This is a genomic window from Myxococcus sp. CA023, from assembly GCF_010998615.1.
In the GTDB taxonomy this organism is placed as follows: domain Bacteria; phylum Myxococcota; class Myxococcia; order Myxococcales; family Myxococcaceae; genus Myxococcus.
The window spans coordinates 57,263-113,589 of sequence record NZ_JAAEAH010000015.1; the positions used below are offsets into that span (position 1 = coordinate 57,263).

At 69.8% G+C, this 56,327-nt stretch carries 48 protein-coding genes, 1 tRNA gene and 1 pseudogene (1 of these 50 cut by a window edge); 25 read left to right on the top strand and 25 right to left on the bottom strand.

Annotated features, from left to right (window positions below):
* Positions 1–1,300, top strand: partial view of a WD40 repeat domain-containing protein gene (locus F8M74_RS08930; RefSeq protein ID WP_141341506.1) — the 3' portion only. 344 nt of this gene lie to the left of the window's left edge; the window shows 1,300 of its 1,644 coding nt (coding positions 345–1,644); its start codon lies beyond the left edge, outside the window; its stop codon occupies positions 1,298–1,300.
* Positions 1,301–1,315: 15 nt separating this feature from the next.
* Here F8M74_RS08930 and F8M74_RS08935 read toward each other — a convergent pair whose 3' ends face one another.
* Positions 1,316–2,008, bottom strand: coding sequence for an NAD-binding oxidoreductase (locus F8M74_RS08935; RefSeq protein WP_141259057.1), 693 nt, complete (start codon positions 2,006–2,008; stop codon positions 1,316–1,318).
* 84 nt (positions 2,009–2,092) lie between these two features.
* Between F8M74_RS08935 and F8M74_RS08940 the strand changes: the two genes are divergently transcribed.
* Entirely contained in the window at positions 2,093–2,833 is a 741-nt protein-coding gene (locus F8M74_RS08940; RefSeq protein ID WP_216620062.1) for a transglycosylase domain-containing protein, read from the top strand.
* A gap of 12 nt (positions 2,834–2,845) precedes the next feature.
* On the opposite strand, the gene F8M74_RS08945 is transcribed toward F8M74_RS08940, so the two are convergent.
* The 4 genes from F8M74_RS08945 to F8M74_RS08960 all read right to left on the bottom strand — a co-directional run bounded on the left by F8M74_RS08945 (position 2,846) and on the right by F8M74_RS08960 (position 9,240).
* The gene (locus F8M74_RS08945) at positions 2,846–4,573 is read right to left on the bottom strand and encodes a serine/threonine-protein kinase (RefSeq protein WP_163884356.1); all 1,728 of its coding nucleotides are present in this window, start codon (positions 4,571–4,573) and stop codon (positions 2,846–2,848) included.
* Positions 4,574–4,705: 132 nt separating this feature from the next.
* On the bottom strand, positions 4,706–6,367 hold the full coding sequence (locus tag F8M74_RS38450) for a hypothetical protein (RefSeq protein ID WP_205604098.1): 1,662 nt from the start codon (positions 6,365–6,367) through the stop codon (positions 4,706–4,708).
* A gap of 14 nt (positions 6,368–6,381) precedes the next feature.
* Positions 6,382–7,401: a hypothetical protein gene (locus F8M74_RS08955; protein WP_141280071.1), complete on the bottom strand. Its 1,020-nt coding sequence runs from the start codon at positions 7,399–7,401 to the stop codon at positions 6,382–6,384.
* A gap of 42 nt (positions 7,402–7,443) precedes the next feature.
* Complete coding sequence (locus F8M74_RS08960) at positions 7,444–9,240, bottom strand: CpaF family protein (RefSeq protein WP_163884358.1); 1,797 nt, start codon at positions 9,238–9,240, stop codon at positions 7,444–7,446.
* A 177-nt stretch (positions 9,241–9,417) separates the two neighbouring features.
* On the opposite strand from F8M74_RS08960, the gene ung reads away from it, so the two are divergent.
* A complete protein-coding gene (gene ung / locus F8M74_RS08965) occupies positions 9,418–10,095 on the top strand; it encodes a uracil-DNA glycosylase (protein WP_141259055.1) in 678 nt (225 codons plus the stop codon).
* 68 nt (positions 10,096–10,163) lie between these two features.
* Positions 10,164–10,976 (top strand): acyl-CoA thioesterase II, encoded by an 813-nt coding sequence (locus tag F8M74_RS08970; RefSeq protein WP_141259052.1) that lies wholly within the window; start codon positions 10,164–10,166, stop codon positions 10,974–10,976.
* Between the two features lie 3 nt (positions 10,977–10,979).
* Here the strand turns inward: F8M74_RS08970 and F8M74_RS08975 are convergent, their stop codons facing one another.
* Together F8M74_RS08975 and F8M74_RS08980 are read right to left on the bottom strand one after the other, a co-directional pair.
* Positions 10,980–11,345: a response regulator gene (locus tag F8M74_RS08975; protein ID WP_141259053.1), complete on the bottom strand. Its 366-nt coding sequence runs from the start codon at positions 11,343–11,345 to the stop codon at positions 10,980–10,982.
* A 73-nt stretch (positions 11,346–11,418) separates the two neighbouring features.
* The gene (locus F8M74_RS08980) at positions 11,419–12,759 is read right to left on the bottom strand and encodes a Xaa-Pro peptidase family protein (protein WP_171410573.1); all 1,341 of its coding nucleotides are present in this window, start codon (positions 12,757–12,759) and stop codon (positions 11,419–11,421) included.
* Between the two features lie 167 nt (positions 12,760–12,926).
* Here F8M74_RS08980 and F8M74_RS08985 point away from each other — a divergent pair, with 167 nt between their 5' ends.
* Together F8M74_RS08985 and gyrA are read left to right on the top strand one after the other, a co-directional pair.
* Entirely contained in the window at positions 12,927–13,706 is a 780-nt protein-coding gene (locus tag F8M74_RS08985; RefSeq protein ID WP_141279642.1) for a M48 family metallopeptidase, read from the top strand.
* Positions 13,707–13,873: 167 nt separating this feature from the next.
* Entirely contained in the window at positions 13,874–16,702 is a 2,829-nt protein-coding gene (gyrA, locus tag F8M74_RS08990; protein WP_141255711.1) for a DNA gyrase subunit A, read from the top strand.
* A 73-nt stretch (positions 16,703–16,775) separates the two neighbouring features.
* Here gyrA and F8M74_RS08995 read toward each other — a convergent pair whose 3' ends face one another.
* The 4 genes from F8M74_RS08995 to F8M74_RS09010 are packed head-to-tail and all read right to left on the bottom strand — an operon-like array spanning position 16,776 to position 19,369.
* The gene (locus tag F8M74_RS08995) at positions 16,776–17,198 is read right to left on the bottom strand and encodes a hypothetical protein (RefSeq protein WP_163884359.1); all 423 of its coding nucleotides are present in this window, start codon (positions 17,196–17,198) and stop codon (positions 16,776–16,778) included.
* A gap of 29 nt (positions 17,199–17,227) precedes the next feature.
* Positions 17,228–17,860 carry a hypothetical protein gene (locus F8M74_RS09000; protein ID WP_141255712.1) on the bottom strand — a complete coding sequence of 211 codons (633 nt, stop codon included), beginning with the start codon at positions 17,858–17,860 and terminating at the stop codon, positions 17,228–17,230.
* Positions 17,861–17,907: 47 nt separating this feature from the next.
* A complete protein-coding gene (locus F8M74_RS09005) occupies positions 17,908–18,744 on the bottom strand; it encodes a PfkB family carbohydrate kinase (protein ID WP_141255713.1) in 837 nt (278 codons plus the stop codon).
* 10 nt (positions 18,745–18,754) lie between these two features.
* Positions 18,755–19,369, bottom strand: coding sequence for a nuclear transport factor 2 family protein (locus tag F8M74_RS09010; RefSeq protein WP_141255714.1), 615 nt, complete (start codon positions 19,367–19,369; stop codon positions 18,755–18,757).
* 145 nt (positions 19,370–19,514) lie between these two features.
* On the opposite strand from F8M74_RS09010, the gene F8M74_RS09015 reads away from it, so the two are divergent.
* From F8M74_RS09015 to F8M74_RS09035, 5 genes are all read left to right on the top strand, one after another.
* Positions 19,515–20,498 carry an iron ABC transporter substrate-binding protein gene (locus tag F8M74_RS09015; protein ID WP_141255715.1) on the top strand — a complete coding sequence of 328 codons (984 nt, stop codon included), beginning with the start codon at positions 19,515–19,517 and terminating at the stop codon, positions 20,496–20,498.
* Positions 20,498–22,063 carry an iron ABC transporter permease gene (locus F8M74_RS09020; protein ID WP_141255716.1) on the top strand — a complete coding sequence of 522 codons (1,566 nt, stop codon included), beginning with the start codon at positions 20,498–20,500 and terminating at the stop codon, positions 22,061–22,063. Before F8M74_RS09015 ends, F8M74_RS09020 begins: the two co-directional genes overlap by 1 nt.
* Before the next feature lie 48 nt (positions 22,064–22,111).
* The gene (locus F8M74_RS09025) at positions 22,112–23,170 is read left to right on the top strand and encodes an ABC transporter ATP-binding protein (protein ID WP_141255717.1); all 1,059 of its coding nucleotides are present in this window, start codon (positions 22,112–22,114) and stop codon (positions 23,168–23,170) included.
* Between the two features lie 113 nt (positions 23,171–23,283).
* Complete coding sequence (locus F8M74_RS09030; RefSeq protein ID WP_171410333.1) at positions 23,284–23,550, top strand: YkvA family protein; 267 nt, start codon at positions 23,284–23,286, stop codon at positions 23,548–23,550.
* A gap of 95 nt (positions 23,551–23,645) precedes the next feature.
* The gene (locus tag F8M74_RS09035; protein ID WP_141255719.1) at positions 23,646–24,473 is read left to right on the top strand and encodes an SDR family oxidoreductase; all 828 of its coding nucleotides are present in this window, start codon (positions 23,646–23,648) and stop codon (positions 24,471–24,473) included.
* Positions 24,474–24,479: 6 nt separating this feature from the next.
* Here the strand turns inward: F8M74_RS09035 and F8M74_RS09040 are convergent, their stop codons facing one another.
* Genes F8M74_RS09040 through F8M74_RS09050 form a run of 3 tightly spaced genes read right to left on the bottom strand, consistent with a single transcriptional unit; the run spans position 24,480 to position 28,739 of the window.
* Complete coding sequence (locus F8M74_RS09040; RefSeq protein ID WP_141255720.1) at positions 24,480–25,640, bottom strand: hypothetical protein; 1,161 nt, start codon at positions 25,638–25,640, stop codon at positions 24,480–24,482.
* A 22-nt stretch (positions 25,641–25,662) separates the two neighbouring features.
* On the bottom strand, positions 25,663–28,245 hold the full coding sequence (locus F8M74_RS09045; RefSeq protein ID WP_141255721.1) for a VIT domain-containing protein: 2,583 nt from the start codon (positions 28,243–28,245) through the stop codon (positions 25,663–25,665).
* Positions 28,242–28,739 (bottom strand): MerR family transcriptional regulator, encoded by a 498-nt coding sequence (locus F8M74_RS09050; RefSeq protein ID WP_141255722.1) that lies wholly within the window; start codon positions 28,737–28,739, stop codon positions 28,242–28,244. Before F8M74_RS09050 ends, F8M74_RS09045 begins: the two co-directional genes overlap by 4 nt.
* A gap of 148 nt (positions 28,740–28,887) precedes the next feature.
* Between F8M74_RS09050 and F8M74_RS09055 the strand changes: the two genes are divergently transcribed.
* Positions 28,888–29,160: a DUF2721 domain-containing protein gene (locus tag F8M74_RS09055; protein WP_228560460.1), complete on the top strand. Its 273-nt coding sequence runs from the start codon at positions 28,888–28,890 to the stop codon at positions 29,158–29,160.
* Between the two features lie 6 nt (positions 29,161–29,166).
* Here F8M74_RS09055 and F8M74_RS09060 read toward each other — a convergent pair whose 3' ends face one another.
* The 3 genes from F8M74_RS09060 to F8M74_RS09070 are packed head-to-tail and all read right to left on the bottom strand — an operon-like array spanning position 29,167 to position 32,673.
* Positions 29,167–30,006 carry a slipin family protein gene (locus tag F8M74_RS09060; RefSeq protein WP_141255723.1) on the bottom strand — a complete coding sequence of 280 codons (840 nt, stop codon included), beginning with the start codon at positions 30,004–30,006 and terminating at the stop codon, positions 29,167–29,169.
* The gene (locus F8M74_RS09065; protein WP_141255724.1) at positions 30,006–31,361 is read right to left on the bottom strand and encodes a nodulation protein NfeD; all 1,356 of its coding nucleotides are present in this window, start codon (positions 31,359–31,361) and stop codon (positions 30,006–30,008) included. The genes F8M74_RS09060 and F8M74_RS09065 overlap by 1 nt, the downstream gene beginning before the upstream one ends.
* Position 31,362: 1 nt before the next feature.
* Positions 31,363–32,673 carry a glycosyltransferase gene (locus tag F8M74_RS09070; RefSeq protein WP_141255725.1) on the bottom strand — a complete coding sequence of 437 codons (1,311 nt, stop codon included), beginning with the start codon at positions 32,671–32,673 and terminating at the stop codon, positions 31,363–31,365.
* 215 nt (positions 32,674–32,888) lie between these two features.
* Here F8M74_RS09070 and F8M74_RS09075 point away from each other — a divergent pair, with 215 nt between their 5' ends.
* The 3 genes and pseudogenes from F8M74_RS09075 (at position 32,889) to F8M74_RS37780 (ending at position 33,585) form a co-directional block, all read left to right on the top strand.
* Positions 32,889–33,107, top strand: a complete 219-nt coding sequence (locus tag F8M74_RS09075) for a hypothetical protein (protein ID WP_140860536.1) — start codon at positions 32,889–32,891, stop codon at positions 33,105–33,107.
* Positions 33,108–33,208: 101 nt separating this feature from the next.
* Positions 33,209–33,406: pseudogene (locus F8M74_RS37775) on the top strand (amidohydrolase); the annotation flags it as partial.
* 50 nt (positions 33,407–33,456) lie between these two features.
* Positions 33,457–33,585: a hypothetical protein gene (locus tag F8M74_RS37780; protein ID WP_239004962.1), complete on the top strand. Its 129-nt coding sequence runs from the start codon at positions 33,457–33,459 to the stop codon at positions 33,583–33,585.
* A 17-nt stretch (positions 33,586–33,602) separates the two neighbouring features.
* Here the strand turns inward: F8M74_RS37780 and nhaR are convergent, their stop codons facing one another.
* On the bottom strand, positions 33,603–34,502 hold the full coding sequence (nhaR, locus tag F8M74_RS09085) for a transcriptional activator NhaR (protein WP_141255743.1): 900 nt from the start codon (positions 34,500–34,502) through the stop codon (positions 33,603–33,605).
* 117 nt (positions 34,503–34,619) lie between these two features.
* Here nhaR and F8M74_RS09090 point away from each other — a divergent pair, with 117 nt between their 5' ends.
* From F8M74_RS09090 to F8M74_RS38640, 3 genes are all read left to right on the top strand, one after another.
* Positions 34,620–35,414, top strand: a complete 795-nt coding sequence (locus tag F8M74_RS09090) for a sigma-70 family RNA polymerase sigma factor (RefSeq protein ID WP_171410331.1) — start codon at positions 34,620–34,622, stop codon at positions 35,412–35,414.
* 88 nt (positions 35,415–35,502) lie between these two features.
* Positions 35,503–35,575: transfer RNA gene (locus tag F8M74_RS09095), tRNA-Phe, on the top strand.
* Complete coding sequence (locus F8M74_RS38640; RefSeq protein WP_368667193.1) at positions 35,552–35,803, top strand: SNF2-related protein; 252 nt, start codon at positions 35,552–35,554, stop codon at positions 35,801–35,803. Before F8M74_RS09095 ends, F8M74_RS38640 begins: the two co-directional genes overlap by 24 nt.
* A gap of 110 nt (positions 35,804–35,913) precedes the next feature.
* On the opposite strand, the gene F8M74_RS09100 is transcribed toward F8M74_RS38640, so the two are convergent.
* Positions 35,914–39,750 (bottom strand): DEAD/DEAH box helicase family protein, encoded by a 3,837-nt coding sequence (locus F8M74_RS09100; protein WP_216620312.1) that lies wholly within the window; start codon positions 39,748–39,750, stop codon positions 35,914–35,916.
* A 21-nt stretch (positions 39,751–39,771) separates the two neighbouring features.
* On the bottom strand, positions 39,772–40,515 hold the full coding sequence (locus tag F8M74_RS09105; protein ID WP_141255729.1) for a phospholipase D family protein: 744 nt from the start codon (positions 40,513–40,515) through the stop codon (positions 39,772–39,774).
* 202 nt (positions 40,516–40,717) lie between these two features.
* Here F8M74_RS09105 and F8M74_RS09110 point away from each other — a divergent pair, with 202 nt between their 5' ends.
* The 4 genes from F8M74_RS09110 to F8M74_RS09125 all read left to right on the top strand — a co-directional run bounded on the left by F8M74_RS09110 (position 40,718) and on the right by F8M74_RS09125 (position 46,003).
* Complete coding sequence (locus tag F8M74_RS09110) at positions 40,718–41,263, top strand: hypothetical protein (protein ID WP_171410332.1); 546 nt, start codon at positions 40,718–40,720, stop codon at positions 41,261–41,263.
* 100 nt (positions 41,264–41,363) lie between these two features.
* The gene (locus tag F8M74_RS09115) at positions 41,364–42,773 is read left to right on the top strand and encodes a pitrilysin family protein (protein ID WP_044272965.1); all 1,410 of its coding nucleotides are present in this window, start codon (positions 41,364–41,366) and stop codon (positions 42,771–42,773) included.
* Complete coding sequence (locus tag F8M74_RS09120; RefSeq protein ID WP_141255731.1) at positions 42,770–44,230, top strand: pitrilysin family protein; 1,461 nt, start codon at positions 42,770–42,772, stop codon at positions 44,228–44,230. The genes F8M74_RS09115 and F8M74_RS09120 overlap by 4 nt, the downstream gene beginning before the upstream one ends.
* 156 nt (positions 44,231–44,386) lie before the next feature.
* Complete coding sequence (locus tag F8M74_RS09125) at positions 44,387–46,003, top strand: hypothetical protein (protein ID WP_141255732.1); 1,617 nt, start codon at positions 44,387–44,389, stop codon at positions 46,001–46,003.
* Positions 46,004–46,029: 26 nt separating this feature from the next.
* Here F8M74_RS09125 and F8M74_RS09130 read toward each other — a convergent pair whose 3' ends face one another.
* The 5 genes from F8M74_RS09130 to F8M74_RS09150 form a co-directional block, all read right to left on the bottom strand.
* Positions 46,030–47,388, bottom strand: coding sequence for a DUF1615 family protein (locus F8M74_RS09130; RefSeq protein WP_141255733.1), 1,359 nt, complete (start codon positions 47,386–47,388; stop codon positions 46,030–46,032).
* Positions 47,389–47,558: 170 nt separating this feature from the next.
* Complete coding sequence (locus F8M74_RS09135) at positions 47,559–48,260, bottom strand: hypothetical protein (RefSeq protein WP_228560458.1); 702 nt, start codon at positions 48,258–48,260, stop codon at positions 47,559–47,561.
* Between the two features lie 137 nt (positions 48,261–48,397).
* Complete coding sequence (locus F8M74_RS09140; protein ID WP_141255735.1) at positions 48,398–49,207, bottom strand: hypothetical protein; 810 nt, start codon at positions 49,205–49,207, stop codon at positions 48,398–48,400.
* A gap of 57 nt (positions 49,208–49,264) precedes the next feature.
* Positions 49,265–51,073 (bottom strand): acyl-CoA dehydrogenase, encoded by a 1,809-nt coding sequence (locus F8M74_RS09145; protein ID WP_141255736.1) that lies wholly within the window; start codon positions 51,071–51,073, stop codon positions 49,265–49,267.
* A gap of 21 nt (positions 51,074–51,094) precedes the next feature.
* Positions 51,095–51,403: a hypothetical protein gene (locus tag F8M74_RS09150; protein ID WP_141255744.1), complete on the bottom strand. Its 309-nt coding sequence runs from the start codon at positions 51,401–51,403 to the stop codon at positions 51,095–51,097.
* A gap of 670 nt (positions 51,404–52,073) precedes the next feature.
* Between F8M74_RS09150 and F8M74_RS09155 the strand changes: the two genes are divergently transcribed.
* The 3 genes from F8M74_RS09155 to F8M74_RS09165 are packed head-to-tail and all read left to right on the top strand — an operon-like array spanning position 52,074 to position 56,257.
* Positions 52,074–54,656, top strand: coding sequence for a PAS domain-containing protein (locus F8M74_RS09155; RefSeq protein ID WP_141255737.1), 2,583 nt, complete (start codon positions 52,074–52,076; stop codon positions 54,654–54,656).
* Positions 54,657–54,659: 3 nt separating this feature from the next.
* Positions 54,660–55,118, top strand: a complete 459-nt coding sequence (locus F8M74_RS09160) for a response regulator (protein WP_141255738.1) — start codon at positions 54,660–54,662, stop codon at positions 55,116–55,118.
* A gap of 11 nt (positions 55,119–55,129) precedes the next feature.
* Positions 55,130–56,257: a HAMP domain-containing sensor histidine kinase gene (locus tag F8M74_RS09165; RefSeq protein ID WP_141255745.1), complete on the top strand. Its 1,128-nt coding sequence runs from the start codon at positions 55,130–55,132 to the stop codon at positions 56,255–56,257.
* Positions 56,258–56,327: the final 70 nt, after the last annotated feature.

A 56,327-nucleotide genomic window follows, 5' to 3' on the forward strand; every position in this document is an offset into this window, starting at 1 on the left:
GGGCGTGGCCTTCTCCCCGGATGGCACGCGTGTGGCCACCGCGGGCAAGGACAGCGTGGTGCGCCTCTTCGACGCGGCCACCGGCGCGCTCGTGGCGGAGCGCCGCACCGAGGAGCCGCTGTCCGTGGTGGCCTTCCACCCGGAAGGGCAGTGGCTGGTGGTGGGCAGCTACAAGGGCCTGATGACGGTGCTGTCGGCGCCCGCGCTGGAGTACGGCTCCGAGGAGCGCGGACACATGGGGCCGGTGACGGCGCTGGCCTTCGCGCCGGACGGGACGCTGTATTCGGGCGGCTGGGACAAGCACGTGCGGGCCTGGCGCACCTCCGTGGAGGGGCTGCGGCCGGGGCAGGCGCGCATGCGCTTCGAGCGGCGCGCGGGCTCCGTGGTGCTGGGCGGCACGGTGAATGACAAGGCGCCGCTGTCCTTCGCGCTGGATGCGCGCGCGCCCACGCTGGTGCTCACCAGCGAGGCGGCCGCCGCGGCGGGCATCGACGTGCCCTTCCTGAAGGAGACGGTCAACGTGCCGGGGCCGATGGGCACCATCGCCGCGCGGCTGGCGCCGGCCCAGTCCCTGCGCTTCAAGTCCATGCGGGTGGAGGGCGTGGACGTCGCCATCTGCGACGCGTGCGTGCCGCAGGGCACCCAGGGCGTGCTGGGCGCGCCCTTCTCCGAACGGGTGGAAGTGGCCTTCGACGAAGTCACGCAGGAGGCCGTGCTGTCGCTGAAGGGCGGCCCACCCGAGGGCGCGGTGACGGTGGACGCGCTGGTGCTCGCGCGGCGCTCGGAGTTTCCCTTCCCGGCCTACGTGAGCGACGTCACCGTGGACGCGCGCGGCCAGCGGCTGGGGGTGGGCCTGTCGGAGCAGAAGCCGGAGCGCGACCGCGGCGTGTATGAGCGCGAGCGCAAGGGCGTGGAGGAGCCGCAGGGCCCCTTCAACGCGGGCGCGCTGGTGGACGCGCAGTCCGGTCAGGTGCTGGCGAAGTGGCCGGTGCACCGGGGCGTGGTGGCCACCGCGGCCATCTCCCCGGACGGGCGCTCGCTGGCCAGCGGCGGCTGGGACAAGCGCGTGTACCTGTTCACCGAAGGAGACGTGGGCGCGCGCGGCGAGCACCGCTTCGACTGGTCCGTGCGGCGCGTGCGCTTCAGCCCGGATGGGCGCTGGCTGGGCGTGGCCGCGTGGACGCCCCAGGTGGCCAGTCGCGACGGGGACAGCGACCCGGCGGCGGTGCTGCTGGACGTGGGCTATGAATCGCCCACCGTGCAGGGGCCGGGCACGGCCGGCGCGTCCGTCGCTCCGTAGTTCTCACTCCACCGCTCAGAAGTTGAGGTGGATGTCACCCGCGGGCATGCCGCGGGCCTGGAGCGTCGTCATCACGCCCCGCACCATCTCCTTCTGCCCGCAGAGGAAGGCCACCGCGGCCTGCACGGGCCCTTCACCCAGGTGGGCCTGCACATAGCCAGTGAGGCCCTGCCAGCCGCTGGCGCCGGGCTGGCTGACGGTGCGCACCACTCGCACCCCGCCGGCTTCCCACTCGTGGAGTTCGTCCGTGTAGGCAAAGGCGCCCGGTGTGCGCGCGCCGAAGTAGAGCGTCACCTCGCGGTAGGCGCCGCGCTCCAGTTGGATGCTGGTGATGACGGAGCGGATGGCGGAGATGCCAGAGCCGGTGGCGAACAGGAGCACGTCCTGGCCACGGGCGCGCTCCAGCGGGAAGCCCCGTCCTTCTGGCCGTGACACGTCGACGTGGGCGCCCCGGGGCAGGTGGATGAGGGCGTCGGGCAGCGGGCTGCCCACCTTGAGGAGGAACTCCCACTTCGTCCCCGGGCTGCCGGGCGGGGAGGCGATGGCGAAGAGCCCCTGTCCCACACCAGGCAGGCGCAGGTGGACGTATTGGCCGGGCCGCTCATGGGTTCCGGCCAGGGGCGTGCCCTGGACGTCCAGCACGAGGTCGGTGAGGCCATCTGCGGCGGGTGCACTGTCAGTGACGGTGGCCGGGTGCCAGTCGGGCATGTCGGGGTTTTAACCTACGCGCCCGGCGCGTGCCGCCCCTGGTAGCCTGAGGGGGTGAAGAGTCTGCTCTGGACAATCTTGTTCATGCTGGGCCTGGCCGGCGTGGTGATTCCGCTGACGTACCTCTACACGGCGAGCAAGCTGCCGCCGCTGGAGAGCGAATTCGACGTGGAGAAGCAGCTCAAGCACAGCATCGAAGGCGAGCGGATGAGCCTTCGGGCGGGGCAGTCCCAGCGCAACCCGCGCCCCATCACCTTCGTGCGGCCGGACTTCTCCAAGCTGCCCAAGGACCTGGTGGCCCTCTACATCCGCCACCTGGAGTGCCCCCGGTACTTCCAGACGCCACGAGAGGATGGGTCCGCGTGGGCCTGGCGTCTGTTCCTGGGCGCCACCGTGGGCACGTCGCCGCCGGGAGACGGGGCGTGTGAGCGCGTCCTGGCCATGCGCATCGCCGCCGCGCTGGGCATCGAGGGCACGCGTGAGCGGTCGGTGGCCGCGCACCGCATCCACACCTTCATGCAGAAGGACCAGCTCATCGCGTACGACCTGTCCATCATCTACTTCGAGCGCGGCATCGTCGGCGTGGAGGACGCGGCCCTGGCGCTCTTCGGCCGTGAGCTGAGCGAGTTGAAGCTGGAGGAACTCGCCGAGCTGCAGCTGGCCCTGCCGCCGTACTCCGACTACTACGGCATCAAGATTTGCAAGAACCCCACGGTGCTCCGGCAGGACCGCAACCGGCTGTTGGAGGACCTGGCGGCGTGGCGGCTGGTGAGCGAGGACCGCGCGCGCAACGCCATGGCCCAGCCGCTGGCCTGCGCGCGCTGAGTCAGGCGCGGGTCAGCGAATCATCCCCGCCACGCCCGTCACCTTCTTGAGCAGGTCGATGCGGGCGTGGGCGCTGGTGTCGGCCCGCGCGTCGTCGCGGTACTTCGCCAGCAGGTTGCGCGCGGCGTTGGCCTTGGGGGCGTCAATCTTCCCGCTCGTCTCCAGCCGGTCCACCCGGCGCTCCAGCCGGTTGATGCTCTGGAGGATGTCCTCCAGCGTGGGGGCGGAGGCCTTCAGGGGGCGGGGCGGCGCGACGCGGGTGTCCTCGGCGCGCGGGGCCGGCGGCGGACGCTCCACGCCGTCCGGCGGAGCCGGCGCGACGGCGGCGACGACCAGGGGCTGAAGCGGCACTTCCTCCACGGGCGCCTGCTCTGGCTCGGCGGGAGGCGGGGTGACCGCAGCGGCCTGCTCCGGCGCTGCGGCTTGCTGCGGCGTGATGGACGGTGGCACGAGCGCGGGGGCCTTCGCGCCGCGGATGACGACCGCGGCGGCGCCCGCGAGCAGCAGCACGGCGAAGCTCACGGCACCCACCAGCGGCAGGTGCTTGCGCAGCGGACCGCGGACGCCCGCGGCGCGCAGCTCCTGCGAGGTCAGCGCGGTGTTCAGCTCCGGGGGCACCGGCACCGGCGTGGTGGGACGGCGCGAGTCCGCTTCCGCCACCGCGGCGGCTTTCTCGAAGCCGGGCGCGAGCGCGCTGGGGTTGGAGCGCGTGGAGGCCCGCAGGGTGCGGCGCAGCTTGTGGAGCTGCTGCCGCAGCGCGTCCGCGGAGTTGGGGCGCGTCTCCGGGTCCTTGGTAAGCATCTGCAAGATGAAGGCGTCCAGCGCGGGCGGCAAATCGGAGACGAACTCCGACGGGCGAGGCGGCCGCGCCTCCACGTGCTTCATCAGCAGGTCCACCGGCGAACTGCCCACGAAGGGCAGGCGGCCGGTGACGATTTCGAAGGTGACGACACCCAGGGCGTAGAGGTCCGTCATCGGACCCACTTCCTGGCCGCGCGCCTGCTCCGGCGCCATGTACTCCGGCGTGCCCACCACCATGTCCGTGCGCGTCTGCGCGGTGCGGCCGGTGGGGCCCTGGCCTCGCTTGGCGAGCCCGAAGTCCAGCACCTTCACGTAGCGCGAGCCGTCCGGCTGCTGCACCAGGAAGATGTTGCTCGGCTTGAGGTCGCGGTGCACCACGCCCGCGCCGTGCGCGGCGGCCAGCGCGGCCAGCACCTCGTCGAGCAGCGCCAGCGCCTCCTGCACCGGAAGCCGGTTCTTCTCCGTCAGCACCGCGTCGAGCGCCTGGCCCTCCAGGTACTCCATGACGATGTACTGCCGGCCGTCCGGCACCTGGCCGAAGCCGAAGATGTCGATGATGCCCCGGTGACGGATGGCGTTGACGGCGCGGGCCTCCGCCAGCAGCCGCTCCACCTGCTCGGTGGAGTGGGCCAGCTCCGGACGCAGCACCTTCACCGCCACGCGCTTGCCGATGAGCGGCTGGATGCCCTCGTACACCAGCCCCATGCCGCCCACGCCGATGCGCGAGCGCAGCTCGTACTCGCCCAGCTTCAAGCCGATGAGCGGGTCCCTCTGCACGGCAGCGGGCGGGGGAGGCTCTGAGGCCTGCACCACCACGTTCGGCTCCTCGCGCGGGGGCACGTCGAACGACGACAGCACCACCGTCCCATCGCGTGGGCACACGGTGGCGTCGGCAGGTACGGCCAGGCCGCAGGTATCGCAGATCAACTCGGAAGCCATCTCAATCCGGGCAGCAGCGTAGCAGGAGGACCCGGGTGGGGCGATGTGCTCCGGTCCGGAGTGCCTGGCCGGCGGTCAGGCGCAGCACGCAAGCGCCCTCCGGGCAGGCACCCCAACGTCGGACAGCGGACGCTACGGGTTGGCACTGACGCAGTCGAATTCCGGCAGTTGCTCGCCCGCGCGTCCTTCGAGCCCGGGGCCGGAGCCGCCCGGACCGCCCGGACCGACCTGGAAGGTGACGCCGCCATCCGTGTAGCGGACCGTCGCGCCCGGGCCACACCACACGCCCACGGAGGGCCCGCCGCCTCCGCCACCACCACCGCCGCCTCCGCCTCCGCTGCCGCCGGGACCACCCGGGCCGCCTTCGCCGCCGGTCGTCCGGTAGATGAGGATGCCTCCGTCGACGACGCCTCCGTCCCGCACGACCTCGCCGCCGTTGCCGCCGTTGCCGCCGTGCCCGCCTTCGCCGCCGGGGCCGCCTTCGCCACCCTCTCCGCCCGGGCCTCCGCTGAGCGTGCGCAGCACGCTGCCTTCCTCCATGGCCGCCTGGGAACGGATGAGCAGCAGGGAGATGGACGCGCCGCCACCGCCGCCGCCGCCGCCGCCCTCACCACCACAGCCGCCCGCTCCGCCCGCGCCACTGCCGCCGCCGCCGGCGACGCTCACGTTTTCGAGTCTGCAGCTCCCGCCAGACCCGCCGCCGCCACCGCCAAAGCCCGCTGTGCCGCCGCCGCCGGGCTCGCCTCGCTGTTCGGCGACCCAGGTCCCATCGCGCAGCACGCCCATGCCTGCGCCGCCGCTCCCCGGTGTACCGGGGCCGCCCTCCGTGCCGCCCTGGCCCGGCTCGCCCTGGGCGGGGTTGCAGACGCACTCACGCCCGGAGCACGCGGCGTCCGGCGCATCACCGCCCGCGCCGCCCGCGCCGCCCGTCTCGCCGGGCCCGCCCGTGCCGCCATCCCGTCCAGGATTGCTGCTGCCGCTGCCAATCACCCCCGCGCCGCCCGTGGGCTTGGTGCCATCCGGGCAGGTGATGGGGGGAGGCGTCCCGCCCTGGCCCGTATCGGAGTTGCCGGTGCCTCCGCTCTGCCCTTCACCTCCGTCCGGGCCGCCCAGGCCCGCATCCCCTGCCTCGCCGGGGGCGCCCTGGCCACCCGCGCCCGCGGCCAGGGTGACGTGACGCAGACGGACCCCGGAGGAGTCCATCATGCGCACGGCGATGGAGGGCTCACCGGGGCCGGTCGCGGTGGCGGCGCTGACCTGCACGTACTCCACCAGCACACCCGCGTCCTGGAGTCCCTGCACCGTCAACCCCAGCGTGCCGGCGTCGAACATGGCCACGCGGTTCGCGGCGCGACGCCAACCGCCACTGCGTCCGGCATAGCCGCCGTGTAGCGAGACGGGGACGTCCAGCACCAGGCCCGCCTCGTCGTAGGCGCCGCCCGCGAGGAACAGGTGGCGCGGGCCGCCATCCAGTTCGCGCAGCATCGCCAGCGCGCGGCCCACGGTGCGCAGCGGCGCCTGCCGGGTGCCCACGCCCGCGTCGTCATCCCCGTCCATGGGGTCGATGAAGAGCCCCGCGTCCGCCTGGCCGTCCACGCCGTCACAGTCGGTATCGGCGAAGGCGTCGTCGGGAAGGTCCTCGCCGGGGACGGGGGTACAGGCGGCGACGTTGGGCTCGCAGCGTCCCTCGTCGCTGCAGCGCTGCCGCGCACCGTCGAAGTCGTAGCAAGCGCCCGCACCGAGCGCCGCCACGAGCGCCGTGCCCGTGGCGCCGAGCATCCTGGTCTTCCGCATGACTCTCCTCGAATTCAAGGCAACGTCCCGGACAGGCCCACCATGCCCCCACCGGGGACCACGGCGGCGGAGGGCTGTACCTTCGCGGGCAACTCACCGGGCAGCAGGAACATCACCGCGCCCGCCACGAGCCCCGCCGCGCCCAGTCCAAAGGCCACCCGGCTCAGCGTCTGCGCCCGGCGGCCCGACGACGCGAGTCCATCCGCGTTGTCCAGCGGAGCGTCCGGCGTGCCGTCCTTGTCGAGCCGCGAGTACTTGTCGCCCGCCTGCAGGTAGAAGACGGTGCCCACGCCGGCCAGGGCGACACCGCCCGCGGCGGGCAGCCACGCCCAGCGGCGCAGCGGGCGGATGGGCTCGGGCTCCAGCTCCGGGGCCAGCGGCTTCGCCTCCACCACGGCCACGGGCGGCGGGGGCGGCTCGGCTTGGGGCGGCGCCGGCGGCGGGCCGCGCAGGGCCGTCTGCGCCACGGGCAGCACCGCGTCGATCGACTGGGTGAGCGAGTCCAGTAACTGGTCCTCGCTCACGCCAGGGATGAGGTGCTCGGTGACGAGCGCGCCGTCGTTGGCGGTGTAGATGCGCGCGCCCGTGCGGTAGCCGCTGAGCAGTTGGCCCAGCTCCGTCACCAGGACGAGCTCCGTCTTCCCCGCGGCGCCCAACGAGCGGATGCAGGATGGCGCCGTGCGGTTGCAGCGCAGCAGCGGGCGGCGTTTGGACGCGGACAGCTTGCGGGTGATGTCCTCGATACGGACCACCACCAGCCCGCGGGCCCGGAGCTGCTCGGCCACGTGCTCCTGGGCGAACTCGACGACGTGGGAGGGAGCTCCCGCCGCGTCAGGCGGTGCGACCAGGACGGACAGGGGCGGCGGGGGAGCCGCGGCGGGTGCCTGGGTGGCCAGGGTGAGCGCGGCGAGGAGGGAGATCCACACCCAATCACTTTCCCCCCGACCGGACCTCCTCGCAAGGTCGGGAATCACCGCTCGTGCTTCGGGTGAAACCCGCCGGGGCGGAGCGCGTGTGGTGGGAGGCCGCCCCACCGGCCCGGGGTCGTTTCCGACGCGGCGGGCCGGGGCGGGGCTTCAGCGCCGGGGCCGCTCCGACGGGGCCGGGCGAATCTGGGTCTTCTCGGAGCCGCCATTCGAGCCCTGGGTGCTGTCTTCGTCTTCGTCGGACTCCGGCGCGGGGCGGGACGGCGGGGGACGGCGCGCGCCCAGGGCTGGCCGTGCGCCGGTGGCCAGGTTGGGCGAGGGCGCCCGCGAAGGCGGGGTGAAGGGCGGCGGCCGGCGCGGGGGCACCGTGCTGGGGCCGTCATCCTCCGCGAGCAGGTCCTCGGCGACCTCGACCTTGGCCTCGGTGGGGATGGCGGTGCGCGTCTCCTCGGGGGCCTCCGCGAAGGGATTGCGCGTGGGCGGCGGCGTCGCGTCGTCGTCCATGGCGGGCGGCGGGCGCGGCGGCGCGGCGGCGGCGGGCCGGGCCGGGGGCGTTGCGGGCTTCACGGCCGGCGGAGGCTCCGGTGGCCGGACGCGCGCCGAGGGCGGCGGGGTGGGGTGACTCGCGGGCACCTGCACCTGCACGGCCGGCGCGGGAGGAGGAGGCGGCGCGGCGGCGGCCTTGCCGGCCTTCGCGTCGCGGGCGTCCTGCTTGAGGCGCTGCTCGAAGGCGGACCACTCCTGCTTGAAGTGGTCCGGGTCCGGCCTTCCCTGCTCGCGGTGCTTCAGGGATGGGGCCCAGCGCACCGAGTACGACTCGCCCGCGTGGAAGGTGGGCGGCGGCGGCAGGCCGTAGGTGGCCGGGTCGAAGAAGGACTCGTCCAGGTCGTGGAAGCCGTACGCGCGCGCCTTGCTGACGAAGTTGGGGATGATGCCGGTGGGCGCGTGGTAGCCCAGGATGTGGTCGTCCTCGTCCTTGGTGACGGGCGTGAAGACGAAGATGTCCTGGGTACGGTAGTCGCCCTTCTCGTTGAGGGGCAGCACCTCCGACAGGGCAATCGTCTTGCGGCTGCCGTCGTGGAGGCGCTCGCAGCAGATGATGAAGTTGATGGCGCTGGCCACCTGGGCGCGCACGGCCACCATGGGCAGCTCCACGCCGGACATGAGGCACAGCGACTCGATGCGCCGCAGCGTGTCCGTGGGCGTGTTGGCGTGCGTGGTGGCCAGCGAGCCGCCGTGGCCGGTGTTCATGGCCTGCATGAGGTGGAAGGCCTCGCCGCCGCGCACTTCACCGACGACGATGCGGTCGGGGCGCAGACGCAGCGCGGAGTGGAGCAAATCGCCCATGTCCACCGCGCCCTTGCCGAACTTGTCGGGCGGCCGGCTTTCGAAGGGCACGACGTGGGACTGGTTGAGCTGGAGCTCGGCCGAGTCCTCGATGGTGAGGATGCGCTCCTCATCCGGGATGAGCGACGACACGATGTTGAGCAGCGTCGTCTTGCCGGAGCCCGTGCCGCCGGCCACCAGCATGTTGAGCTTGGTGGCGATGCCGGCCTCGATGAGGCGCGCCATCTGCGGCGTGAGCGACCCGAACTTCATCAAGGAGTTGACCGTCAGTTTCTCCTTGAAGAACTTGCGGATGGAGATGGTGGTGCCCTTGCGCGCGATGGGCGGAATCACCACGTGGATGCGGCTGCCATCCGGAAGGCGCGCGTCCAGGCGGGGGCGCTCTTCGTTGAGCATGCGGCCGACGAACTGCGCCATGTTGCGCGCGGCGCCGAGCAGGCCTTCATCGGTGAACGATGCATCCACTTTCGTGAGCCGGCCCTTGCGCTCAATCCAGATGTCGGTCGGGCCGTTGATCATGATTTCCGACACGGCCTCGTCATCCATGTAGGGCAGGACGGGCTTGAGGAACGCGCGGAGTGACTCGGTGTACATCGTCATGGCGCCACCCAGGCTAGCGCGCTCTGGCCCCAGGGCCCAAGAACCCACCCCGCCTGTCCGGCTGCTTTCTGGGCAGGGGCCGCCCACCGGCGGTTTCCCGCGCGGGCCGGTGGAAAGCAGTGGGCGCTCCCGGGACCCGGTGTTTCAATGTCGCCGTCGCTGGAATGGGAGGCGTTCGTGCTCGCGGAAGGGCTGCCGGAAGACTGGAAGCAGGAGCTGCGCGCGGCGCTGGCGTCGCCGTCGTTTCAGGAGTTGGAGCGCTTCGTTGAAACGGAGCGGCGGGAGGCCACCGTCTTTCCGTCGGAGGAGGACCTCTTCTCCGCCTTCCGGCTCACGCCCTATGAAGACGTGCGGGTGTTGCTGCTGGGCCAGGACCCCTACCACGGGCCGGGACAGGCGCATGGGCTGGCCTTCTCGGTGAAGCCGGGGGTGACGCCGCCGCCCTCGCTGGTGAACATGTTCAAGGAACTGGAGAGCGACGTGGGCGTGCCCCGTCCGAAGGACGGCTCTCTGATTCCGTGGGCCCGGCAGGGAGTGCTGCTGCTCAACGCGGTGCTGACGGTGCGGCAGGCGAAGCCCAACAGCCACGCAGGGCACGGCTGGGAGGACTTCACGGACGCCGTCATCCGCGCGGTGAGCGCAAAGGACGACCCGGTGGTGTTCCTGCTGTGGGGCCGCTACGCGCAGAAGAAGAAGAAGCTCATCGATGCGAAGCGGCACGTCATCATCGAGGGCACGCACCCCTCGCCGCTGTCCGCCAGCAATGGCTTCTTCGGCAGCCGCCCCTTCAGCGCCGTGAATGAGGCGCTGGAATCCCACGGTCGCCCACCCATCGACTGGCACCTGTTCGCCTGAAGAGGCGGCGAGCCGCGTGAGACTCGGGCCGGACACACCGGGTCCGCGTTGATACGCTGCGGCGCGACATGACCGCTGCCTTCCTCGCCGCCACCACCCCCGAGCCGCTCTCTCCCAACCGCTACGGCATCCGCTTCACCGCGCCCTGGTACCAGGGCAAGGGCGCCTATGGCGGCATCGTCGCGGGGTCGACGCTGCGCGCGTTGGAGCACACCCTGGCGCAGGCGCAGCAGCCGGGCCGCCCCGTGCGCACGCTCACCGTGCACTTCTGCGCGCCCGCGGTGGAGGGCGACGCGGAAATCCAGACGCGCATCGAGCGGACGGGGCGGCTCGTCACCCACGCGACGGCGCGCATCGAGAGCGCCGCGGGTGTGCTGTGCGTGGCCACTGCCACATTCGGCACCTCGCGCGGCGGCGTGACGGAGTATTTCGACGTGAAGCGCCCCGTCGTCCCGCCGCCTCAAGAGGTTCCCGCGGTGCCGGATGACGTGCCCATGCCCACCTTCTGCAGCTTCTTCGAGTACCGCTTCTGCGTGGGTTCGGCGCCGTACTCCGGCGCGGACGTGGCGGAGACAGGCGGCTGGATTCGCCCCAAGGACACGCTGGTGCTGGACGCGCCGCTGTGCGTGGGACTGATGGACGCCTATCCGCCGTCGGTGCTCTCGCGCGTGGACGGTTTCCACGCGGCGGCGAGCGTGGACTTCACCGTGCACTTCTTCCACGACCTGCCGCGTCCCGGCCTGCGCGAGGACGCCTACTTCCTGCGCACGGGGCGTTCACGGCAGGCGGCGGAGGGGTACTCGGAGGACTTCCAGCAACTGTGGACCGAGGAGGGCGAACTGCTGGCTCAGTGCCGGCAGTTGGTGGCGGTGTTGGGGTAGCGCTCAGGCCGCCGAGGCGAGCTGCTTCACCAGCAGCCGCACCAACTCCACGGGCTGGATAGGCTTGGGCAGCAGTTCCGCGCCGTAGCGGATGGCCACGGACACGAGGTCGTCCAGCTCCTCGTGTCCGGTGAGGAAGATGAACGGCACCCGGCAGTCCTTCAGCTCACGCATCACCGTGAGCACGTCGGAGCCGTTCATGTCCGGCATGTTGTAGTCGCAGAGGATGGCGGAGACGCTGGACAGGTCCAGGTTGAACGCCTCGGCGGGTGACTGCACCGTCACGACTTCGTAGCCCGCGCTCTGGAGGATGTCCCTCACCACCGAGAGCACGAAGGCGTCGTCGTCAATCACCAGCACGTTCTGCATCGGGCCCTCTCCGGGAGCGGTTCAGCGCATCCTACTCAAGCTTCTCCCACGAGATTGTCACGTGACACATGTCTCACGGCACGGGGCGGGAAGGACCCGGGGAGGGGATGAGCACCAAATCCTCCTGGGGTGGGATGAGGTATTCCGCACCCGTCTCGGTGACGACGGCCATCTCCTCCACGGCGATGATGCGCTGCTCGCCCTCGCCGCCGTCCGGCCACGCGAAGAACCCGTCGAAGGCGAAGACCTGCCCGGGCCGGACGATGCGCGCCGCCTGGCCCGCCGCGGGCTTGCCCTGCTGCGCGCCGGAGAGCGCCGGGCCCACGTCATGCGCCCAGTAGCCCACCGGGTGCCCCGTTCCCCACATGACGGGCGCCGAGCCGGCCTCGCGCATCCAGTCACGCTGGGCCTTGTCCACGTCCCAGCCGCGCACGCCGGGTTTCAGGGTGGCCAATGCAATCCGGCTGCCTTTCTTGCCCTTCTCCCACTTCTCCAGGGCCTCCTTGGGCGGCTGCGTCTCGCCCGGCGCCAGCACGTAGGCGAAGCGCTGGATGTCCGTCACCCACATGCCGCCCACGCGGATGCCGAAGTCCGTCTGGATGAAGTCACCCGGCTGGATGACGCGCTCGGTGGCGTGGGAGTGCCCGCGCGTGGGGCCGCTCTGGACGTTGGGGTTCTGGTCCGGCGCCCAGGCGTCGCCCACGCCCAGCTCCGCCATGCGCTGGCGGAGGAAGCGGGCCACATCCACGTCGCGCGTCTTGCCCGGCACCACCGCGCGGTAGGCCTCTATCTCCATCTGGGACGTCAGCGCGGCGGCCTTGCGGAGGATGTCCACCTCCTCGGGCAGCTTCACGGAGAGCCACTCGGAGACGAGGTCCTCGGAGGACACCAGCTTCTTGCGCAGCGCGGGCGTCAGGGCCTTCTCCAGCGCGGCGCGCTGCGTGGCGGACAGGCCATCCGCCACCGCCACCGACGTGGACGAATTGACGGCGATGCGCTTCGGCTTCGCCGCCGCCAGCCGCGAGGCCACCTGCGCGTAGAGATTCGTGCCGCGCGGCAGCGGCACCACCTCGTCGAGCGGCGCCACGTCGCGGAGCGCGGTGGCCTCGCCTTCCGGTGACAGGGCCACGCTGCGCACGGCCGCGTCCTGTTTGAGGAACAGGAAGGCGGCGGTGCCTCCGGCGTTCTCACAGCCGACGTGGATGGCCAGCGGGTCGTTGTCGTTCTCCCGGCAGATGACCACCCACGCGTCCACGTTGGCGCGGGCCATGGCCTGGGGCAGCAGCTGCTGGATGCGCTCCTTGCGGATGCGGGGCCAGGCGTCCTGGGACGCGATGGGGTCGGCGGGCGCGGCGCTGGCGACGGGGGCGACGAGGAGCAGGGCGGAGAGCAGGGCGTGCCGGACGCGAGTCATGCGGGGTGCAGTCCTTTCGGGAAGGAACGCCATCATCCCCGAGCGCCCGGTGGGAAGGGACGCGCGCGGCGTGAAGTCGTGTGGCGTGCGTGCGAAGAACCGTGCGAAGCCCACCATCGGGCGGCACCATGCAAGCGTTGTCGCCGTTGCTCGTTTAAGGTGTGTCCATGGCCAAGAGCACGTCCCAGAAGCGTCCGTCGAAGGCGAAGAAGCCCGCCGCGTCGAAGGCGAAGGCGAAGAAGGCCGCTGCCCCGAAGAAGGCCACCTCGAGGCCCCCCGCCGCGCCCCGTCGCGCCAGCTCGCCGGTGTCGGAGCCCACCGTCGAAACCGCTCGGCCCCCCGTGCTGGAAGCCGAGCCCGTCCTCGCCGACGAGCCCACCCCCGGACGCCCGGGCCCCCAGGCGCTCCCGTCCGGTGAGCCCGCGGGCCGGGTGCTGCCCTTCGAAATCGACCCCAAGCGCATGGAAGAAGGGCTGCGCAAGCTCCAGGGGGAGATGGTCCACTGGGCCAACAAGGGCCGCTACACGCGGGTGCGCTTCAAGTTCCGGGGCAAGCAGCTGCTTCCGGACCTGCCGCTGGCCGCCGTGGTGGCCGCGGAGGGGCTTACGTTCTACTGGGGCGGCATCCTGCGCGTGCTTGTCGCCAACGTGGTGGGCGGCAGCGTGTTCCAGGTGGAGCTCGTGAATGACGCGGAGAAGCGCGTCCAGGCCGGCAAGGAGACCTTGCTGTCGGGCGACGTGGACCAGGCGCTGGTGCTCTTCCGGGAAGCCGTGGCCATGGACCGTGACTTTCCCTCCGCGCACCTCAACGTGGGCGTGGCCTTGAAGCTGAAGGGCGACCGGAAAGGCGCCCTGGCTGCGTTCGAAAAAGCAAAGGAAAGAGACCCGGAAGGACCGGTGGGAACCGAAGCCGAGCGCCTGGCTGCTCCCCTGCGTCCGCAGGGCTGAAAAAGGCTCGCTCAAGCGTTCAAAAAAGAGTCTCTACCAGGCATCTCGCCGTTCGAGGCGAAAGCCCCTTGTTTCCCCAGTTGACGCTGGGAAATCCAGGGGTTACGAACGCTCACTCACTGGATGGCGGCCCCATTCGCGGGCCCCTCCGCAGACTTCCAGAGCTCATGGCTGACGACACGACTGACAAGCCGGCATCGCCCTCCGCGCCTCCTCCCCCGGACAGCGCCGGAGAGCTCATTCCCGTCAACATCGAAGACGAGATGCGCCGTTCGTATCTCGACTACTCCATGTCCGTCATCGTGGGGCGCGCGCTGCCCGACGTACGTGACGGACTCAAGCCCGTGCATCGCCGCGTGCTGTACGCGATGAATGACCTGGGCAACCTCCACAACCGGGCCTACAAGAAGTCCGCTCGCGTGGTGGGTGACGTCATCGGTAAGTACCACCCGCACGGTGACTCGTCGGTGTACGACGCCATGGTGCGCTTGGCGCAGGAGTGGAGCCTTCGCTACCTGCTGGTGGACGGCCAGGGCAACTTCGGCTCGGTGGACGGCGACTCGCCAGCGGCCATGCGTTACACGGAAGTGCGCATGGAGCGGCTGGCGGAGGACCTGCTGGCGGACATCGACAAGGAGACGGTGGACTTCGGTCCCAACTACGACGACTCGCTGGAAGAGCCGCTCGTCCTCCCGTCGAAGTTCCCCAACCTCCTGGTCAACGGCAGCAGCGGCATCGCGGTGGGCATGACCACCAACATCCCGCCGCACAACATGACCGAGGTCATCAGCGGCACGCTGCACCTCATCGACAATCCGGGCTGCACGGTCCGGGACCTGATGGAGTTCATCACCGGTCCGGACTTCCCCACCGGCGCCATCATCACCGGGCGCGAGGGCATCGTCCGTGCCTACGAGACGGGCCGCGGCCAGGTCACCATCCGGGCGCGCTCGGACATCGAGACCTCCAAGCGGGGTGACCGCGAGGCCATCATCTTCTCGGAGATTCCGTACCAGGTGAACAAGGCGCGGCTCATCGAGAAGATCGCCGAGCTGGTGCGCGAGAAGAAGCTGGAGGGCATCAGCGACATCCGCGACGAGAGCGACCGCCAGGGCATGCGCATCGTCATCGAGCTCAAGCGCGATGCGATTTCGCAGGTGGTGCTCAACAACCTGTACGCGATGACATCGCTGGAGACGACCTTCGGCGCGGTGATGCTGGCCATCGACGGCGGCCAGCCTCGCACGCTCAACCTGAAGGAGATGCTGGACCGGTTCATCGCGCACCGCCGTGACGTGGTGACGCGCCGCACGCGCTACGAGCTGCGCAAGGCGCTGGCGCGCATGCACATCGTCGAAGGTCTGCTCGTCGCGCAGGACCTCATCGACCTGGTGGTCAGCCTCATCCGCGCGTCCAAGGACCCGGACGAGGCGCGCTGGGGCCTGATGCACATCCTGTCGCCCGCGCTGTACGAGCACGAGCGTTTCGTCAACCTGGAGCGCATCGACTACGCGAAGGCGAAGGCGCAGATGGAGCTGCTCGTCTCCCGCGCGCGCAACGAGGAGCCCAGCTACGGCGGCCTGGCGCACAAGTACGAGGGCGCGGGCTTCAGCGAGGGCCAGGCGCAGAACATCCTGGAGATGCGCCTGCAGCGGCTCACTGGCCTGCAGCGCGAGGAGTTGTTCCGCGAGCTCATCGGCCTGGTGCGCGACATCGCGCGGCTGCAGGACATCCTGGCCAACGAGCGCAGCCTGCTCAACGTCATCAAGACGGAGCTCGTGGAGATTCGCGAGCGCTACGGCGACAAGCGCCGCACGGAAATCACCGGCGCCGTGGATGAGATGACCAGCGAGGACCTCATCGCCGAAGAGACGATGGTGGTCACGCTGTCGCACACGGGCTACATCAAGCGCTCGCCGCTGACCGAGTACCGGGCGCAGAAGCGCGGCGGACGCGGGAAGACGGGCGCTGCGACGAAGGAAGACGATTTCGTCAGCAAGCTGTTCGTGGCCAGCACGCACGCGTACCTGATGCCCATCACCACGAAGGGCAAGCTGTACTCGCTGAAGGTGCACCAGATTCCGCAGGCCAGCCGCACGTCGCGCGGCAAGGCCATGGTGAACCTGGTGCAGTTCGGTGAGGGCGAGCGGCTGGCGCAGGTGCTGGTGACGCGTGACTTCCCGGAGAACCGCTACGTCTTCTTCGTGACGAAGCGGGGCGTGGTGAAGCGCACGGACCTGAGCGCGTTCGAGAACGTCCGCTCCAGCGGCATCATCGCGCTGGGCATCGACGACGGTGACGAACTGGTGGCGGTGATGATTACCGACGGCAGCAAGGACATCCTGCTGTCGACGGCGTCGGGCATGAGCATCCGCTTCCCGGAGACGGAGGTCCGCTCCATGGGCCGCCAGGCCTACGGCGTGAAGGGAATCACGCTGGAGGACGGCGACGAGGTGGTGGGCGCCGACGTGGTGGAGACGGACGCGGCCATCCTCACGGTGACGGAGAACGGCTACGGCAAGCGGACGCAGGAGACCGAGTACCGGCAGCAGGGCCGTGGCGGCAAGGGCATCATCGACATCAAGACCACCGAGCGGAACGGCAAGGTGGTGGGTCTGCTCCAGGTGAAGGAAGCGGACGAGGTGATGCTCGTCACCAACGGCGGCATGCTCATCCGCATGCGGGTGAAGGAGATCTCCGTCATCGGCCGCAACACGCAGGGCGTGCGGCTGATTGCCCTGGAGAACGAGCAGGAGAAGGTCATGGCCATCTCCAAGCTGCCCGAGAGCGACGAGACGGAGGAGAACGGCGAGGCGGTGGCGCCGGCCGAGGGCGCGGTGACCACGGCGGAGGCCAGCGCTCCGGAGGCGACTGACGCCGCTGCGCCTGCGGACGCCACGGCTGAGGCCGCTGCGCCTGCGGAAGCCGCTGTCGAGTCGGCCCCGGCGTCCGAGGAGGGTGGCACCCCGGGTGGCGAGGAGCCCTCGCAGGGCTGAGTTGTTCGCAGTGAGGAGCGGGGGCCCACGGGCTCCCGCTCCTGTGTCACCCGTGGGGCACTGTCTCAGGGGCTCACGGGCGTTGAATCGCCAGGATTTGGTGCTTCGCCACCTCGACGGCGTAGGTGGAGCCCATGTCCGCGACGGGTCCGTCCTTGTCACAGGCGCCGTCCTTGACGGTGAACCGGACGAAGACCACGCCCTCTGGCCCTGGGGCCACTGTCACGTCAAACGACTCCCGTTGATACAGGCACACCTCGTCGGGTGTGGCGCCTCGGTGAGGCTTCACACCCAGCGGGCGGAAGTCGTCCATCGCCAGCGAGATGGCCGCCGCCAGGTCCGCGGGAATTCGCATGCGTCCATCGGCTGGGAGGTCGATGGGGAACGTGAACCGGGCCGCCTCATCCGCGGGCGCGCGCTCCGGTTTCAGGGGCCGGTGGAAGAGGCCACAGGCGGGCAGCGTGAGGCTGAGGCAGAGCAGCAGGCGGCGCGACATGTTCCCTCCTGACTCCGGCAACATGGAGTTCAAGCTTCATCGACAGGGGTGATGTAACCGAAGGGCTTGTCGTCGGGTGTGATGAAACCAATGAGCTTCCAGGTCTTTCCTTGCCGAACGTACACTTCGCCAGGGCGGCCAGGGTCATCCATGTGCGGTATCAGCTTCATGACCCGGCACTCCGCGTCGAACTGGATGCGGATGACCCAGCGCTGATTTTTCGCGCGCCTGTCCTCAGGAGACATGGGGGAGGGGAACCACGGATGGCTGTGGTAGTCCGCGAGGATTGAGGCGTAGCCCCGAGAGTCATTGACATATCGAGGGGCGTGGCAGCTCTTTCGCTTGTCCTCGAAGACAATCGTCGTCCGACCCTGTGGAGATGGAAAGCTTGCGTAGTGCATGCCATCCCGCAGCGTGTAGATGGCACCGCAGTATTCCTGGCCGAAGTCCTTCGCCCGGGCGCCATCCATCTCCATGATGGCCGGGCAGAGTTGGTCGATGACGTCATCAATGTCGCGAGAAGGGTGAATCGCAGGCCAAGGGCCCCGTACCCATACATCGCCATTCTTGCGGCCAAAGTAATGCCCGGTGCCTGTCCGAACGTACGACTGGCCACCGCATCCAAGTGCCAGGACTAGCAATACGAGTCGACTGTTCCTCATGGTCCCCCCAGAGGCACTTCGTCAGCGTAACGCGGGAGGATGATAGCTCAGCGCAGTTCCACAGGAAGCCGGCTGACATCCAGCTTCGGCACCCCGACCTGTGTCACCGCCTGCGCGCCAAACCAGTTCGCCAGCGCGGCGCAGCGTTCGAACGGCAGTCCTCGCAGCAGTCCCAGCGTGAAGCCCGCGAGGAAGCAGTCCCCCGCGCCCGTGGCATCCACTTCCTCCACCGCAACCGTGGGCACGTCGATGCGCGCATCCGCCGTAAACACCGTGCAGCCCCGCGCCCCACGCGTCACAACCAGGCACGTCCGCTGACGCACCCGCTCGATGTCCATTGCCCGGGCTTCCTCCTCGCTGGCCTTCAGCACCCGAAGCCGCTCCAGCAGCCCCGCGAAAGGCGTGTCCTCCAGGCGGAGATTGAGCACCCGTCCGTCATCATCGAGCGCCCGAATCAACCCCTGCGCATCCGCCAGCACATGCCGCGCCCGCTCCGAGACATGGATCAGCGTCTCCGGAAGCACCTCACCCGCCACCCCGCACGCCAGTGCCACGCGCGCGTCGACGGTGATGTCCGCAGGGCGAATCGGCTCCGCCTTCGCACTGACGCGAAGCGTCCGTGCCTCTCTCTCGAAGTCCGCGATGAACTGCGTGGTGCGCGTTCCCGGAACGATGCGCGGCGGATACCGGACCTGGTCCGCGTAACGGAAGTCCTCGCCGGCCACCGCGGCCACCGCGTACTCCAGCCCCATCGCATCCAGGACGGACGCGATGTACGCCGCCGACCCGCCGAGCGCATGTGTTTCCCGCCCGGGGCCATGCCGGAGCAGGTCGTGGCAGTAGCTCCCCACAACCAGCACATCGCGCAGGGATGCGTCACCCATGACGCGTGTTCTACTTCCGGGTGAAGTCCTTCGGCACGGGAACCCCCGCGGCCTTGTCGTCCGTCCAGGCGATGTTGAGAATCCACCAGCGCCGCCCATCGAAGACGAGCTGCAAGCTGTTGACGCCCGTGGTCATCACCGGCCCGTCCGCGGTTTCACGCGTCTCATACGCGCTCAGCACCTGGACCATGTCTCCATAGCCAGACGCCTGCCGGCGCGTCTCCTTCTCGAAGAAACCCCGCTTGTCGAAGGCCACCGCGGCGGAGGTGGCATAGTCATCCGGTGTGAAGGGCGTGGCCGCAGGCCCCTTGCCGTCCTTCGGGCGGCGGATGGGAATCATCTGCGCGCTCGGGTGGAAGAGGGCGCGGAAGCGCTGCCAATCGCGCGCCTGGCCCGCCGGGCCGCTGATGACGTCGTACAGCGCGGCGATGAGGGAATCGATGGAGCGCACGTCCTCGGGGCGAGGCGCGGGTGCGTGCTGGAGCGCGCTCCGGGTTCGCTCGGCGGCGTCCTTCATCGGGTTGGGTGTGGAGACGGGCGGTTTCGGGGACGCAGGCGCCTGCGCCAGGGCGGAGGGCGCGGCGAGCAGGGCGGCGGCACAGGCGGCGACGAGCGGGCGCGGCATGGTGTCTCCACGGTGGCGGGAGGTTGCGGCCCACGAGGCTACTCCGGGCCGCGAAGGAGCGCTGTCGTCACCTGTTTCGCGCTTCACCGGGGGCCCGCGCGCAATCGGTGGAAGCGGGGGAGGCCGTCCGTTAGGGTGCCAGTCCATGGTACGACTCCTCCTGACCTCCCTGGTCCTGACCCTGGCCTCCCCCGCGCTCGCGGCGGAGACGCTCACCATCTACTCCGGCCGCAACGAGAAGCTGGTGGGCCCGCTCCTCAAGAAGTTCACCGAGAAGACGGGGGTCGAGGTGAAGGTGCGCTACGGCGAGACGCCGCAGCTCGCCGCCACGTTGCTGGAGGAGGGCGCGAAGACGCCCGCCGACGTGTTCTTCGCGCAGGACGCGGGGGCGCTCGGCGCGCTGGCGAAGGCGGGGCAGCTGCAGGCGCTGCCTAAGGAGACGCTGGACAAGGTGGATGCGCGCTTCCGCTCGCCGCAGGGCGTGTGGGTGGGCACCAGCGGCCGGGCGCGCGTCGTGGCCTACAACACGAAGAAGGTGAAGGCGGACACGCTGCCCAAGAGCATCCTTGGCTTCACGGATGCGAAGTGGAAGGGCCGCCTGGGCTGGGCGCCCACCAACGCCTCGTTCCAGTCCTTCGTCACCGCGCTGCGCCTGCTCAAGGGCGACGAGGCCGCGACGCAGTGGCTCAAGGGCATCCAGGCCAACGCGCCGCGCGTCTACAAGAACAACGCGGCCATCATCGAGGCGCTGGGGCGCGGTGAAATCGACGCGGGCTTCGTGAACCACTACTACCTGTACTCCGCGAAGAAGAACAAAGCGGACCTGCCCGTGGCCAACTACTTCGTCGCGGCGGGTGACCCGGGCGCGCTGGTGAACGTGGCGGGCGTGGCCATCCTCAAGGGCTCCAAGAACACGGACGCGGCGAAGAAGCTGGCCGCGTACCTGCTGGACGCCGAGGCGCAGACGTACTTCGCGCAGGAGACGTCCGAGTTCCCGCTGGTGTCTGGCGTGAAGCTGGCCGAGGGCCTGCCGGCGCTCGACAAGGTGGGCTCGCCCGACCTGGACCTGTCCAGGCTGGATGACCTGCGCGGCACCGTGAAGCTGCTCCAGGATACTGGCGTCCTCTGATGCTTCGTCGTGCCCCGGTGGGATTATGGGTAGCTGGCGTGGCCATGGCCGCGCTGGCGCTGGTGCCCGCGATATACCTATGCGTGCGCGCCGCGGAAGCGGATGCGGACGCATGGGGCCTGCTGCTGCGAGACAAGACGTGGGGCCTGCTGGGCCGCACGTTGGGGCTCGCGGCGGCGGTGACGGGCTGCGCGGCGCTGCTGTCGCTGCCGCTGGCCTGGCTCACCGCGCGCACGGACCTGCCGGGGCGCCGTCTGTGGACGGTGTTGTTGTGTGTGCCGTTGGCGGTGCCCACGTTCGTCAGCGGCTACGTGCTGCTGGCGGCGTTCGGCGTGGGCGGCGCGCTGGAGGAGCCCTTGACGCGCTGGGGCCTTCCGGTGCCGCCCGTGTATGGCTTTCCCGGAGCGCTGCTGGCGCTGACGGTGTCGACGTATCCGTACTTCTTCCTCGCGCTGCGCGCCGGGCTGCTGTCCCAGGACCCGGCGTGGCTGGAGGGGGCGAGGAGCCTGGGACTCACGCCCGCCCGGGCCTTCTTCCGCATCACCGTACCCCTGCTGCGTCCTGCCTTCGCGTCGGGCGCGTTGCTGGTGGGGCTGTACGTCCTCTCCGACTTCGGCGCGGTGGCGCTGGTGCAGTATGACGCCTTCTCGCGCGCCATCTACGTGCAGTACGAGGGCGCGTACGACCGCAGCTACGCGGCGCTGTTGGGCCTGGCGCTGGTGTCCGTGACGGTGGGCGTGCTGGCCCTGGAGTTGTGGCTGCGCGGCCGTGCGGGCTACCACCGCAGCGCGAAGGGCGCGGCCCGGGCTTCCTCGCTCGTACAACTGGGCCGCTGGCGCGTGCCGGCGCTGCTCTTGTGCGGCGCGGTGGTGGCGGTGGGCGTGGGGCTCCCGGTCGGCGTGCTCGTCTATTGGGGCGTGCAAGGGCTGTCGGTGGATTCGGGGCCGATGATGGGGCCCGCGTGGAACTCGGTGAGTGCTTCCATGCTGGGCGCGGTGGCGGCGGTGGTGGGCGCGTTGCCGCTGGCCTTCCTCGCGGTGCGCTACCCGAGCCGCCTCACGGTGGCGCTGGAGCGCGTGTCCTACGCGGGTTATGCGCTGCCGCCCATCGTGCTGGCGCTGTCGCTCGTCTTCCTGGGCGTGCAGACGGTGCCCTTCCTCTACGGCACCTTGGTCATGCTGGTGTTGGCCTACGTGGTGCGCTTCCTGCCGCAGGCGGTGGGCGTGGTGCGGGCGTCGTTGCTTCAGCTCAACCCGCACCTGCCGGAGGCCGCGGCGTCGCTGGGCCAGCCTCCGTCCGGCGTGCTGCGCCGGGTGACGGCGCCGCTGCTACGGCCCGGGCTGCTGGCGGGCGCGGCGCTCGTCTTCCTCACGGCGATGAAGGAGCTTCCAGCCACGTTGCTGCTGGCGCCCATCGGCTTCGAGACGCTCGCCACGCGGGTCTGGGGCGCCACGGCCGAGGGCCGCTTCGCCGAGGCCGCGCTGCCGGCGCTGGTGCTGATGGCCGTCTCCACGCTGGGTGTGGGGCTGCTGGTGTCGCAAGAGGGCAGCTCGTCCCCGAGTTAAGCCAAAGCGCCCGGGCTCGCGGGAACGCGGTAGGGTGCGCCGCCCGCCATGCCTCTGCTTTCGCTCGACGACGTCACCCTTCGTTATTCCTCCAGCGGTACCGCCGCGGTGGACAGCCTGTCCCTGGCGGTGGAGCCCGGCGAAGTGCTGGCGCTGCTGGGCCCGTCGGGGTGTGGCAAGACGACGACGCTGCGGTTGGTGGCGGGCTTCGAGCGCCCCAACAGCGGCACCGTCACGTTGGAAGGCCGCACCCTGGCCAGCCCTGGCGCCTTCGTGCCGCCCGAGCAGCGCAGCGTGGGCATGGTGTTCCAGGACTACGCGCTCTTCCCGCACCTGTCCGTGGTGGAGAATGTGGCCTTCGGCCTCACCGCGATGCCGCGCCAGGAAGCCCGCGCCCGCGCGAGCAACATGCTGAAGCTCTTCGGCCTTGAGGGCTTCGAGTCGCGCATGCCGCACGCGCTCTCGGGTGGGCAGCAGCAGCGCGTGGCGCTGGCCCGCGCGCTGGCTCCCGGGCCGCGGGTGCTGTTGCTGGATGAGCCCTTCTCCAGCCTGGACAGCGCGCTGCGGGCGTCCACGCGAATGGAGGTGCGGCGGGTGCTGAAGTCGCTGGGGGCCACGGTGATGCTCGTCACGCATGACCAGCAGGAGGCCATGGCCTTCGCGGACCGGCTGGCGGTGATGCGGGCGGGCAAGGTGGAGCAGGTGGGCACGCCGGAGTCCGTCTACGCCACGCCGCGAACGGCCTTCGTGGCGTACTTCCTGGGCGGCACCAACCTGCTGCCGGGTGTGGGCTTCGGCAATGGCGCCCGGACGCTGCTCGGCATCCTTCCGGTGACGGGCGCGCCAGCGAAGGGCAACGTGCTGCTGTCGCTGCGGCCAGAGGCGATGCGATTGGTGCCGGACACGGATGGCGTCGCGTTGGGCGGCGCGCTGCGAGCGGAGGTGCTGGCGCGCGAGTTCCAGGGCCCCGCCGCCGAATTCACCGTGGCGTGCAACGGCCTGGAGCTCACCGTGCGCGGCGCGCCGGACCTGCCGCTGCGCGCGGGCGACCGGGCGAGGCTGGAGGTGGTGGGCCGCGCGATGGTGCTGGAGGACATTCCGGACTGAGCCTGGCTGTCCCCCGGGCGGCCGGACGGCGTACGCTGGGTGTGGGCCGAGGCCGCAATCACCCGGGCCCCTCATGCGTAGAGGTAGGTATGAACATCGCAGGCCTTCGTGGAATGGGGAGCCGTTTTTTCCGATACGTGCGCGACCCGCACGTAGCGCTCTGGCGGAAGCTCGCTGGCGTGATGGCGGTGGTCTACTTCCTGTCGCCCGTGGACGCGCTGCCGGACGTCATCCCGGTGCTCGGCTGGCTGGATGACCTGGGCGTGTTGTCCGCCGCCGCCTTCTTCATGGTGCGCGAGGTGCAGCGCCACCAGATTGTCATCGCGGGAGAGGATGCGCAGCCGGGTGTCGCCGCCCCGGCGCGCAGCAAGACGGTCTGAGTCGCCGGGCCCCATGGCGCGAGGGGTGAGAGTCTCTTGCCGGGCCCCGGGCCCCCGTGGTTTGTGCGCCAGGAAGACTGTTGCACGGAGCCTGGATGTCCGGTTCGCAGGGAAGTGTCGTTCTCATCACCGGTGCGTCGTCCGGCATCGGCAAGGCGTGCGCGGAGCTGCTGAGCGCGCGTGGCCACATCGTCTACGGCACCAGCCGCCGTCCCGTGGAGGCCGCGCCGCCGGGTTACCGGATGCTGGAACTGGACGTCACCCAGGATGACTCCGTGCAGCGGGCCGTGGAGACGGTGCTGTCGTGTGAGGGCCGCATCGACGTGGTGGTGAACAACGCGGGTCATGCGCTCGCGGGCGCCGCCGAGGACACCTCCATCGAGGAAGCGCGCGCGCAGTTGGACGCCAACTTCCTGGGCGCGCTGCGCGTGTGCAAGGCGGTGCTGCCTTCAATGCGCGAGCGGCGCTCCGGCCGCATCATCCAGGTCAGCTCCCTGGGAGGGCAGGTGGGGTTGCCCTTCCAGTCGCTCTACAGCGCCAGCAAGTTCGCCCTGGAGGGCTTCACCGAGGCGCTGCGCCAGGAGGTGGCCGAGTTCGGCATCGAGGCGACGCTGGTGCAGCCCGGAGACGTGCGGACGCAGCTCACCCAGAACCGCGTGTGTGTCGCGAAGGCGGGCGCGGGCTCCGTGTACCAGGAGCGCTTCGAAGTCGTGCTGAAGGCCATTGAGAACGGCGAACGCGAGGGCCTCGCCGCCGAGGACGTAGCGAAGAAGGTGCTGGAGGTGATGGAGCGCGGAGCGCCTCGCGTGCGCTACCCGGTGGCCCAACTGGTGCAGCGCGTGGCGGTCGTGGCGAAGGCCGTGCTGCCCTCGCGCACCTTCGAGCAGATGCTCATGTTCATCTACGGCCTGCGCCGCCGCTGACCGAGGCTAGAACCTGCCCACCATCGACACGCCCGTGCCCCCGCGTGGCGTGGTGAGCGGTGCCAGCGTCACCTGGGGCGCGTCCGGGAGGTCGAAGTCCCGGGTGAGGTACGTGGTGAGGGCCAGGCCGCCCAGCACACCGACGCCGCTGCCCACGAGGATGGCGTCTCCCGCGTCATTGCCCGCGGTGAGGTAGAGGGCGCTCGCGCCCACCAGCCCGCCGAGGATGCCGCCCGCGTCGATGAGGAGCATGCGGCCTCGGGACACCGGCACATACTTCGACAGGATGGCCATCGACAGGATGCCCGCGGCCGTGGCGCCCAGCTCGACGGCGAAGAAACGCTTCAAGTCAGTGTTGTCCGAAGTCGCCAGGAACAGCGCCGTCACCGCGCCCGCCCAGAGGCCACCCGAGTTGGCCAGGGATACCTGTCCGGAGGTGGGGTTCACCAGGTGCGCCAGCAGGACGCCCACGCCGGTGAAGCCCGCCCCGCCGAGGATGGCGGCGCCAAAGGCATGGTCACCATCCAGGTCGAAGGCGAGCAGCGTCGCGATACCGAACCAGAAGCCCCACACGGTGCCGGAGTTGATGACGGCGGCCTGTCCGTCCGTCACCCCGCCCCGGGTGAGCAGCAGCGAGCTGGCGGCGCCCGCTCCGGCGCCCAGCAGTGACACCGCGGCGTAACCCTGGCCGCTACAATGTCCGATGGCGCACAGGAGGATGCCTTGTGCGACCCCGTGCATCGTCTGCACCACGACGAGAGAGGCACGCGCGGCGCTGGAGTAAGGCTCTCGCCCCATCTCGCTCGCGGCGGCGGTGGCCAGCCGCCCCCCAGGCGCGAGCCGTGTCCGGGAGAGCCGGGCCAGCTCGGTGGCATAGGGGTGCTGTGGACAGGCCGCGAGCACTCGCTCGAACAGCTCCAGCGCCTTCGCGTCGTTGCCGCTCACGAGCGCATCGAAGCCAGCCGAGTAATCCGCCTCGGAGCTGGCTGCACAGGCATCGGGCGTGGACACCAGGGGCGGCGCGGTGACCGTCTCCGGTGCCGTGGCCTCGGAAGACGGCGGAGCCTCCGGGGGCTGAGCGGAGAGCGTGGCAAGCAGGATGAGCGTGGCGAGCGTCATGGCGCCCGGCACTGTATGCGAAGCGCGGCGGCGGCATGTATCAGCCATGCCGCCGCCTTTTCGCGGTGCGTCAGCGCGCGGCCAGCGTGTCGACGTGCTCGCGCAGGGCCACCTCGTTGCCCAGCCGGCCGTTGAGCCCGGCGAGCGGCTTCGCGGCTTGCTCGATGCGGCCCCGGGTGCGCGGTCCTGCTGCGGCCAGCCACGCTACGCCCAGCGCCAGCTCCGCCATCTGTGCATCGCCGCTCAGGCTGGCGGCCAGGGACATCAGGGCCTCCACCGCCTTCTTCACCTGCGCACCATGCAGCGGATGGCTGCTGGTGATGCCCTCGCGCAGCAGCGTCAGCAAGGCCAGCGCCGTGGCACGCGCCTGTCGCACGGGCTCGGAACCCTCGCCGGTGCCTTCCCAGAGCCCGTTGGCGAGCTGCCGGGACAGCAGGCTCTCCGCGCCCGTGTCGACACTGCCCTCGGCCGCCGGAGCCTCGTCGCGGTACGCGTCGGATTCCTCGAGCTCTGCCTCCTTCAGCGAATCTGGAGGCTGACCGCCGCCGAAGAAGTTGGAGAGGATTCCTCCCTTTTGGCGCTTCTTTTTCATGGCGTCGGCCTTGCCCTGTTCACGCCGCTCGCTCCTCATGATCATCCAGTCCGTGGTGCCGCCATCGGCATCCATAGAGGGCGCGCTCTGCGCGGGCGCGGGCGCGGGCGGGGTGATGCGCCGTACTTGAATCAGCGGACGAGCCCCAGAGGCGGGCGCGGCGGCCGACGGGGGCGGCATGGCGCCACGCGCGGCCATCCGTCCGCGACGGGGGACGGCGCCACCGAGCGCGGCCTCCTCCTCCTTCTGCGCGCCGAACATGGCCCAGCCCGCAGGGGCGTTCACGGGGATGACGCGCGTCTTCGCCTGTCCCGAGTTCCGCCGGTCGCCCTTGCGCTCCTCCACCACCACGAACGAGGTGTACCGGGTGACAATCTGGTGCGCGACGGCCAGTTCGACGATGCGCTGTTTCATGGACTCCGCGCGGCGTCCGGTGAGCTGCGCGGCCTCCCAGCCCCGGATGCGCTCGGCGGCCCACAACTTCTCCACCGCCGGCCGGTCCGACACCGCGGGCAGGTCCACGCGGACGGTGAGCGAGAAGGGCTCCCGTCCTGAGCGCCCCCGCAGCGTCACCGTGCCCGTCCCGGGCGAGGCATAGCGGCCCAGCAGCGTCCAGGGCACGCCATCCACCAGGGGCGGCAGCTCGGCGGGCGCCAGCTCCGCGCACTCCACGCCATCAAAGTGGACTTCCAGCTCGGTGACACGCGGAGCCAGCGCGCGGGAGAACTGCGCCACCACCTTGTCGTCGATGCGCTCGCCCGGGTGGATGAACTCCACGTCGCCGCACGTCTGCTTCGCCATGTCCCGTAGCAGCACGTCGCTGACGTTGGTGCCGATGCCGAACGAGTACACCCGTGCCGTCTTCCGCGCCTCGAGCACGGCGCGCAGGATTTCTGACTCGTTGCCCACCTGTCCGTCCGTGAGCAGCACGATGACGCCGTCGGGCGCCGCCTGCACCGCGGCGCGCATGGGCGCGAGCAGCTCCGTGCCGCCATCCGCGTTCAGCGCGGCCACCCAGCGGTCCGCCTCTTCGAGCGTGCGCTGCGTGAAGGGCACGGGCTCGGGCTGGAACGACCGGAACCGATTCTCGAACGCGATGACGTTGAACCGGTCGCCCTCGCGCAGGTGGCGCAGGCACAGCCGGAGCGCGGCCTGGGCCTGGGGCAGGCTCTCACCGGCCATGGAGCCGGAGACGTCCACGACGAACACCACCTCCTGCTTGGGCGGCGCGGAGGCCATGGCCAGCAGGTCCGGCACCACGGTGAGCGCGAAGGTGCCCGGGCCTCCCTCGCCCTTGCGGTGCGTGACGAGCGGCGTGAACACCGCGCTGCTGTCCGGGCTGCGCAGGCTCAGCACCAGGTCTCGGTCCAGGGACACCTCGCCGCGCGAGAAGCCGACGCGCACGCGGGTGCCTTCCTCCCGGGTGGTGGTGATGGCGTGGGACGGGCTCTCCACCACCACCTCGCGGCCCAGGTCCACGAGCAGGTCCATGCGCAGGCCGTAGTGCACGTTGCCCACGGGCGGGGTGATGCGGTCCGCGTCCGGCACCTGGGCCGTGGGCTCTTCACTGCCGTGGCCGGTGCGGTCGCCCGTGGTCGCGCCGGGGATGTAGCGGGGCGCCACCAGCGTGGGGAGCATCCAGCGCACGCTGCCTTCCTCGGCGGTGACGGCCTGGAGGAACTCCACCTCCACCACGGTCTCCTCATATGGCAGCAGGTTGCCCACCTGGGCGGTGAAGACGTTGCGGCGCTCCTCGTCGAGCAGCGCGGCGCCATGGCCGGCCGTGACGGCGTCGTCGTAGGTGCGGAAAGCTTCTTCACGCTCTCGCACCACGCCTTCGATGCGCCGCCCGGCGCACGTCATGGAGAAGGCGGACAGCGTGCCATCCGAGGGAAGGGGGAAGGTGTAGATGGCCTCCACCGGCTGGTACTCCTCGTTGCGGTAGCGCTGGCGAACGCGGACGCGCGCGTGGCCACCGAGGAGCTCGCCCGTGACTTCGACACCTTGGAGGGGGACCTGCGTGCCGTTGCGCGTGTACAGCCCTGCCTTTTCGATGGTCATGGCTTCTCCCTTTCCTGGAACTCCGCGATGAGGGCGCGAACGCGTTCCGCGAGCGCCCGGGTCTTCGTGTCCGCTGCTTCCGAGACGTGCAGCTCCAGCCCTGGGAGCAGCTCCCAGCGCTCGTAACGATTCAGGCCCGTGGCCGGTCTTCGAGGCGCGTGCTGTGGCTCCACCGGGGCCGGTCCCGGTAGCGGCTGCGCGTGCACCGGGAGCGTGGGTGTCGCGTCCGAGTCGGCGAGCTGGCGCAGCTCATCGAGGCTCAAGCGCTGCAACTCCGCCTGGATGGCATCCAGGGGAAGGAACCGCGCCTGCAGGACGCGGATGGCCTTGAGCCGCACCAGGTGCTCTTCCCCGTACACGGTGTCGGGTCCCCGGAAGGGGGGCGCGGGAAGCAGGCCGCGTTGGACGTAGTAACGCACCGTCCGCGGCGAGACGCCCACCGCCTCGGCCAGCTCCGTCAGCTTCCATTCGCTCTGTGTCTTCGGCGTGCTCACGGTTCAGACAGTAGGACTCGACATTGATAGTGTCAAGTTGCCACTGGCGAATGGGCAGCAGCAGTGGCCAGAGCGCGAGGAACCTCAGCTCAGCGGTATCTCGACAGTGCTACTGCCAAGTCCTGACACCTGGCGCTTGCCTGCTGTCATGACCCGGTGGCGGGCGAAGGGCGCGGAGTTGCTGCGCCAGGAGGTCGCCATCCTGGACCGGCGGCACGCCATCCTCGCCCGGGCGATTGCCTTCACCTACACAGCGCTGCTGTACCTGACGAAGCGGCAGACGCAGCTGCCCGAGGCCCTGCCGGTGGTGTCCTTCTCGGTGGGCGTGTTGCTGCTGGGTGCGACGGCGCTGCTCGTGCTGGCGTCGCTGCGGCTGAGCCGGCGGGCCATCAAGCTGGAGCGGCAGGAACTCTTCGACTAGCGGCTGTCAGGACAGTCCGCCCGCGGGAGGTCCCTCTTCCTCATCCTCGGTGTATCGCCGGTCCTCATGTCCATCGCCGGCCTGTTCCAGGTTGGCCTTCACGCCGCTGAGCGTGCGCAGCAGGTCGAGCGGGATGGGAAGGATGGTGTGGTTGCCACCGGTGGTGATTTCCACCAGCGTCTGGAGGTAGCGGAGCTGGAGGGTGGCCGGGTAGCGGCCGAGGACCTTGGCGGCCATGGAGAGCTTCTCGGCGGCCTGGTGTTCGCCCTCGGCGGCGATGATTTTCGCGCGGCGCTCGCGCTCGGCCTCGGCCTGCCGCGCGATGGCCCGTTGCATCTCCGCAGGCAGGTCGATGTGCTTCACCTCCACGTTGGACACCTTGACGCCCCACGGGTCGGTGCGTGCATCGAGCACCTGTTGAATCTCGTGGTTGATGCGCTCCCGCTCGGAGAGGAGCTGGTCCAGCTCCACCTGGCCCAGGATGGAGCGCAGCGTCGTCTGGGCGAGTTGGCTGGTGGCATAGAGGTAGTCCTCCACCTGGAGCACGGCCTTGTCGGCGTGGATGACGCGGAAGTAGACGACGGCGTTGACCTTCACGCTGACGTTGTCCCGGGTGATGACGTCCTGTGGAGGTACGTCACGGGCCACGGTGCGCAGGTCGATGATGACCATGCGCTCGACGAAGGGGATGAGCCAGCGGAAGCCCGCGCGTTTGAGGCCCACGAAGCGCCCGAGCCGGAACACCACGCCGTTCTGGTACTCGTTGACGATGCGCACCCCCGACAGGAAGAGCAGGAACAGGATGGCGACGGGGATGAGCACTCCGAACAGTCCGGTCAGTTGCATCAGGTCGGTACCTCGTCGACAAAGAGGGTGAGTCCTTCCATGCCTCGCACCACGACGTGTGCGCCGGAGCGGATGGGAGCGGTGGACGTGGCGCGCCAGCGCTCTCCATGAACGAACACCTCGCCGCTCTCCGGTGTCACCGGGGCCAGGGCGGTGCCTCGCTCTCCCACGAGCCCCAGGTCGCCACCTTGCTGGGGGAGCCGCCGCGTCTGCGCGCTCCGGTAGACAACGTAAGCCGCAGCACCTCCCAGTGCCACGGTGGTGGGCACCAGCCACGTCCACGACACGTTGAAGGAGCGGTCCACGAACCACTCCGGGTTGAAGCGGTCCACGAGGAACAGTCCGCCCAGGCCCAGCAGCACCACGCCCGCGGCGCCGAGCAGCCCACTGGTGACGAACAGCTCCGCGACGATGAGGGCCACGCCCGCCAGCATCAGCAGCACCGCGCCCGCGCGAACCGGCAGCGCGGAGGACGCCACCAACGCCAGGACCAGCGCCACCACGCCGATGAGCCCCGGGGCGATGGCGCCTGGATGTGACAGCTCCACCACCAGCCCCAGCGCGGCCACCAGGAACAGCAGGTAGACGATGGCGGGATTGGCGAGTGCGTGCACGGCGCGCTGGGACAGCGTGGGCTCCAGCGTGACGATGTGCGCATCCCGGGTGGAGAGCCGCATGGACTCGCCACCCGCTACCGTCACATGCCGTCCGTCTGCCTGCGCGAGGAAGTCCGCCTCGGTGGGCGTCACGTATTCCACCACGCGCAGTGCCCGCGCGTCGTCCGCGGACACGCTGACGCTGTCACGCACGGCGGAGGCGGCCCACTGCACATTGCGGCCCCGCTGCTGGGCGATGCTTTCCGCGAACGCGACGGCATCGTTCTCCACCTTGCGAGCCATTTGCTCCCCGCCCACGGCCTCCGGGGACTGGCCGGAGGGGCCCACCACCGGATGCGCGGCCCCGATGTTTGTGCCCGGCGCCATGGCCGCGACGTTGGATGCCAGCGCGATGAAGACGCCCGCGCTGCCCGCGTGCGCGCCGGAGGGGCCGACCCAGACGAGCACCGGGACAGGTGACGCAAGGAAGGCCCGGACGATGTGGCGCGTGGCCTCCAGCGAGCCACCGGGGGTGTCCAACCGCACGAGCAACGCGTCATGTCCCGCGGCCGTGGCGCGTGCCACGCAGTCGGACAGGTAGCCGCCGGTGCCGGCGTCGACCACGCCCTCCAGGTCACAGCGAGCCACGGTGGGCTGGCCGTTCCTCGTGGGGGCATCGGCCGCGGACGCGAGCAGCCCCGCCATGAGGACACACAGGAGTGCGGGGGCCGCGAGTCGCCAGCGTGCCCGTTGGTGCATCTCACACCCCCTGGAGGCTGGCCGGGTTGAAGGAAAAGGGGACGATGCCGCGCGGCGGCAGGGGGCGCACGGCCGCCAGGTGCTTGAGCAGTCGCAGGTGGTCCCTGAGCAGCCGGGGCATGAGGAAGTGCTGGCGCACGTGCTCATGTCCGCGCGCGCCCAACAGGTGGGCCTCGTCGGGGCGGCGCAGCAGGTGGAGCATGGCCTCGGCGCATTCCTCCACGGTGTCCACGAGGGCGCCGCCAGTGCCCTCTGGCAGTTGCATGGGAATGCCGCCCACGCGGCCACCGACGACGGGCGTGCTCTTCCACAGCGTCTCCGCGACGACGAGCCCGAAGCCTTCGCGTAGGGACTTCTGGACGACGACGTCGGACACGGCCTGAAGCGCGTTGACCTCGATGTTCCCCACGCCCACCAGGTTGGTGAGGATGTGGATGAGGCTGTCGCCCGCGGTGGCGGCGCGGAGCTCCTCGTACACATCCCAGCCCTCCGGGTCGTCCAGGGCGAGTGAGCCCGCGAGCGCGAGCTGGAGGTCGGGGACGTGGGGACGCACGCGCTGGTAGGCGCGGACGACGCCGAGCGGGTCCTTCCAGCGGTCGAAGCGGCTGACCTGGGTGATGAGCGGCCGGTGGGTGCGGATGCCAATCCACTCCAACACGTCGCGCGAGAGGGCCTCCGGCAGGGGGTGGTTCTTGGGGCTCAGCGGGTCGATGGCGGGCGGGTAGATGCGGACGTCGGAGATGGGGAGTTGCGGTGGAATGAACTCCTGCATCGTGAAGATGGCGGCGTCGTAGGCGTGCAGGTAGGGCGACAGGAAGTCCCAGAAGGCCGGGTTGGGGTGCGAGGTGTCGATGTGGCAGCGCCATATCCAGCGCGCATCGAGATGAGGACTCAGCGCCGCGAGCACGGCGGGCTGCGGGTCGTGGACGAAGACGAAGTCGTAGTTCTCCGAATTCGTGACCAGCCGGTGGGCATTGAGCTGGGCGTTGGCCAGGTAGGTGGCCTTCTCGGGCTCGGTGAGTTCGCCGGGAGCGCCTTGCAGGCCGTTGTGGATGCGCTTGGTGACCTGGAAGAAGGTGTCGTCGCCGTGGATGAGCTTCCAATCCGTGACGATGCCCAGGTCGTTGTAGAGCGGGACCAGGGAGCGGAGGATTTCGGAGACGCCGCCGCCGTAGGGCGTGGAGCTCAGGTGCATGCACCGGGCGCCGCGCAAGTCCTCGGAGAGCCAGTGCAGTTCGTCGAGGATTTCGTCGGGAGCAATCCCACGATAGGTGGCAAGCGAACGCTTGCCGATGTCCACGACGTCCAGCATGGCCTCGGCCTCCCGGGTGTGCGCTCCAGCGCAACGGTGCGCATGGGAAGCGGCATCATCTCGAGCCGCGTGGCTGCCAGGCTGCTACCCGGGACCGGGGGCAGGCGCCCGAAGGTGTGCCCGGGCATCCGCTGGTGGACGTTCGCTGTCGTCGACAGATTGTCGATGGAGGGCACGCTCCCTGGGGGCCGTCCGCAACTCGATAAGGAGGCTACATGCGTCGTGCCGTTCTCATTGCCCTGGGCGTGGCAGTTGCTGCGCCCGCTTGCAAGACCACGCAGCCCGAAGGAACGGAGAACCGTCAGCCCCTGATGGGCCCGGACCAGATTCGCGAGCCCGTGCAGACCGTGCCGGATACCCCCGCGGGCCCCGCGACGCCCCTGCCGGAGACCGACGCGGGCACGCCGGAGACGCAGGAGACGCCGGCGGAGTAGTGCGCGCCCGGACGGTATTCGTCCGCCACGCGTGTGACAGTGACAGCGCATCCAGGCTCCCGCACAGTTCGAGTCCGAAGCGGTACGCGGAAAGAGTCACGGTGCAGGCGACAGTCTACCTGGCGGAGCGGGTCTGGACGTTGGATGCGGCGCGGCCACGGGCCCAGGCGCTGGCGGTGCGGGATGGGCGGCTGCTGGCCGTGGGGACTCGCGAAGCAGCGGAGGCCGCCGCGGGCCCGACTGCGCGCCGGGTGGACCTGGGGGCCGCCACCGTGGTGCCGGGCCTCGTGGACGCACACGCGCCTGGGCGTCCTTCGATGACGCCCGGGGCGGCAGGCTGGCCCCGGGGCTGGACGCCGACTTCGTGGCCCTGTCGGAAGATCCGCTGGAGGGGCCCGCCTCGGCGCTGGTGAAGGCGCAGGTCCTCGCCACCGTGGTCGCTGGCGCGGAGGTGTACCGCGCGCCGTCGCTGGCTTGAGCGCAGCGCCTTGGGGCTCACTCGCCGAAGATGTGCGAGCGCGCCGCCTCGGCGATGGTGACGACGGCGGGGTGGCGAATCTTCCGCTCGACGGTGATGGCGTAGAAGCAGGTCTCGATTTCGTCGGTGCGCCCGATGACGGAGCAGTTGAACTGGCGCTCCACCTCCGCCTCGATGGCGCTGGGCATGGCGAAGACGCCGTGCCCGCGCTGCCCGAAGGCCTGGAGCAGCGCGCTGTCATCGAAGTCGCCCGCGATGACGGGGCGCAGACCCTTGCGCTCGAACCACAGGTCCATGGAGCGGCGCGCGGAGGACTCGACTGACGGCAGCAGCACGGGCGCGCCGTCCAGTGATTGGGGGAAGTTCTCCTTGAGCTCGAGCAGCTTCCCGGCCGCGAAGAAGGACACGCCGCACTTGCCGAGCAAGTGGTTGAACGAGCGCACGCTCACCGGCTCCGAGCTGGGCGCATCCGCGAGCACCACATCCAACTCGTGCAGGGCCAGCGAGGCGAGCAACTGCGGCAAGGGCCCTTCGCGGCAGATGATGCGCAGCGACGGGCCTGCTTCGAGCGCGGGCTTGAGGAGCTGCTCGGCCACCAGCTTGGGGATGACGTCGAGCACGCCGACGTTCAGCCGCAGCTGCTGCCCGGGTGGCAGGCCGGAGACGACGTTCTTCAGCTCGTTGCCCAGGCGGAAAATCTCGTCCGCATAGCGCATCACGGTGCGGCCCACGTCGGTGAGCACCAGCTTGCGGCCCTGGCGCTCGAACAGCTTGTGGCCCAGCGACTCCTCCAGGAGCTTGAGCTGGCTGCTGATGGTGGGCTGCGCCAGGTGCAGCTCCTCGCCTGCCTTGGCGATGCTGCCCGCCCTCGCAACCGTCCAGAAGTACAGGAGGTGATGGTAGTTGAGCCAGCTCATATCCATAGAGATAGTCGAAGTGTTGCAGTTAAACTACCTAATTTTCTTATAGAGCCCCGGCCTTTAATTTCCTCTGCGTCGCGCCGTCGTGTGGGCGCGCTCAACCGGAGGAGGTCCATGGAAGCCATCAGCCTGAACGTGTCCTTTGAATCCCCTGAGCTCGTGGTTACGGCCGAGGTCGTTGAAGCGCGCGTCCGTGGGCACCTGGAGTTGGTGCGGCGGTTGGCGTGGAAATACCGGTGGACCGGCCTGTCGATGGAAGAGCTGGTGGCGGAAGGCAACGTTGGGTTGATGGAAGCCGCGGGACGTTTCGAGGAACGCGGGGTGCCGTTCGCGGCCTATGCCAGCCAGTGGATTCGTGCGCGCATCCGCGCCTACGTGGGCCGCAACTGGAGCATGGCGGGCGGCCGGGCGCCTTGGGTGGTGTTCCAGCTCCGGAGGGAGCGGGCGCGGCTGGAGGCCCGGTGGGGGGAGGGCCACCCGGAGGTGGAGACGCGTCTGGCCGAGGCCTTGGGGAAGCGGGAGGACGAGGTGGCTCGCGCCATGGAGGCGCTGTCGCGGGACGTGTCGCTGGACGCGCCGGTGTCTCCGGACTCGGAGTCCACGCGGCTGGAGGGGCTGATGGCGGATGCCGACTCGCAGGAGGACCTGGTGGACCGGGCGAAGTGGGCGCGGCGGCTCCGGGCGAGCGTGGACGCGGCCTGGCCGGAGCTGGATGCCCGGGAGCGCGCGCTGGTGGAGGAGCGGATGCTGGCGGAGGACGGGGTGAGCGCGGAGCTGCTGGCGCGCCGGTTCGGGGTGACGGCGGTGCGTATCCGGCAGATCGAACAGGGCCTGCGGGTGAAGCTGCGCCACAGGCTGACGGCCGGTCTCACGTCCTGGGACGGGGAGGCGATGTCCCTGGCGTCCTGACGCCTGACCGCCCGGGTGGCGGAGAATGCTGTTGACGGAGGAGGGAGGGGCTCGCTATGAAGGCGCCGTTCCGCGCGGTGCCTCTTACGCCCAGGTAGCTCAGTCGGTAGAGCAGGGGATTGAAAATCCCCGTGTCGGTGGTTCGATTCCGCCCCTGGGCACTTAGCGGAGATGAAGGCCTCTGGACTCCAAAGTCCAGAGGCCTTTGTCGTTTCCGGCGCCATGCGTCACTGCTCCAGGGTGGCGCCCAACACGCGGGCCCGCGCGTCGCGCTGACGGGCACGCCCGTGGAGAATCGCCTGTCGGAGCTCTGGCGCCTCTACGCGCTGCTCTTCCCGGGCAGCTGGGCAGCCGCGAGTCCTTTTGTTCGCGCTTCGTCGTCCCCATGAGCGGGACACGGACGCGGGGCCCGAGAATCGCTGGCGCTGCTGCGCTTCGGCGCGGCTGGAGGTGTGTGATGGGGCGTGCCCTCGGCGGCCCCCCGCGCTTGGACGGAGGCTCACCCGGACCTGGGGGGCTCCAGGGTCCACCGGTCTTCATCGCCTCGCCAGACAGCGGCTCCCTGGTAGGTCCAGCCACCGGACGCAGTCTCTTGTGTGAACACGAAGGCTGTTTCACTGGGGTGGTGGTCTGGGACGCGCAGCGCCAGGCGGCCGGGTGAGGTGAAGGCTTGCGCGTCCTTGATGAACAGGAACAGGTGGCCTTCATGGCGCCCCGTTCTGGGCGCCGTGCTCAATCCGAAGTGGGAGCTGAGCTGCTCCTCCGTGAGCGTCGTGCCCAGCGGAGGTGCCAGCCGTTCGGGTGGAATGACCTCGACGACCAGGGCGACGGGAGAGGTCGTTTCACCAGCCTGGACGGACTCTCGCAGGGGATTGTCGGAGCGGAGCAGCCAGTGCCCGTCTTGCCGGACGAGCCGCTTCACCTGGTAGCGGAAGCCTGTGATTGGGTCGGGGACCTGGACGAGGGCCACCCTCCCATCCAGGGGCCCCGCCCCCGCGGCTTTCGCGTCGCGCATCACCAGCCAGTCACCATCGCGGATGGGGTGCGCGCCTCCGTCCATGGAATCACCAGACGCGCGCACCGCGAACAGCCCTGTGTCTTGCGCTCGGCTCGGAAGGCGGACCCTCTCCGCCTCCGGGGCCTGGTCGATTGAGATGGGGTGCTCCACGGCGCCCGCGGCCGCGCGCAGGCTGGGAAATGCGACCAGTGTCCCCCAGGGCGCGAGGGGGCTCGGCTCGGCCTGAGCCGGGGCCGCGCTCCACCCGTCAGGGCCGAGCGTGAATCGGACGCGAAAGGCCGTGCCCGGCATTCCCGCGGTGGGGCCAAACCATTGGCGCAAGAGGTCCGGAAGTTGATTCTGTTGCGCGCCATCGGGTCGCGCGACGTTGACGGCAATCTTCACGAAGTCGAAATGCCAGCGCGCTCCATCGTCGAGCCGGACCGCTGTCGTTCCCAGGGGCAGGTCCGAGCGCGCACTTCGCTCCGGGAGCTTGAGGATGGGGCCCCGGCTGTTCGAGATGACCCTCGCATCAAAGGCGGAGTCCTGCGCCTGCGCCTGTTGGCGGCGCCGATACTGTGCGAGCCGGTAGTCCACCAGCTCGCGAGTCATGGCCTCGAAGGACTTCTGGGCCGATGGGGCCATGGGGAGGCGAGGGATGAACCGCTCCTCCTCGACGCGGAACCACCTCCCGCCCTTCGTCCACGCCTCAATGGGGTTCGACTTCCAGTACGTGAAGAACCGGGCGGGATTCGGGAGCCGTGGGTCGCCCAGGGCCTTGACCGCTTCGAGGTCCCGGAGCAACTCGGGGGAGCGTTGGAGAATGGCCAGGCATCGCCGGGCAAGCTCGGGCAGCAACAGCCCCTGTTCCAGGGCATCGGCTTCGAGCAGCGCTTCCAGTACGACCATCTTGAAGCACTGGCTCATGTTCGTGAGCTCGAGCTCCTTGAACCAGTCGCGGCCTTTGTCGAGGGTCCGAGCCTCGTCGTCTGTCAGGTCGCCCTCCGACCTCACGAAATCGAACCAACCCGGGTGCGCTTTGCGCAGCGTCGCGGGGGAGTACCCACGACGGTAGAGCTCTCCAAGGGTGGGCCGCAGCCCCCGTGCGTCGCGCAGCTCGCGGTAGACACGCTCGACCTCCTGCCCTCCTCCGGAGAGGAAGTGCCGGAGCATCTCCTTGGCTTCGAGTTCCACTTCCACGGTGCAACCAGCAGGCAGCGCGGGTTGCCGGTCCGAGGTGAGAAAGTCACGCAGGGAGACCGGAGGCTTTCCCACGGCCAGCAAGGTTCGGAGCCGGTCGAGAAACAGCCGGTGATTCCCGACGAAGTCGATGAGGATGACCCGTTCTTTTCCCTCGGCCTTTCGCAGCCCTCGCCCGAGCTGCTGGAGGAACACCACGGGGGACTCCGTGGGGCGCAGCATCACCACGCGGTCGATGCTCGGGACGTCGACGCCTTCGTTGAACAGGTCCACGGCGCAGATAGCATCCAGCGTGCCATTCGCGAGCTGGCGCAGCGACTGGGCACGGTCCGCCGAGCCAGCCCCAGCGTGGACGGCCACGGCGCGAATCCCCTGGCCTCCCAGCCATTGCCGGACGAAGTGGGCATGGGAGATGGAGCAGCAGAACACCAGCGTGCGGCTGGCGGGATGCTTCTGCCACGCACGCCACAGTGTCCGCATGCGTGCTTCCGTCTCAACCGCCTGGGTCAGCAGCGCCACGTCGAAGCGGCGGCTCTTCCAGGGGATGTTCTCGTAGGGCACCGTGTCCTTGAGCCCGAAGTACTCGAACGGTGCGAGCAGTCCCTCGTGGATGCCTTCTCCAAGGTCCGAGCGCCAGGCGAGGTGGTCATCGAAGAGGCCGAGCACATCGCCCTCGTCAGCGCGCTCCGGTGTCGCCGTGAGCCCGAGCATGAACGCGGGCTCCACGCAGGCGAGGATGGCCCGGTAGCTCGCCGCCGTGGCGTGGTGGACCTCGTCCACGATGACGTAGTCGAACGCGGCCGCGAGGCGGAGCGCGTGAAGGTCCTCTGGCCGCGAGAGCTTCTGCACCGAGGCGAAGACCACGTCGCCCGCGAGCTGCGCGCGTTGACCCACGTACCAGCCGAAGCGGAGGTGGTGCTGCTGGCGACGGAACGTCTCCGCTGCCTGGACGAGGAGCTCTTCCCGGTGCGCGAGGAACAGCACGCGGCTCGCCCGCCCCCGCTCCTGGCTGAACTGTTCCACGTCGAGCGCCGCGAGCAGGGTCTTCCCCAGTCCCGTCGCGAGGACGACCAGTGCGCGTTGCCGTCCCTCGCGCCGGCCATGCGCGAGCGCACCGAGCGCCTGACGCTGCAGGCTGTGTGGCTCGCGACGGGGCAAGGGGGCTTCTGGTTCCGTCTCACCTGCGGGGAGGCGCAGTCGGGCCACCGGTGCGCGGCGAGCGTATTGCTCGACCCAATTTGCGTCCAAGGGGGAGGCCCGGCTCCACCAGCCCTCGAATGCGTCCACCACCTCGTTCCAGGCCTGCGGGTCCCGGTCCCGCTCGACGCGCAGGTTCCATTCGACGCCTGTCTTCAAGGCGGCGCGCGAGATGTTGCTCGAGCCGACGTAGGCCACAGCGAGTCCGGTGCCAAGGAAGCGCCAGGACTTCGGGTGGAACGACGTGAGTTGGAGCTTCTCCACCTCCACGACGCGCGCTTCAAAACGGCCACGGCCTGGCTCCGCCTGGAGCGCGGCGTCCTCTTCCATCCAGTCGAGCAGCCGTCGAAGTGCATCCGCCTGGGTGATGGCCAGATAGTCACCCGTGAGGATGCGAACCGTCGCACCCCGGGTGAGCGCGGCTTCCACGGACTCGCGCAGCAGCTCCAGTCCGCTGTCTTGCACGAAGGCCGCCAGGACCGAAATCTCCACCGCATCCGCGAACAGCGGCTCCAGGTGGTGCAGGAACGGGTCGCCGAGGCCTCCCGTGGCCAGGGGCTTGTTTCGCCCGGCGAGGTAGTTGCCTTTGCCTGGAATGACGTGCCGGACTCCGCCGCGAGGGTCGTCCATGTCGCCCTGGAAGCGAGGGATGACGTGCACATGCAGGTGGAGCACCGTCTGGCCGGCCGCCGCGCCCACATTGATGCCGATGTTGTACCCGTCTGGATGCAGCTCGCCATCCAGCCCGCGTTTCACTTCGTCCACCAGCTCGAAGATGGCGCGCTGTTCCTCGGTCGTGGCATCGAACCAGGTCGCGACCCGCCGCCGGGGAATCACCAGCGTGTGTCCCGGGCTCACCGGGAAGCCATCCCGGATGGCGAAAGCGAATGTGTTGGCCGCGACCCACTGCGATTCAGGGACCGACAGGAACGGGGAGTTCATCGTCACGGGGGGCGCTGAAGGCTACCTGAGCATTCCGTAGCACTTGCGGCAAAGGGGCTTGTTCTTGCTGGCGGCGAAGTCCATGCCGCAATGGTGGCAATGGTTGTCTTCGTAGGTGGGGTCGCTGTATCGGCGCCAGACATTGAAGTCGCTGTCGCAGTAGGGCCTCTCCGGGTTGAAGCCGATTGCGTCGCGGCAGCGGATGCAGAATCCCTGCGTGGCGTGCCGGGGGACGGGCGTGGCGCTCCTGCGACGCGGCTCGGGGGCCGGCTTGAAGGGGACTTCCTTTCGGTGTGGAGTGATTTCGCTCTCGATGAAGTCGCTGATTCTCACGTACTCGGCGCGACCGGCTGAGACGCAGATGCCGACTTCAATGCTGTTGTTGAAGGAAGACTCAATGAGGTTGAGCGACGTGATGAGTGCGTGGCGTTCGGAGTAGTAGAGCTTGGCGTGCAAGTCCCTGACGACGAACAGGCGCATGCCCGCTTGCATGAGGCTGACCAGGAGTTCCACGCCTTGCTGCGAGGGGCCCCGTGTGCTCTCGTCCCCCTCGCGGATGACCAGGGTGACGGCCACCTCTCGGTCGAGGGCTTGGCGAATCTTGCGCTCAATGTCTCGCAGCTTCTCGATGCTGACGTAGGGACTGATCAACGTGACGTGCTTTTGGGCTTCATCGATGAGGCCGTGCAGTCGGCGGACCGTGTCGATTTTTCCCAATACCTCAAGCGCGTCGGCATCGCGTGAGCGAAAGAAGTTTTCGAACATGGGTGGGGCGGGGAATCAGGGGTAACGCACAGCGGCTTGAGACCCGTGGCAGCAGATGCTCTTGGAGTTCCTTGGCATACCAGTAATTCCAGGGCGGGAGAAAGGCGCCCTCGTTTCTCCTCCTTCCCGACGCTGCCCCACGATGCCGGGTGCACGGGCTGCCCGGAGCAGGGTAGAGAGGGAGTCGGAGGAGCGAAACGAGATGGACGCGAACGCAGTGGCGGAGCTCGAGAAGGCGGGCGTGAAGGTGGACCAGCCCGAGCGCCTGTATGTGGCGGTGGAGTGGGACGAGGACGGCAAGCACGTGCGTCCGGTGGGGGAGCGCGTCCAGATTCGCGCGGGCGAGCAGCTGGCCCATGTGACGCTCAAGCCCATCTCCCAGCTCTTCGTGGGCGACGTGAAGCCCCCCAGCTTCGCCAAGGCGCCGCCGCCGGAGTACCAGCCCTTCTTCCTCCTCATCGAGGCCACCGCCGCCGGCTACTGCCGCGCCGTGCGCAACACCGAGACGGACCAGGAATTCGAGCGGCTCTACCGCCACCTCCTGCGCCGCCCCGACGGCACCGACCGCAACCCGCTCTTCTCGCACCTCCAGGGCGCCGTCCGCCTCTACATGTCCCTGCGCGACGTCAGCCAGGCGGAGTTCGAGGCCGTCATCCATCGCCTCCACCAGTCCGCCAGGCACTTCCAGACGCACACGGGCAGCATCAACTACTTCCAGGAAGTGCTCCGCGAAGTGCTCGGCGCCTGAGTCGCCGCGTCATCCGCCCTCCTGGTCAACCCAGGAGGGTGGCAACTGGAATATCGTGCGCCGCCGCCCGTTCCCGGGCGCTCTTCCGACAGGAGCACGGATGTTCCGTCAGTCGTTACTCTGGACCTCGTGTCTGGCCCTGCTTGCCGGCCCCGTGGCCTGTGCGCAGACGCAGGGCGGCAAGCCGGTGGCGAAGTCCGCCGTGTCCGCCGCGCCCAAGCTCGGCGCCGGCATCGAGTCCCGCACCCTCAAGAACGGGCTCAAGGTCATCGTCTGGCCCGACCACGACATTCCCAATGTCGTCCTCTACAACTGGTTCCGCGTCGGCAGCCGGAACGAGTACCCCGGCATCACCGGCCTGTCCCACTTCTTCGAGCACATGATGTTCAACGGCGCGAAGAAGTACGGCCCCGGTGAGTTCGACCGCGTCATGGAGGCCAACGGAGGCGCCAACAACGCCTTCACCTCCGAGGACGTCACCGTCTACATGGACTGGTTCCCGCGCTCCGCGCTCGACGTCATCTTCGACCTCGAGGCCGACCGGCTCCAGCACCTGGCCATCGACCCCAAGGTCACCGAGTCCGAGCGCGGCGTCGTGTACTCGGAGCGCCGCTCCGCCATCGACAACGACAACATGGGCGCCCTGATGGAGCAGGTGCAGGCCACCGCCTTCGTGGCGCACCCGTACCAGTTCCCCGTCATCGGGTGGCCGTCCGACATCGAGTCGTGGCGCATCGAGGACCTCCAGCGCTACTACAAGACGTACTACGCGCCCAACAACGCCACGCTCATCTTCACCGGCGCCGTGACGCCCGCGGAAATCTTCGCGCTCGCGGAGAAGTATCTGGAGCCCATCCCCTCCCAGCCCGCGCCGGAGCCCGTCCGCACCAAGGAGCCCGAGCAGCAGGGAGAGCGCCGCATCGTCGTGAAGAAGCAGGCCCAGGCCCCGCTCATCCAGCTGGCCTACCACGGCATCTCCGGCAAGGACGCGGACGTGGAGGCGCTCACGCTGCTCCTGAGCATCCTCACCAACGGCGACTCCTCGCGGCTGCACCGCCGCCTCGTCGAGGAGGAGCGCGCCGCCCTCCGCGTCAACACCCACTTCAGCCCGGGCTTCGACCCATCGCTCGTCTGGGTCTACGCGGATTTGCCGCCCGGTGCTGACGTCGCCAAGGTGGAAGGCCTGCTCACCGAGGAGCTGGCCCGCGTCGTCAAGGACGGCGTCAGCGACGCCGAGCTCAAGAAGGCGCGCAACATCACCCTGTCCCAGTTCTGGCGCAGCCTGGAGACCAACAACGGCCGAGGCCGCGCGCTGGGCGCCGCGGAGACGTTCCGCGGTGACTACCGCCAGCTCTTCGACGCGCCCGACCGCTATGAGCGCGTGACGCGTGACGACGTCCGCAAGGTCGCCGCGCGCATCTTCAACTCGCAGCGCCGCACCGTTGGCTGGCTCGTGCCCGCTGACGCGCAGGCCGCCACCCCCGACTCCCGCAAGGAGGCCTCGCGATGAGCGCCCCCCTCACCTGGAAGGCCGCGTTCACCACGCTGCTGCTGTCCTCCGTCCCCGCCGCGGCCCAGGGCTCCGCCGCTGCTCCGAAGGCCGCCAAGGCGGCTCCGGCGCAGCAAGGCGTGACGCTCCCCAAGGCCACCACCGTCACGCTGAAGAACGGCGCGCAGCTCCTGCTCGTGGAGCGCAAGGAGCTGCCGCTCGTCTCGTTCAGCGCGTGGGTGCGCGGCGGCGCCCTGGGCGACCCCCCTGGCAAGGAAGGCCTGGCCGCGCTCACCGGCGAGCTGTTGCAGAAGGGCGCCGGCGGCCGTGACGCGCGCCAGTTCGCCGAGGCCGTGGACGGCGTGGGTGGCGAGCTTCAGGTGGCCGCCAACCTGGAGGCCCTGGTCATCAGCGGCCAGTTCATGTCGCGCGACACCGGGCTGATGGTGGAGCTGCTCACCGACATGCTCACGCGCCCGCGCTTCGACGCGAATGAGCTGGAGAAGGTCCGCGCGCGCAAGGCCTCTGAGATCGCCGCCGCGAAGGATGGCGACCCGCGCGTGCTGATTGGCGCGTACTTCCAGGCCTTCCACTTCGCCGGGCACCCGTATGGCACGCCTGTCAACGGCAGCGAGGCGTCACTGCCCGGCCTGTCCCGCGAGGACGTGCTCGCGTACGCGAAGAACCACCTGGGCGCGGACCGGCTCATCCTGTCCGTGGTGGGTGACTTCGACGCGAAGGCGCTCGCGAAGAAGCTGGAGTCCTCGCTCGGCGGCTGGGCGCGCGCCGCCACGCCCGCGCCCACCGTGACCGCCACCGCCGCCTCCAAGGGCCGGCGCGTGCTGCTGGTGGACAAGCCGGACGCCACCCAGACGTACTTCTGGATTGGCAACACCGGTATCGCCCGCGATGACCCAGACCGGGCCTCGGTACGGGTCGCGGAGACGGTGTTCGGTGGACGCTTCACCTCGCTGCTCAACACGGAGCTGCGCGTGAAGTCCGGCCTCAGCTACGGCGCCAACTCCGTGTTCATCCGCCACACGCGTCCGGGGCCCGTCATCATCGCCTCGTACACGAAGACGGAGTCCACCGGCCGCGCCATCGACCTGGCGCTGGAGACGCTCGCCGGCTACCGGAAGGCCGGCATGGATGACGCCATGCTCGCCTCCGCGAAGTCGTATGTGCTGGGGCAGTTCCCGCCCACGCTGGAGACCGGGACGCAGGTGGCGGGCAAGCTGTCGGAGCTGGCTTTCTACGGCCTGGATGCCAGCGACGTGGACGGCTTCGCCAACGCCGTCTCCGCCACGACGCGCGAGGGCGTGCACGGCATCATCCAGCGCAAGCTCCCCGCGCCGGAGGACCTCACCTTCGTCCTCATCGGCAAGGCGTCGGACATCCGTGAGGCGGCTCGCAAGTACGGCATCGTCACGGAGATGAAGATTTCCGACAAGCACTTCGCGCCGTCCGCGAAGCGCTGAGACTCGCCACGCACCGCCGGACCTGGAGGTTGTCGGGCCGGCGGTGCCTTCGGGGCGGAATCCTCCGTCCCCAACGCAGCCCGTCTGGCCGCCCAGCAGGAGATGTCAGAGGCCCTCGGTAGGGTGCTCGGCGCTTCATCCTCAATGGGGGTCATAATGCGTTTGCGTCACTGGTCGCTGCTGCTGGTGCCCACCTGTGCTGCCTGGCTTGGCTGTGCGGGTGGCGAACCGGGTTCCGCTTCGGACTTCGGCGACGGACAGTCGCCCGTGAGTACGGACCGTCCCTCGGGCGACGGAACGGGCACGGACGAGCCGCGGTCCGACGTCAGTGAGCCCGGTGATTCCGACGACGTGGTGTTGGTGACGCAGACCACGCGCTTCCACACGGCAGTGGGGGTCGCGGAGCGCCAGGAAGACCTCTCCGCGAATCCTCCTGAAATCTACGTTCCCTCCGGGAACACGTTCAGCGTCGTGTCGGGCTCGGCGTCTCCGGAAGGTTGGCGCTTCACGGGCATCCCGTCCGGTGCGTACTACCTGCGAACGGGCAACAGCTTCGTCGTCACGTCCGCGCGCGCGGTCGACATTGGCAGCAACCGGCTGGGCCGTCCCGATACGGTCTTCAGTGATTGGTATGGGTCGCCCGTCCAGGTGAACCTCGTCAACCTGGCGCCATGGGTGCCCTACGGAGGCGTGACGCAGCCGGGCTCGAGCCTGCAGGTCGCGTCCGCACAGGTGGACCTCTATGGCGGCGTGAATGTCTTCGAAGAGGTGCTTGAAGGACAGACGCACCTGCTCAGCAACAACGCGGAGATGTGGGTGAGCAGCGGCTATTCGCTGCCTGTCTTCGAGGCGGACCGGGGAGACCGTCTGTACGTGAGCCAGCACGGCCAGATGGACGCTGGGACGCTGCCGGACGGGACCCCGCTGGCATATTCGGCCCTGGTGCGCAGCGTGGAGATGGGGGCGTTCGACTTCGTCCCGGATGGCATCACCCCCATGCCGTTGACGGGCGTCATGCGCTCCGTGCCGATGACGGAGTTCCCCATCGAGTGGCGCCTGCCGGACTTCACCCGGTACGTACACGCGGTGCACCCGCTCGCCACGGCCAACTACCCCTCCTTCTTCGTCATGCCCGCGGCCCACGGCCTGAGCGACGGCTGGGTGGGGTACTCGGGGGAGGCGCTCTCCCTGACGTTTCCGCGGGGCACTTCGTTCAACTTCACCCGGCGCTTGTCGTACGGCAACCCGTTCCCATCCTCGTGGGAGATGGTGGGCGGAGCGCAGTACTCATTCCGCGTCCAAGCGGAGGTGCCGGGGGGCTCCGGGCTCCGGGTCTACCTGTCCGGCAACATGTATACCTACGAGCGACTGGATAGCCTCGTCGCAGGACCCATCCTGCCGCGCGTGTCTCCGCCTCGTGAGCTGACCATTGACGGTCTGCCCGCCAGTGATTCCCGTGAGGTGGGCTCCGCGAGTCCCGTCATCGCGTGGCTGCCTCCTACGGTGGGGTCACCCGCCGCCTACCGGGTTGCCATCTACCGGTTCCGGGAGGACTTCCGTACCACGGTGCTGCATGGCAGCGTGAGCGTGCCCGGCTCGGTCACCCAGGTGCGGCTGCCGCCCGGGACGCTGGCGCCAGAGGGCATCTACTACCTGCGTGTCTCGGCCGTGGATGCTCCGTACTACGAGATGGAGCGCTTCCCGTTCAGCACCATGGACCGGTTGCCCCAGGCGCGCGCGGACACTCTCAGCTCGTTCTTCACCACGCCGTGAGGCGTGGTCGCTGAACCCGGGGCCCGCTACTTCGCCGTCAGCGCGCGGTAGCGGGTCATGCACTTCTGGAAGCGCTGGTCCACCGAGCGCGCGAACCACGCGGTGGTCAGCTCCCGCTTCAGCTTCGGGCTCTGGAGCGTCACCCGGGGAAGCTGGGCGTAGGACGGCGATTCGCCCGTTTCCCGCTGGTAGACACGTTTCACCGCGCGGAACGTGTCGGTGGATTCGAAGTCCGGCTCCTTCTCCTGGCGCACGTCGCGGCGCACCTGACGCTCGCTGAGCTCCTCGGGGGCGAAGCGCTGACGGAAGGCGAGCAGCGCCAGCAGCGACTTGCTGTCCTCGCTGCGCGGCTGCCCCTGCTTGTCGTAGAGCTGGAGGTCTCCGTCGGGCGCCAGGGGGTGGCCGGTGAGACGGCTCACCTGCGACTGGAGCGCGGCGTTGCGTGAGGCATAGACGCCCGCGTTGTAGTCCGCGAAGCGGAAGAGGGGCTCGGGGTAGGCGGCCTCGTAACCCAGCAGTCGCGCGGTGCCGTAACGCACGCCGCCCGCGCGGGTGTACATCGACTCGCGCACCTCGGCCGGGTCCGCGTCCTCGCCCGCCTTCTGCATCGCGTAGCGCACGCTCACCTGCATGGAGCCGGCGGTGGTGACGGGGTTGAACTCGTTCAGGTTCCCCGATGCGAAGACGCCGCTGGCGAAGTCCACGACCTTGAAGGCGCTTGGGAATTCGTTCTCGTAATACGCGAGCATGTCGCGGAAGAGCCGGTCCAGGTCGCGCTCGGTGCGCAGCGCGCGCAGCCGTTCGTCGAACGTCTTCTTGCTGCCCTTCGCCCGGCCTTCCAGCACCGACGCCAGGACCTTGCGGCCCAGGGGGCCCAGCTTGTTCGCGTGCTCCTCCAGGCGCGTGCGGACCATCTTCGGAAGCCCCGCGACAGCCGGGTCGACCTTGTAGCCGGACTCCTGTTCGATGACGGCCAGCACCGAGCACACCGCGGGCGGTGACGGGGCAATCTCCTCCACCTCCAGCGCGGCCAGCACGTCGCGCGCCCAACCCTCGCGGTCCTGGAGCTGCGGCGGCATCAGCTTCGCGACCTGTGACGCGGAGAGCCGGGGCGGTGGTGGAATGGACGGCTGGGCCGAGCCCGCTCCGCGCGTCGCGCATGCGGTCATTGAACCCAGTGCCACCAGCATGCCCAGCCAGGCGCGGCCACGGTGTGGGGACCCCGCCGGGGGCGGTCGCACATCGGTTGTCTCGTGGGCACCGGGGCCCGAGTCGCGGAGGGGCGCCTGCGTCCAGGTGGGCTTCGCAGTGGGTGTCACCCACAGGCCGCGCCACGCACGGTGCCAGCCGGACGTGTGGGACCGCGGTGGAATGGGCTCCTGCATGCGCTCGCCTCCGAGGCTTGGGCCCCGATATCTCAGGAGGCGCGCGGCGCTGGCGAAAGCCATGGGCCCTTGCGCTTGCCCGGAGTGCGGACGAGCGAACGGGCTTCAGGCAGTGATGACGCCGGGCAGGGCCTCCCTGTTGGCAGGCCCTACCACGGGGCGGGCTTGCCTCAGCGGCGGATCTGCACGTCGCGCGCGATGGTGCGGCCACCCATGAGGACGAACTGCGCACGCACCGGCGTGCCTTCCCGCAGCTGACGCAGCGGCACCTTCCGCCCCTGCCGCAAGCCAAGGCTGCGCTGGTCCAGCTCCAACTCGTAGACGCTGCCCTCCCGGTCCTTCACGATGAGGGTGTTCTGCTTCACCTGCGTGACGCGCCCGTTCACGGAGCTGGAGGCGATGATGACGTCCTCCAGGGGCGCATTGCCTGAGCCTCCCTGGCCCGTCTCCACCGTCGCGTCCTGCGCCGCGCGCGCCGCGCCCAGGTACCAGTCCTCATCCTCCCGGGCCTGGACCGCCTCGGAGCCAATCATCACCCGGCTCGCGGTCGCCTGCTGCTGCGTCCGTGGCGCGGAGGACTCCGCCACCGGAGCCGGTGCGCGCACGGGTGCGCCCTCCAGCGGAGCCACGGACGTGTCGCTCAGGGTCGTAGGCGCTCGCGCCGGAGTGTTCATCCGGGGCGCCCGTTCCTGCACCGCCATCGCGGGCTGGAGCGCCGCGGGCTCCGTCGAACTGTTCACCGCCATCGCGGGCTCGCGTTCAATGGCCCTGGCCGTCATCTCCGCTTTCACGCCGCTGGGTGTGACCGCCGCCGCCCGAGGCTCCCGCTCACGGCAGCCCGTCGTCAACGCGAAGAGTCCCAGCAACCCCACCCACGCCCATCCTCTTCCCATCCTGTTCCCCTCGAGTTCCCACGCGTTCCGTTTCGCGGCTTCCATTGCAAGCTGTGTGCGCCGGCCCCTCGGTGGGAGCCGTGCGTTGGAAACCCGCGATGACGGTTGGACACTCGTCACGCCGCCAGCGCGCGGGCCACGGCCTTCACGTGCGAGCGCACCAGTTCGCGCGCGCCCATCAGCTCCGTGGCGTCCTTCGGCGCATAGCCCAGGCACAGCACCACGTCGTCCTCCGGCGACGCGCGCACGCCCAGCTTCACGTAGTCCACGGTGCGCGGCACGGGCTCGCCATCGGCGTCCCGGTTGAAGCGGCCGAACACCGTGGCGTTCGTGCCCCGTCGCGGCGCCGTCTCCTTCAAGGCGAACATCCGCCGTATCGCGGCGAGCGCCTCCGGCTGCTCCACCAGCACTTCCGGACGCGCGGGCCCGCCCAGCTCCCACTCCAGCAGGCGCAGGCAGCCGCGGACGAACTCCACGTCGGTGATGACCAGCCCGTACAGGTACCAGTCCGCGCAGGCCACTTGCACCAGCCTCGCCTGGGCGTCCGTCAGCCAGCCGAACGAGGGGCAGGTGAACGTCTCACAGACGGATGAGCGGTACACACCGCAGTCCCGCAAGTCCGTGCCGCCCGTCACCAGCGGGTGGGCCAGGCAGCCCACCTGCTTGCGCTCGTTGTCCAGGAAGCCCAGCAGCGGACACACCCGCACGGCGGAGAACATGGGCTCGGCGCGCCGGGCCGCCAGCAACTCACGGGCGGCTTCGTGCCACGCCGAGGCTTCCCAGGGCACGCGGCGCAGCCGCTCCGTCTGCATGGAGAGCTGCTCCGCCACGGCCAGGCGGGAATGGTCCCGGAAGTTGTAGAGGCCGCAGCAGGCACCACACGACGCGCCTCCACCGGGCTGGCACAGGTGGAAAGAAACAGTCACGCCTTGCATCTTACGAGCTCCAACGATTCATGCAGGGGAATCGTCCGGGGCGTCGTCTCAGAACCATTCCGGGCGCATGCGCGCGTAGGAATCCTCTCCTGTCCGGCAGAGCCGGGCGAGCAGTGGCACTCGGGGCAGCTCCACCGCGAACCAGTACTGCGCCGCGGCCAGCTTGCCCTCGTAGAAGTCAGCGTCCGGGGCGCCGCGCCCCAGCGCCTCCTTCGCCGCCGCGGCCTGGGCCAGCCAGCGCCAGGCCACCGCGAGCACGCTGAACAGCTCCAGGAAGTCCGCGCTGTGCCGCAGCATCAACTCCACCTCGCCGGACATGCCACGCGCGCCCAACTCCGTCACCACGGTAGTGGTCTCCGCAAGGGCCTGTTCGAGCGCTTCGCCCCACTCCGGCGTCACGCCCGCCGCGCGTGCTCGCGCCACCGTGGTGCCCACTTCCTCCGCGAAGGACTGGAGCGCCGCGCCGCCTCCGGCCACCACCTTGCGCCCCAGCAAATCCAGGCCCTGGATGCCGGTGGTGCCCTCGTGGATGCTGTTGAGCTTCTGGTCTCTCAACCAGGCCTCGGGCAGGTACTCGCTGGAGTAGCCATAGCCCCCATGCACCTGCACCGCGAGCGCATTGGCCTCGAAGCCGCGCTCGGCGGGGAACGACTTCGCCACTGGCGTCAGCAGGTCCACCAGCAGGCCCGCGCGCTGGCGCGTGGCTTCGTCCTGGCCATGTCCCGCGAGGTCCGCTTGGTACGACGCGGCGAGCAGCAACGACAGGCCCCCTTCGACGATGGCCTTCTGTCGCAGCAACATCCGCCGCACATCCGCGTGTTCGATGATGGGCGTCTGCGGCCGCGTGGCGTCACGCACGCCAGTGGGCCGGCCCTGGGGGCGCTCACGCGCGTAGGCCACGGCCTCGTGGTACGCCACCGTCGCGGTGGCCACCCCGTTCATGCCCACCATGATGCGCGCCTCGTTCATCATCTGGAACATGCACGCCAGGCCCCGTCCGGGAGGCCCCACCAGCCAGCCGTGGCAGTCACCCGACTCGCCATAGTTGAGGGCCAGGCTGGGGATGCCCTTCCAGCCAATCTTGTGGATGACGCCCGCCACGCGAACGTCGTTGTCCACCAACGTGCCGCCCTCCGGCCGCCGCGAGGGCACCGCGAAGAGGGAGATGCCCCGCGTGCCGCCCTCCGCGCCTTCGATGCGCGCCAGCGTCAGGTGCACCACGTTCTCGCTGAAGTCCTGGTCCGCGCCGCTGATGAAGATTTTCGAACCCTGGATGCGCCAGCTGCCGTCCGGCGCGGGCGTCGCGCGGGTCCGCACGTCCGCGAGGCTGCTGCCCGCCTGCGGCTCGGTGAGGGCCATGGTGCCCGTCCATTCGCCCCGGTACATCGGTTCCATGAAGGTCGCCTTCACCTCCGGCGTGCCGAACACCTCCAGCAGGTGCGCCGCGCCCAGCGTCAGGCCCAGCCAGGCGTAGACGTTCAGGTTGGCCGCCATGAGGTAGGCGGTGGACACCGCGTGCACGGTGAGCGGCAGTTGCTGCCCGCCGACGTCGGGCGGGCGCGTGGCGGTGAGCAGGCCCAGCTCCACCAGACGCGGGTACAGCTCGCGCATCAGCGGGTGGACGTGGACGCGCCCGTCGCGGAAGGACGGGGGCTGGGCGTCCATGTCGCGGTAGGTGGGGTAGAGCACCTCGCGCGCGAAGCGACGCGTGCTGTCCAGCAGCAGGGTGAAGGTGTCGCGGGAGTGCTCCGCGAACGCGGGCAGGGCACACAGCGACGTGGCATCCAGCACCTCGTAGAGCTGGAAGTCCACGTCGCGGTCCGACAACAGCGGATTGGGGCGGGGCGCGGTCGTCATGCCCCGGTGTTAACAGGCGCGCTAGTAGGACGCGAAGGCAGACTCGAAATCGAGGTCGTCGTCCGGAGCGTCGTCCCGGATGTCGCGCACCGCGTCGGGCCGGGCGGCCCACTCCTCCGGTGGACTGTCGTCACCCACCAGCGGCACGACGGACACGCCGAGCAGCGCCATGGTCAGGGCCGTCTCCATGGACTCCATCAGCGGCTCCTGGGAGCGGTGCCACCAGCGATGGTGCCCCCGCTTCCGCCGACGCAGCCGCTCCAGACAGGAAGGGCCCAGCACCTGGATGCCGGCGCCGCCCAATGCGGTGAGCGACAGTCCACAGGCCATGGAGGACACGCCATGCGGCCGTCCCCGATAGGGGCGCAGCGGTGCGTGTGTGTCCAGGGGACGAGACGTCGCCGGCGGGGCCGCCAGGGGACGCGCGGGTGCGCGCGTACCACCCCGCACGCGCCACGGCGCGGGACGGACTCGACGGAGAGATGGGCTCCACATGGGGGTGTCACGCTCCTCACGCGGCCTATCCCTCTCAGGCGATATCCGCTTGCGGAAGGTGGTGTCCCTTCCCCGAACCCGCCATGTGGGAGTTGCTCGTTCCCTGGCCGGAGGGTGGCAGTGCGGAAAAGGCGAAGAGGGCTCGCCTGCCCGCCTGTCCTGGCTGAGTACCGCGCGCTGGCCTCTCATTGCGACGGCGGACGGACATGGGGTCCATGCTCCTCCTGAAGCCTTACCGTGAACCTCCCTGTCCCCGACCCGCGTCTGATGCCTTCGCATGAGAGGCGTCCGGGGGATGTATTTCATTGTGGGTGGTGTGTCTGTCTTATCTGTCCAGGTAATGACAGGCGACTGCGACCGGAGGGTGTTGACAGGGAGTCCACGGACCCGCCTCCCTGGCCGCCCGGCGTGGGACTCACCCTGTCGGGGGACTGTCGGCTGTTGAAAAGCCGCCTCCCGCCAGGAGGGTGTGGCCCGTGCGGGCTGTTAAGGTCGGGTGCCTTCCATGACGCACCCCCTCCGTAGTCCTCCGGCTGCGGCCCCGGAATCCCAGCGCCCGGTGTCGGCGCTCCCTGGCGCGGACGCCTTGCAGTTGCTCTTCGAGAGCATCCCCCAGCTCATCTGGGTCACCCGCGCGGACGGCCAACACGAGTACTACAACGCCTGTTGGTACTCCTACACGGGCCTCACCCCCGAGCAGTCACTGGGGGCGGGCTGGCGGTTGGCCTTCCACCCCGATGACCTGGAGGTGGCGGGCCGGCGCTGGGCGGACTCCCTGCGCACCGGTGAACCCTATGAGGTGGAGTACCGCTGCCGCCGGCATGACGGCGTGTGGCGCTGGCATCTGGGACGGGCGCACCCGGTGCGCGACGACAGCGGGCGCATCGTCAAATGGCTCGGCACCTGCACGGACATCGATGAGCAGAAGCGCGCCGCGGAGTCCCTGCGGGTGCTGGCCGAGGCGGGCGCGCTGCTGTCGTCGTCCTCGCTGGATTACGAGGCCACGCTCGCGGCGCTGACGCGGCTGGTGGTGCCGTCGCTGGCGGACTGGTGCGCCATCGAAATCGCCTACGAGGATGGCTCCACGCGCCAGGTGGGCGTGGCCCACGTGGACCCGGAGAAGGTGCGCTACGCGGAGGAGCTGCGCGTGCGCTACCCGCCGCGCTATGAAGACCCCTCCGGCGTGTTGTCCGTCATCCGCACGGGGACCCCGGTGGTGCTCCATGATGTCCCGGACGCGCTGCTGGTGGCCGGGGCCCGTGACGCGGAGCACCTGCGTATCTCGCGGCAGCTGGGGCTGCGCTCCGCCATGATGGTGCCACTGACAGCGCGCGGCCGCACCATTGGCGCGCTGTCGCTGGTGCACGCGGAGTCAGGCCGGCGCTTCGCCCAGGCGGACCTCCTGCTCGCCACGCAGCTGGCCGAGCGCGCTGCGGTGGCGCTGGACAACGCCCGGCTCATCAAGGACGCGCGGCGGATGGAGCTGCGCTTCCGCTCGCTGGTCACCGCCTCCACCCAGGCCGTCTGGGTGACGCGCCCCGACGGCGACATCGAGGAGGACAGCCCTTCCTGGCGCGCCTTCACCGGACGGACGTATGCGCAGTGGCGGGGACACGAGTGGCTTTCGGCCGTGCACCCGGAGGACCGGGACAGGGCGGCGCGGAGCTGGTTCGCCGCGGTGGAGCTGCGCCGCCCGTATGACGCGGAGTACCGCCTGTGCCGTCCGGACGGGCACTACACCCCCGTGCGCGTGCGCGCGGTGCCGGTGCTGAATCCGGACGGCGGCGTGCGCGAATGGGTGGGCACCACCACGGACATCTCCGCCCAGCGCCAGGTGGAGGACGCCGCCCGCCGTCTGGAACGTGAGGCGGCGGCCCGCAGGCTGGAAGCGCTGCGCGCGGAGGTGAGCCTCGCCCTGGCTCGCGAGGAGGCCCTGCCGGAGATTCTCCAGGACTGCGTTGACGCCCTGGTGACGCACCTGGGGGCGCAGACGGCGCGGCTGTGGCTGTACTCACGCGACAGTCACACCCTGGAGCTGGCGGGAAACGCGGGCCCCACCGCGCCGCCGCGCGACAAGTGGATGCGGGTCCGGGTGGACGGCCCCAGCATGGTGAGCGAGGTGGCCCGCCTGCGCACCCAGCTCCGCGTGGACGACCTGACAAACGACACGCGTGTCCTGGACCGCGCCTGGTTGAAGGAGACGGGCGTGCGCGCGTTCTCGGGCATGCCGCTGATGGTGCGTGGGCAACTGGTGGGGGTGCTCGGCGTCTATGGCAGGGAGCCGCTGGGCGAGGACGCGGCGGCCGCGCTGGCGGCGGTGTCGGATGCCATTGCCCAGGGCGTGGAGCGCCGCCGCGCCGAGGAGGGATTGCAGCAGCGCGCCCAGGAGCTGGCGCGCTCCAATGAAGAGCTCCAGCAGTTCGCCTACGTGGCCTCGCACGACTTGCAGGAGCCGCTGCGCATGGTGGCCAGCTACACCCAGCTGCTGGGCCGGCGCTACAAGGGCAAGCTGGACGCGGACGCGGACGAGTTCATCCACTACGCGGTGGATGGCGTGAACCGCATGCAGCGGCTCATCCAGGACCTGCTGACCTATTCGCGGGTGGGCACGCGGGTCCGGGACATCCGCCCGTGCGACGCGGGACGGGCGCTGGAGCGGGCGACCGCGAACCTGCGGGCGGCCATCCAGGAGACACAGGCTTCGGTGGAGCACGGCCCGCTGCCAGCGGTGCTCGCGGACGAGACGCAGCTCACGCAGCTGTTCCAGAACCTGGTGGGCAACGCGCTCAAGTTCCACGGCGCCGCGCCGCCCCGGGTGCGAGTGCGCGCCGAGCCGCGGGGAGAAGAGGTCCGCTTCACCGTGCGCGACGGGGGCATTGGCATCTCCCCCGAGTACTTCGAGCGCATCTTCGTCATCTTCCAGCGGCTCCACGGTAAGGCGGAGTACCCGGGCACGGGGATTGGCCTGGCCATCTGCAAGAAAATCGTCGAGCGCCATGGTGGCCACATCGGCGTGGAGTCCCAGCCAGGTGAAGGCACGGCCTTCTGGTTCACGCTGCCCGCCGCACCGTCCCATCCGGAGTCTTGAGACATGCGTCACGACGCGACTGGCAGCCCGATTGAAATCCTCCTGGTGGAGGACAACCCCGGCGACGTGCGGTTGACCATCGAAGCCCTCAAGGAGGGGAAGGTGCGCAACCGCCTGTCGGTGGCGCGCGACGGCGTGGAGGCGCTGGCCTTCCTGCGGCGCCAGGGCGCGTATGCGGACGCCGCCCGGCCCGACCTCATCCTGCTGGACCTCAACCTGCCCCGGAAGGACGGGCGCGAGGTGCTGGCGGAAATCAAGGTCGACCCGAACCTGCGCCGCATCCCGGTGGTGGTGCTCACCACGTCGAAGGCGGAAGAGGACGTCCTGCGCACCTACGACCTGCACGCGAACTGCTACATCGCCAAGCCGGTGGACCTGGAGCAGTTCATTTCCGTAGTGCGCTCCATCGACGACTTCTGGTTGTCCGTCGTCCGGCTGCCCCCCAAGCCCGAGGCTTCATGAGCGACCGGAGCATGGACGGGCGCCCCCTGCGCCTGCTGCTGGTGGAGGACAACGCGGGCGACGCGCGGCTGCTCCAGGAGGAGCTGAAGGAGATTGCCACCGCGCGCTTCGACGTCCTTCACGTGGAGCGGCTGGCGGACGCGGTGCGCGTGCTGGGCGGCGCGGGCGTGGACGCGGTGCTGTTGGACTTGTCGCTGCCGGACGGGCAGGGGCTGGCCAACATCCCCCTCCTGCTCAACGCCGCGCCGTCGGTGCCGCTGGTGGTGCTCACAGGCACGGACGACGAGCAACTGGCGGTGCAGGCGGTGCACGAGGGCGCGCAGGACTATCTGGTGAAGGGGCGGGTGACGGGGCCGCTGCTGGTGCGGGCGCTGCGCTATGCCATCGAGCGCAAGCGGGTGGAGGAGGGGCTCAAGCGCGAGGAAGCGGCGCGGCAGACGGCGGTGTTCCGCGAGCAGTTCCTGGGTGTCCTCGGGCATGACCTGCGCAACCCGTTGCAGGCCATCTCCGGCAACGCGGCCCTGCTGCTGCGCTACGGCGGGCTGGCGGAGCCGCAGCGCAAGGCCGTCAACCGCATCTCCATCTCCGCGGACCGGATGGCGCGGATGATCAATGACTTGCTGGACTTCACGCGCACCCGGCTGGGCGGCGGCTACCCGCTGACGCGCGCCCGGGTGAACCTGCACGAAGTGTTGCGGCAGGTGGTGGAGGAGCTGGAGGTGGCGCACCCCATGCGCCGCTTCGAGCTGGCCCTGTCCGGCAACGGCTGGGGCGAATGGGACGCGGACCGCATCGCCCAGGCGGCCTCCAACCTGGTGGGCAACGCCGTGCAGTATTCGCCCGAGGACACGTCCGTCAGCGTGTCCGTGCGCGATGAGGAGGGCGGCGTCCGGATGGAGGTGCACAACTGGGGGCTGCCCATTCCCCAGGAGCGGCTGCCTCACATCTTCGACCCCTTCGTGCGCGCGCAGGACATGCGCAGCGCGCAGCGCAACGGGCTGGGGTTGGGGCTCTACATTACCCACGAAATCGTGCGGGCCCACGGCGGCCTGGTGCAGGTGACGTCCACGTCGGAAGAGGGCACGCGCTTCTGGCTGTGTCTGCCTCGCTTCGAGAAACCAGACATGCTTGCGTGTTAGCCGCCTGCCTGCTGGGCGGGCGGACGTCCCTGCCAGGGACGGCCGGGGATGCAGCGCCGTGAACGGCGGG

Bases quoted from the DNA above. Each gene is read 5' to 3' on its own strand.
- F8M74_RS08935 (WP_141259057.1), bottom strand. From the start codon at position 2,008: ATGCCCGACTGGCACCCGGCCACCGTCACTGACAGTGCACCCGCCGCA.
- F8M74_RS08940 (WP_216620062.1), top strand. From the start codon at position 2,093: ATGCTGGGCCTGGCCGGCGTGGTGATTCCGCTGACGTACCTCTACACG.
- F8M74_RS08945 (WP_163884356.1), bottom strand. From the start codon at position 4,573: ATGGCTTCCGAGTTGATCTGCGATACCTGCGGCCTGGCCGTACCTGCC.
- F8M74_RS38450 (WP_205604098.1), bottom strand. From the start codon at position 6,367: ATGCGGAAGACCAGGATGCTCGGCGCCACGGGCACGGCGCTCGTGGCG.
- F8M74_RS08960 (WP_163884358.1), bottom strand. From the start codon at position 9,240: ATGACGATGTACACCGAGTCACTCCGCGCGTTCCTCAAGCCCGTCCTG.
- F8M74_RS08970 (WP_141259052.1), top strand. From the start codon at position 10,164: ATGACCGCTGCCTTCCTCGCCGCCACCACCCCCGAGCCGCTCTCTCCC.
- F8M74_RS08975 (WP_141259053.1), bottom strand. From the start codon at position 11,345: ATGCAGAACGTGCTGGTGATTGACGACGACGCCTTCGTGCTCTCGGTG.
- F8M74_RS08980 (WP_171410573.1), bottom strand. From the start codon at position 12,759: ATGACTCGCGTCCGGCACGCCCTGCTCTCCGCCCTGCTCCTCGTCGCC.
- F8M74_RS08985 (WP_141279642.1), top strand. From the start codon at position 12,927: ATGGCCAAGAGCACGTCCCAGAAGCGTCCGTCGAAGGCGAAGAAGCCC.
- gyrA (WP_141255711.1), top strand. From the start codon at position 13,874: ATGGCTGACGACACGACTGACAAGCCGGCATCGCCCTCCGCGCCTCCT.
- F8M74_RS08995 (WP_163884359.1), bottom strand. From the start codon at position 17,198: ATGTCGCGCCGCCTGCTGCTCTGCCTCAGCCTCACGCTGCCCGCCTGT.
- F8M74_RS09000 (WP_141255712.1), bottom strand. From the start codon at position 17,860: ATGAGGAACAGTCGACTCGTATTGCTAGTCCTGGCACTTGGATGCGGT.
- F8M74_RS09005 (WP_141255713.1), bottom strand. From the start codon at position 18,744: ATGGGTGACGCATCCCTGCGCGATGTGCTGGTTGTGGGGAGCTACTGC.
- F8M74_RS09010 (WP_141255714.1), bottom strand. From the start codon at position 19,369: ATGCCGCGCCCGCTCGTCGCCGCCTGTGCCGCCGCCCTGCTCGCCGCG.
- F8M74_RS09015 (WP_141255715.1), top strand. From the start codon at position 19,515: ATGGTACGACTCCTCCTGACCTCCCTGGTCCTGACCCTGGCCTCCCCC.
- F8M74_RS09020 (WP_141255716.1), top strand. From the start codon at position 20,498: ATGCTTCGTCGTGCCCCGGTGGGATTATGGGTAGCTGGCGTGGCCATG.
- F8M74_RS09025 (WP_141255717.1), top strand. From the start codon at position 22,112: ATGCCTCTGCTTTCGCTCGACGACGTCACCCTTCGTTATTCCTCCAGC.
- F8M74_RS09030 (WP_171410333.1), top strand. From the start codon at position 23,284: ATGGGGAGCCGTTTTTTCCGATACGTGCGCGACCCGCACGTAGCGCTC.
- F8M74_RS09035 (WP_141255719.1), top strand. From the start codon at position 23,646: ATGTCCGGTTCGCAGGGAAGTGTCGTTCTCATCACCGGTGCGTCGTCC.
- F8M74_RS09040 (WP_141255720.1), bottom strand. From the start codon at position 25,640: ATGGCTGATACATGCCGCCGCCGCGCTTCGCATACAGTGCCGGGCGCC.
- F8M74_RS09045 (WP_141255721.1), bottom strand. From the start codon at position 28,245: ATGACCATCGAAAAGGCAGGGCTGTACACGCGCAACGGCACGCAGGTC.
- F8M74_RS09055 (WP_228560460.1), top strand. From the start codon at position 28,888: ATGACCCGGTGGCGGGCGAAGGGCGCGGAGTTGCTGCGCCAGGAGGTC.
- F8M74_RS09060 (WP_141255723.1), bottom strand. From the start codon at position 30,006: ATGCAACTGACCGGACTGTTCGGAGTGCTCATCCCCGTCGCCATCCTG.
- F8M74_RS09065 (WP_141255724.1), bottom strand. From the start codon at position 31,361: ATGCACCAACGGGCACGCTGGCGACTCGCGGCCCCCGCACTCCTGTGT.
- F8M74_RS09070 (WP_141255725.1), bottom strand. From the start codon at position 32,673: ATGCTGGACGTCGTGGACATCGGCAAGCGTTCGCTTGCCACCTATCGT.
- F8M74_RS09075 (WP_140860536.1), top strand. From the start codon at position 32,889: ATGCGTCGTGCCGTTCTCATTGCCCTGGGCGTGGCAGTTGCTGCGCCC.
- nhaR (WP_141255743.1), bottom strand. From the start codon at position 34,502: ATGAGCTGGCTCAACTACCATCACCTCCTGTACTTCTGGACGGTTGCG.
- F8M74_RS09090 (WP_171410331.1), top strand. From the start codon at position 34,620: ATGGAAGCCATCAGCCTGAACGTGTCCTTTGAATCCCCTGAGCTCGTG.
- F8M74_RS09100 (WP_216620312.1), bottom strand. From the start codon at position 39,750: ATGAACTCCCCGTTCCTGTCGGTCCCTGAATCGCAGTGGGTCGCGGCC.
- F8M74_RS09105 (WP_141255729.1), bottom strand. From the start codon at position 40,515: ATGTTCGAAAACTTCTTTCGCTCACGCGATGCCGACGCGCTTGAGGTA.
- F8M74_RS09110 (WP_171410332.1), top strand. From the start codon at position 40,718: ATGGACGCGAACGCAGTGGCGGAGCTCGAGAAGGCGGGCGTGAAGGTG.
- F8M74_RS09115 (WP_044272965.1), top strand. From the start codon at position 41,364: ATGTTCCGTCAGTCGTTACTCTGGACCTCGTGTCTGGCCCTGCTTGCC.
- F8M74_RS09120 (WP_141255731.1), top strand. From the start codon at position 42,770: ATGAGCGCCCCCCTCACCTGGAAGGCCGCGTTCACCACGCTGCTGCTG.
- F8M74_RS09125 (WP_141255732.1), top strand. From the start codon at position 44,387: ATGCGTTTGCGTCACTGGTCGCTGCTGCTGGTGCCCACCTGTGCTGCC.
- F8M74_RS09130 (WP_141255733.1), bottom strand. From the start codon at position 47,388: ATGCAGGAGCCCATTCCACCGCGGTCCCACACGTCCGGCTGGCACCGT.
- F8M74_RS09145 (WP_141255736.1), bottom strand. From the start codon at position 51,073: ATGACGACCGCGCCCCGCCCCAATCCGCTGTTGTCGGACCGCGACGTG.
- F8M74_RS09150 (WP_141255744.1), bottom strand. From the start codon at position 51,403: ATGGCCTGTGGACTGTCGCTCACCGCATTGGGCGGCGCCGGCATCCAG.
- F8M74_RS09155 (WP_141255737.1), top strand. From the start codon at position 52,074: ATGACGCACCCCCTCCGTAGTCCTCCGGCTGCGGCCCCGGAATCCCAG.
- F8M74_RS09160 (WP_141255738.1), top strand. From the start codon at position 54,660: ATGCGTCACGACGCGACTGGCAGCCCGATTGAAATCCTCCTGGTGGAG.
- F8M74_RS09165 (WP_141255745.1), top strand. From the start codon at position 55,130: ATGGACGGGCGCCCCCTGCGCCTGCTGCTGGTGGAGGACAACGCGGGC.